Genomic DNA, 56760 nt, shown 5'->3' on the forward strand with positions numbered 1-56760 from the left:
CATTGGGATTACAATTCCTTCGGCAAATATCCTGTCGCCGCTTTCGTTTGTGGTAAACTCCATCGCTAAATCATCTGAAAGATGATTTGCCTGCTTCCAGTCCTCCAGCAACAAAATGTCACCAAGGAGAAAATAATTAACAAGATCGTTTAATACTTCCGTAAACCTATATATCATCCATTATGCCTCCCTTACAATCCTGTCCGTTGCCAGCCGTCCAGCCGCTCCTGCACCCCGTTGATCATCCAGCCCTCGCCCACGCGCTTCATGAGGAAACGGCGGTCAAAGCCGGTGTTTTTCTCTCTGGTGTAGATGTAGAGTTTGTTCTTAGTGATCTGCTCCGCGTCAAGGAATTCTTCCCCGTTGTAGGTGCCCTGGGCACTGTATGAGAGGCCCAGAGGCCGGTAGCCCGGACGGGGCTTTTCGCTCACATACTTTTCCCAGATCGTCAGCAGGCGGGGCACAGCCTCGGGATCTTCAAACCCAGCCTGCTCCATGTACTGCTCCCATTCTGTCATCTCGGCAAAGAAGGCAGACAACACCCTGCGGCATTCCGACGCTGCCTGCTCATCCAGCTGGACGGGCTTTTTGGCCTTTTCCCTCTGGAGCTGGGAGAAGTGTTCCATCTGCTCCCTGGTGAATTGCACATGGGCCACCGGCTCGATGCGGTTGTTGCCAGCGATGGCCAGCAGGCCCTCATAGGTAACGGCGGTATGGTCAATCTGGATGTGGGAGAGTTTTGGGATGGAGGCTGCCAGGAGCAGACCGGCATCATCCAGCCCGGTGCGGTTGAGTGTCAGAAGGTCCAGCTTGCAGCCTTGCAGGGCGGGCAGGCCGCTGCCGTGGATGGCGGCATTGCCGTCCAGCAGCAGATAGCGCAGCTTGGGCATAGGGGCAAAAACGGGGAAACAGGCATCGGTGAGCGCGCCGTCCTCCACGCCGAAGTTGGCCATGCTTTTATGCCCGGCAAAGGGGGCAAGCAGTTCATCGGTCACCGGATAGCCTTTCACATGAAAGCCCACCAGGGTGTAACCGGCCAGCCGTTCCATGATCTCTGTGGTCAGCTCTGGAATATCAAATTTCTTTTCTCCATCTAAAGTTAGGACACCGTTTTCCCAATCCGCTGTTCGTGTCCGTTTTGGCCATTCCATAGTTTACCTCCTTACTCTTGCGCTCTATCTATTACCATTCTCCACCCGGATGTCTGCACCCGGATCACAGGACGGAAAAAGTCATAGTCATTGTGAATCTCATTATCTTCCCGAACCTCCGGTTTACAGTGAGGGGAACAGGGTAAATATCCAAGCAAAGGGCCCATGCCTCCGCAGATATTGCAGCCGCCGTCACCGCCGCAGGTGGTCAATGTTTTCCCCTCTACCAACTCCCGCTTATATGGGTCGTAAGCGATAGACAGGCCAAAGAAGTTGGGCTGCTCCATGTCGTATGGCTTGCCCTGATCTTCCTCGCTTTCAAAGTGATGCAGTTTCATCTTGTGGTCCAGTCCATCCCCCCAGGGAAACAGGGTGCGGCATCCGCCTCCGCACAGATAGGCCCACTCATCCGGCGTGGGAAGGCTGGCTGCCACCTCCCACAACAGGAATCGCTGAAACTCCGGGTAGGTCATCGGATGGCACAGCCACGCTCGCCAGCTATCACCATTGCGTTCAAAGCGGACAGTTTCGTGTATCTCAAAACTCTGGCTGTTCTGGCCCGCCCACTTCTGCAAGTTCTCCAGCCAGTCGGAGTGGGCGGTGATGCGAGGGTCGTTCATAGGTACGCTTTCCCAGCCGATCTCCTCCAGTTTTCTGCCTACGAACATGGGGCCGATGGTCACCTGGCGTACTGGGGTCATGCCCTGCCGGAGAAATTCCTCCGCAGAGCCCTCATATTCGATTTCCGCAAAAATATCCGCCAGTTCCTCTTGGTTGGCCTTGTCCATCCCTTGGACAAAGCTCTCCCAGCCAAGAATCACGGTATCACCTGGGACAAAGACAAACTCCCGGCCACCTTTTTCAAACAGGCCGGTGGTGCAGCTTTGTCCCCAGCGGGAAAAGGCGTATAGTTCTTTGAATGTCAAATTATAACGAGTCGCCAGCGTCTGCATCAGCCAGAGCTTATCTGACAGTTTTAATGTATCAAATTGTGGGCGAAATAAATTCTCGTTCATAACAAGACCTCTTTCAATTTGCTCCGGCAGACTGTGATTCCCTTTCCACAAGGCGAACCGCCTCCGTCAACAGCTTGGGAAGCTGATTTGTTTCTGTCGTTTCATACTGCTGGACTGGATTCGCCCAATCGAAGTTATGAATGACAGAAATGATGTATCTGTCCTGATACCAGCCCATATCCAGCAGAAAGCAGTTCGGATATTCCACTTGCAGCATATCTTCTTTTTGCAAATAATTCCATCATTTTACCTCAGACTGCGTCCCAGTCGCATAACATTTCATTCTGCGTGACCCGGCGCAGTTCGTCCCGTATCTCCATTAGAGCAAAGCCCAGCAGGTTTTGCCCCCGCCACTTCATCGGGTCCTGTGCCTCCAGGGAGTTGGCTGAAAGCCGAATGCCCCAGATGTTATCGTAGGGACTGGCCTCCGCCAGCACACTATCTCCGGTGGAGAGGAGAAATTCCCGCAGGTCGAGGTTCTGGCTGAATTTGCACCAGTTGCCATTCAATACAATGGCGTATTTGAACTTGTCCCATACCTTCTGGTCAAACCCCCGCACCTTGCGGCCCAGGGCCTTGATCTGCTTTGGATCGCTGCATTTCAAAATCTGCTCCCGAATCTCCTGATCGCCGAACAGCTCCGCCTTGCCTGCCATCATATACTGCTCCATACAAAGATAGGTATTGACGATGGACCAGAAATCCTCCATCCACCACTGGCTGAGACAGCTTTTTGTCAGCTGGCCGTCCTCGGCAGGCTGATGGCCCCAGAACAGACACAGTTCCCGCTTTCTCCCCATGGAAAATTCCTGCTGGAGCCACTGGCGAGTGTACTTAGGGCTTCCTTCCGGCTGCCACGCATTCACCCAGAAGTCCCCATGTTCCAGCACTTCGCTGCTATCTTCGTCATCCCACCAGCCCTTCCAGGTTACCGGCTCGGGAAAGAGGGTGCGGTATTCCGTCCGCTCATCCGGGGAGAGGGTGTCCAGCCAATCGCCAAATCGGTATATGTAATCCTCCCCATAGCCCATGCGCCAGCCAATAGAGTATCTCTCGATCTCCCGGTGGGCCAGCCAAGGGGGAGGCATTATTTTCTTTTCCTGCAATGCCATATCGTTCTCCCTTATTTCTCTTGTAGTTTTCTTAGCAGCTTTACGATCCGCTCTCGGTTCTTTGCTGTTTTCATAAAAGTGGGAAGGTGGTCGGCCTGGGTCCTTTGTGGGCTGCCCAGGGGTTTTTCCCGCAGGTCGGCGCTAAGATAATCAATGAGATAGGCAAGATGTTCCCGGTTGAGCGCCCAGACCGGTTTGCCCTGGAAGGAAGCCAAAAACCACAGTTCCAGGCCGAACCAAGGGTCCTTTCCATTCCTGATCTCAGCAGCGTAAGAGAAAGCCTGAGCCGTTTTGTGGACCTCTCCCGGCATGGTTGCCCCGCAATAGGGGCAGGCCACATGGAGAACCGGAAAATGATGCTTTGCCATATCTTCAATATCAACCCGGTAGTACTTTCCGCAGTTTTCACACTGGTTATGGACATCATAGCGGTAGATCGTCCGCGTACTGATTGCTTGGTAACCGCAATTCAGGCACCGGAAATAAGCGTTATCATCATCCGCTGTTACAACGCCTGCGCCGTGGCACTTGGGACATTTCACTTGGATGCCGGTGGTGAGGGCGCTGTAAACACTATGGGTAAAATAAGGTTCATCAACAATCCGGCTCATACACCCACACGCTTCCTTAAAACAAAAAATGAATCATTTCCCCTCACGCCAATTCTACCTTGATACCGCACCGTTCCAGAACCGGCAGCACCTGTTCCGGCTTGGAGGACATGAGGGTAATCTGTTTGAGATTGGGGAACTGGCGCAGTTCCGCCTCAGTAATGGTGTTGAGATCAAAGGCCCCATTCTCGCCATCCCAGAACGGACAGAGCTGGGTATAAATCTCGCTGCCGCCATCCATCTCGATCTCTGTGACCTCCGGGGCCAGCCGCTCCGGGACCGGGTATTGCTCCAGCCACTTCCGAATCTCTGGGATGGGTTCATACCCTTCTGCGTCAATGTCGATTTTGCGTCGGCTATATTCTCTGACAAACTCATGGGCATCCAGTTTGGGTGCCAGTAAGCCTTTCTCGTACATCAGGACTTCCATAACCGCCAGCTTGAAGTTGAAGCTGGTAAAGGTGAGCACTGGTTCAGTCAGCTTGGATAACTTGTATTTCTGCGCTTTCGCCGCCTTATTCTCTGGCTCTTTCCAGCTGATCTGTACCATAGCGGAGAGGGCCTCCAGCTTTGCTTTCTGCGCGGACTGCTCCTCTGGAACAGGACCCGGCAAGCGGGTATAAACAGTAAAGCCGCCCAATTTGAGGGTATGGGCAAATCCAGCGAAATCCTTCCAGCTGGCCTCCCGGTAGTCCTTGGACCCAATCCAAACCGCTCCGTCAAATGCCTGCCGGACCGCATACTCTCCCTGTGTCGCTACCCGGACGCCAAGGGTTTTGATGGTCTGCTCATCTTCATCCAACCAGCCCTGGAGTCCAAGCTCGTCCCACAAAGCAAGTGCTTGGGTATAGGGACTCTCTCGGCCAGTCATGGGGCTTTTCCGTGTTCCAGTTTGCAGGACAATGCGGGCGGGCCCCAGCTTTGCCACAAGCTGCGAAAGGGTAAACGGCGGCGTAAATACCGACCCCAGGATGGTCAGGCTGTCTTTTTTGAGAATGATTTTTCGCTCCGTGGCCTTGGACGGTAGAAAGATAGGCAGATTCGGGTACACTTCTTTGTACTCCCGCCATTCCAGCTTTTTGGGCTTGTTTGCCGTCCGAAGGAAGTCCCAGAAGTCGATGGGATAACGAAATACCGGCCCAACCCTATCTCGCCGGGTGATGATGACCACCGTGCCATCGGTGAGTATTCCGATGTGCTGCATTTTCTCCCCGCCGAACATTTCCGGACGGATACGCAGCACTTCACGGGTGTTCCTATTGATGAGCTGGGCAAAGTCATTGGAGAGGATTTCGCCGTTTCCCTGCACCAGCAGCCAGTCCCCGGTAAACCAGCGAAGTTTCAGCCCCTCGCCCATTCCAGACAGGGGGGCAATTCGGCACCGCCCGGTGTCCATGTCCAGTTCCAGCAGGCATTCTTCCATCCGCCCCTTGCCACTGACTGCGTGGATCATGGTAATGCGGCCTGTGCCGGGAACGGGAACAGCCTCGGAGAGATGGTCGTATCCATCCAGAGAGAAGGTGTGTTTTGTTACCTTGCCGTTTTCCCAGCGGTAAATCTGCCCCTTGTACCACTCGTTGGAAAAGTAGACCCGGCCCAGACCGTCTGTTGTAATGCCGCAATGGTATTTGGTGCTCCATCCATCTTCCGGCAGGGGCCAGTTTTTCACATCCTGACAGGTGCCCCGGTCGGTGAGTTCAATCCGTGTGGCGTTGGTGGGATCGCCCACCCAGAGGGAATGGTCAGCCCAGCACAGGGTCCGGGGCGGACCGTCATATCCAACGGGGGACGGTTCGGCCCAGTTGAGCGTGGCTGGATTCTTGCTCAGTAATGCTCGGCCAATAGTCCCGCTGCCAGCGGTCCTGGACGCAGCATAGAGTCCATTTTCTGCGGAATAAGTGAGGCACCCAAGATGCGGCAAACTGTGGGCGCGGGTCACCTGGGGCGGACGCTGGCGCAGATCGGCCACACAGCCGTTTTTCCATTCTTCTGCATCCTGGTTTTTCCATTCGCCCGCCGCAAAATCACCCGCCAGGGAGTTGAAGAAATAATCGTACTCATCCTGAAGTATGTACTCCTCGCAGGGCATCAGCTTCCCAGGGTCCTGCTCCTTGGCATGGTCGCCCCATTTTCGCCCTTGCTGTTTCATCAGGTGGCAATATTGCCCCTGCTTTTTGCAGTAGCGTTCCCATTCGTTGCGTTCTTCTTCTGGGATCAAGGCAAACAGATACTCGTCCTCATCGTCCAGGTTATACAACGCCCAGCCGAAGGCAGAGAGTTCCTGCCCCAAGGCCGCCGCTCCTTTTTCATGGGGCAATTTCATATATTGGATGCCGATGGCGTCAAAGCGTTCATCCAGCAGCGCCGGGACCTGTGCGCCCCATTTCCCTCGAAGTTCCGCCAGAGTGTCCTGTACGGCTCCGTCAAATTTTAGAATGTCCAGCGCATCGGATATGATTTGTGCCCAGTCTGGCATGAAAGTACCCCCTTTTTAGTGCCTCAAAGTTTGCTGCTCAGCCGCTTGACTGGCGCAGACATTACATCTGGAAAATGCTTACACAGAATCTCTGTGAATAAGGTCATTACAAGAAACGGCTTGAGATTACCTGCTGCAATCTCAAAATATTGAGAATAGCCCCAATCCAACTCATCTTCTCCGCACCAAAAGTTGAGAAGTTCTGCCCCCAGATCCATCCGCTGACTGGATAGGGATTTCCATGGAATCTGTGACCGCAGATACTCCTGAACCTCTCTGAGCTGTTCTGCGGCAATGCGCTGATGGGCATAATCCCACACATTCTTAAAATAGGTATCCAGTTCTACATAGCCAGAAAAGAGGATGCCGCAATCAATCTTGGAAAATATCTCCACCATACAAAGGATGCGCCGCCGGTGAAAAGCCTCCATTTCCCGTTCCAAGGCCTCAGCCTGAATCATTTCGTGTTTCTCTATACAGGCATAAGCTTCATTTTCTGGTATCTGGAACGCTTCATCTACTTTTTTGGCTATGGTAAACATCTGGATTTCATCGGCATTCTTGCGCTTGCGTAGGTCATCCCAACTGCCTCGCTCCCATTTATCCTCTTTTGAATAACAAGCAGAGCATATCGCTTGTGCCGGGTCAATTTCTCTCGTCAAACAGTAAGGACAAAGAATTTTCGCATTCTCACACAATCTGATCGGCTCCTTTATATTATTCCATGTCCGCTTCTATTTCTTCCGCTTCCGACAAGCCATATACATCCGTTGGCGTATCCCCTGAAAACTCAACCATAAGTCCAAATGGCTCCCCCACAGGAAGGGTACAAATCTCAAAGTGCAGGCCCCATTCTGTCTCATCATAAAACAGAAATTGCGGCTGCTCGGCGGGAATCTCCGTTTCAGGGAATGGAGCGCGCTGCAATCCAAACTTCTCAGGGCTTTTACCAATCTGCGCCTGAATCTCATGCTCCGCTTTTGAAAGATACTCCCGCCAGTTTTGAAGCACAGAACGGATAAAATCCAGGTTTGCCGACCGGAGTTCAGATGTGTTCAAAATAATGGAAAACAGGATCTCTGTGTCTGCGATTCTTCCAGTCCAGCAGTGGATGGTCCCTGGTCCTTTCTGAAAGGTCAGTGCTCCCAATCCCAAATCGGAATGTTCAAAAAACTGTTCCATATCATTCTTGCCCCAATCCCCAGGTTACAGCGACAGCCATGTGGTCAAAGCACTAATTTCCTCCCGCAGCAATCCGGATTTCCCAGCGGCGACAAAGGCTTTTTGGATACTGCCATAGCGCCGCCCGGAGCGGTCTACCAGCTGGAGCGCGGCTGCCTCCAGACCGGGAATTGCCAGCACAGCATCTGCCAGCGCCTGGGCGGAGAGTTTATCCCCGATCAGAGAGGCGGCAAAGTAGCGCAAATGGCTGTGAGAGAGGGCGGACAAATCGCTGAGTTTATGCAGTTCATAGAGTTTCAGGGCATAAAGGGAAGGAAGCCCATCCAGAGCCGGTAGTTTCTGCACAGCTGGTAGTGACTGGAGATAGAGTTTCTGAAGCCGGGTCGCTGGAGTCAGGAAAGGGGCAAGATCTTCCGTTTTCCGCATTTCCTCCAAATGGAGATAGGTAATGCTGGTGAGAAGTGGGGTGATGTCGCCATTCTTTTCCCCACGCAGGTGGAGAACACGCAGGCCGGGGAGAGAAACATTGTCCCAGGAAACAGGGGCCGACAGCCATAGGGACAGTGTATGAAGCTGCTTTAGCCCGGAGAGAACTTCTACACCCTCACACTTTTCCATTAGGGTCAGTTCCTCCAGATTGGGATAATCTCGCAGGAAGGACAGATTCACCTTCCGCTCTCCTGTCACAGACAGACACCGTACCGCATCTGGTTTTAGTCCATTCAGATCAATCTTTTCTCCGCCGCGCCAGAAAACTGCGGTGCAGTATGCCTGTTCCATTTTGCTTCTCTCCTTATTCCTCAAACTCGCCCTCAATCATTCCATTAAGATATTTTCCGGGATCAGCAATAAATTCCTCCCATTTGGCTAACGGATGAAACTCCTTATGCTCAATGTCCAGATACCAGAGTTTCTTATCTCTGGGACTCCACAGCAGCAAATAGTCGCTGTAATTGTCCATTTTCGCCATAAGGGAGAGCAACTTTTTCCGTTTCCAGGTCATCTCCTGTACATCCATGTAGGGGTACAGTTCCGCCCATTTCACCAGTTCCCGCTCTGGAAATTCCAGACGCAAGGGGCCGGTCTTTAAGTATTCCACCAGCTTGGCAGGCAGCTTGTAAGGCATGAGTTGACGCGCTTTTTCCTGTTCGTTATGCCATTCCTCCGGCTCCAGAGCTTTTAAGTAGGCGGCCATTTCCTGATTTTTGTTCTGTACTGCCACGGTGTAGGGCCGGTCACCGTATTTATCCGGGATGGTGATGTCTGCACCCTGTTCCACAAGCCAGCGCACCATAGAAAAATCGTTGTGCCGTGCAGCTTCAGTGACAGGAGTCGAAGCGTAGGGAAACACCATATCTGGCTTGTGATAGTTGATGTCCGCCCCGTTTTGAATCAGATACTCCACCAGCAGCTGATTTCCATGGCTCGCCATACTGCGCAGGGCTTCACCGCCGTATTGTTTCAAATCCATGCCCATCCTTTTCAAAATGGGGAGTACATTAGGCTCATCCCGATCCACCAAGTGGAGAAACAGCCTGCATATATCCCTTTGCGTTGCGGGGATTCTGACTCCCACATCTACCAAAAAGGAAAACAGGGTCAGGTCTTGACTGCGCAGGGAACCACAAAGCAATTCTTCCGGGTTATGGGTCAAATCTGCTCCGCATTCGATCAGGAGCTGTACCATGTCCATCCGATTTTCCAGTACAGCCAATTCCAGCGGAGAGGCTTCGTCATCCCGCGGCCAATCTCCAATCATTACATGATAGCATTGTGGCTCATTGGGAGAATGCCCTGCGTGAAGCAGGGAACGAATCGCCTCTATGTCACCACTTTTGATGGCAGCCATCATGGGAGGTACATTTGAATAGCTTACTTCACTCATCCGAGTCCTCCTTATAGTCTATTGAAAAATTTCCTGATACCTTTCTCTCAGTTCCTTCGGAGCCGTCTTAATGACCTTGCTGCCGCCGTTTTCAGAGGCTTGCCCCCAGATGGCCCAGAGCAGGCTCTGCCAAGCGATGGCCCGGAATTTCGGGTCTTCGTTTTCTTCCGGCAGGAGATAAGCGGAAAAGCGGCGCTTGACTGCCAGCAGTGCATCCAGGCTTTCCCCATTGGCTATCAGGCTGCGGAATTCTCTGGCAGGCTCCAGCCACTGCATAGATAATGCGCCCCGCACCAATACCCCCAGCGTCCATGGTTGGAACCCAAACTTTCGGATCAAGGCATGAAGGAATTTCCCTTGCAGGGAGGAGTGCTCGTCATCGCAGAGATCCAGATACTCCGTCACCAGCGGTGCCCACGGTTCTCCCTCCAGCCCCAGGGCAAACACGGCGAAGGTGCCGGGCATCGCACAGGCTTCATCCGCGAGGTTTTGGTACCACTCAAACTCCCGCATAGCCAGGCGAGCGTACCGCGCCATAGCCGAGTGCAGATTGGGGTGCTGCACAGCGCAGGCAAAGAGCTGATTGACTCCCTTTTTGGGCAGGCCGGGAATGGGCAGGTAAATCTTCTCCGGCCCCCGGAACTCCACCGAGTAACTGCGGGGAAATTCCTCCTGCTCCAGCACCGCGCACAGGTAGTCCAGGATTTCCCCATAGCACTCCTCGGTGGAGTCCCTGGCGGTGATGCGGATGGTGGCAAACGCATCGTTGGCCGATGCGGTGAAATGCTCCGTCTTACGCCGCTGGATGTCCTTTGGCAATTTGCCGCTGCCGCCCGTTTTCAGCTGCTTCACCATGTCCGGGCGAATCTGGGAAACCAGGCCGAGAATGCGCTCGGTGGTGAGGGAGTTGTAGCTGGCTCCATATACCGTATAACAGACCGCCACATAGCAGGCAAAGCGCAGCAGGCCGTCATCCACATCCTCCGGCCTCAGTTCGGGCCACACGGTGCAGGGCGGGTAAGCGGAAAAGTAATCCTCTTTCTCTCCAACCTCAAAATACCGCTCCTGCACCTGATGTTCGATGTATTGTCCCAGTGTGTGGTCAATCTCTTTCCAGCCCGCCAGCCGCCGCAGGGCATCGCAGAAGGCGACCGCATCCGCATAGGGAAATCCCTTCAAAGGCAGTTTGGACAGGTACCGCTCCAGCAGCTGGCTGGGAAGAAAGGGTGTTCCGTTTTGATTCCGAACAACCACCGGGTAGCCGGAATGGTTTTCTTTTGCGGTTCCATCCAACACATCCTGAATGCACTGATCGGCTTGTTCCAGCACTTCGGGGTCCGTGTCCGGTTTATGGATCAGATAATAACGGCCATGCACGCCGTCTCGTTTCGGTAAACTCATAGCAGGCCACCTCTTTCTTCCAGGCTCTCCGTGATTGGAATAAAAATCTGCCGGCAACGCTCTTTCAGTTCCTCCGAAGCTGCTTCCACCACTTTTTGACCACCCTTGGCGCTGCCCTTTCCCCAGATCACATAGCAGACCGTTTCCCATGCGTATTGCAGCACTTCCTCCGGGCTGGCTTCTGTTTCTTCTGCGGGTTTCTCGTCCTCGTCATCATCGTCATCCTCGTCGGAGGAAAAACCGCTTGGAACGATCTCGGACAGGTGGATTTTTGCCTCCAGCAGAGCGTCCAGGCTTTCTGCGTTTGCCATCCACGCGGCATAGTCCTTGGAATACTTCATGTTCTGCATGGACAGCACCCCACGGACAAATACAGGGACGGTATCGGCGGTAAATCCGAACTGTTTCACATACTCCCGGAGGAATTTTTCCTGTAAGTGGGAGTGCTCATCATCACAGAGATCGAGATAATCCAATACCAGCTGCCGCCACTCTTGCCCCAGCATTCCCAGGGCGAACACGGCAAAACTTCCGGGGAGCGCGCACTGCTCATCGCTGAGATTGGTGTACTGCTCATATTGCCGCATGGCAAGCCGGGCGTACCGTTCCATCAGGGGGTGGAGGCCGGGGTACTGCACGGCACAGGCAAAGAGCTGGTTTACTCCCTTTTTGGGCAGACCTGTGATGGGAAGATACCTCTTTTCCGGTCCTTTGAACTCCACCGCATAGCTGCGGGGAAAATCCTCCTGCTCCAGAAGCTCACACAGGTAGTTCAGCACTTCACGGCAGCATTCCTCCGTATTGTCCCTGGCAGTAATACGGATCGCAGCAAAGGCATCGTTGGCCGATGCGGTGAAGTGCTCTGTTTTCCTCTTTTGCAGAGAGAGCGGCAGCCTGCCGGTCCCGTGTTCCCGGAGCTTTTTCACCATATCAGGACGGACTTTCTCCACCAATCCAAAGAGGTAATTGGCGTCCAGATACTGAAAGTCCAAGCCATACACTTTATAGCTCACCGCCACATAGCAGGCGAAACGCAGCAGCGGCTCCGGGACCTCCTCTGCACGGATACCTGGTTTCAGGGAATACTCCCGATCCCAGAAGCGATCATCTTCATCGCCTGTTACAACAAAATACTTCTCTTGTAGCTCCCGTTTCAGCATATCAAGTAGATGGTGGTCAATTTCACCCCAGCGGCTCTGGCGGCGCAGGTTTTCGCTGAAGGCGATGGCCTTTTCCGCATCCAGGGTCTCGGCCCGCTGTATTTCGGTCCATGCCCTAAGCAGTTGCCACACCTCAAAGGGTGCACCTTGACTGCTGACCACTACCGGCGGCCAGTGGGAATCATCAAGCCGCGTGATTTTCCCGTCAATGGCATCCTGGATACACTGGTCAAAGAGCGGTTGCAGTTCTTCCTGTACCTCGGGCTTCATCCAGTAACAGCGCCCGTCCGCACTGTTGAACTTTGGCAAATTCATAGCGATTTCCTCCTATCAGGTCTGCTGGTGCTGCATGGATACGATCTGGCAGTCAGGGCAGAACTCGATGTAGAGTGTGCCCTCTGTGCCGTCCATCAAAGTATCCCACTGGATCTGGGCCAGATATTTCATGGGCTTTCCGCAGTGGGGGCAGGCGGTGTATTCCCAGTCCTGAACCCAGTTGGCAAAGCCGCCAACGGTGTTCACATCGTCACAGGCGGCGCCATAGAACAGGGGCATTGGCGCACCGCCCAGCACGAAGGGATTTTCGGTAAGGGACCTGTAGTCCTCCGGCCGGACATAGCAGTCCATCTTTCCCGCCCCGTCAAAGAGCTCTGAGGGAAAGACCTCTACGCCGCCGTCCAGAGTAAAGCGGTTGAAAGCGGGGCCTTTCAGAAAGCCCACGCAGTTGGGACAGCAGGTGGCGGTCAGAATGCCGTCCAGCCCCAGAAACTTCAGCCGCTCGTCCCGGCCGTCCAGCACCAGCATGTCCGCCATCCGCCCGCCGCAGTGGGGACAGGTGTCCTCCCGTGCCCGCCCGATGCGAACGGGGGGCACTTCACCGGGGGCTCCCTTGACGAAGGAAAAGCAGGTATCGAAGTTGAGTTGGGTCCGTTGTCCCTTTTTATTAAAGGTCCAGCCGCCGCACTGGGCGTAAATGGACGGGTCTACATAGAGCTTCTTGCGCCAGGAGCGGGGATGATTCTCCAGTTCCAACAGCGTTTCCAGTGCCCGACCATCGCCCTGGAAAGCAAGGCAGCACATCAGGTTGGACGCTTCACTGGAATCCTCTGTGGACAGCAGCGCGTGGATCAGGCCCTCCCCCACATCAGCGGGAGCGTGATAATAGATCTCACAGGGCCAGAACACCCCAGCGGCCAGCGCCGCCCGCTGGATTTCCGGGGTGATGGCGTCCCGGTAACCCAGCAGCTGCCAGAAGTCGGTGCATTCGGGGTCCTCCATATCAGCAAGCCGATGGATGTTCTGGATCAGGTTTTTCTGCTTTGCAGCAATCTGTTCCGGCGTCCAGGCCAATGCAGTTTTTCGCTCTTGCTCACACTTGCATTTCCAGCACAATCCGTCATAGCCCAAAGGGGTCCCACAGCTGGGGCAGGTATATTTCAGACTCATGTTCTCATACTCCTTTCAGGCAATAAAAAAGCCCCACGCCGCACTGTCATAAAGACAGGCTGACGCAGGACATGAAGAAGCCGCGTTGAAGGAGCCGCATCCACCAGCAGATGTAGTTTCTTCAACAACCAAAATATTTTTTTCGTATCTTAAAGCAGCAAATTGCTGTCCAATATATTTGTTCATAGCGGCACCATTTGTTCTGAGCGTAGTTTTATATCTTATTATATCACAGCACCCCTTCAATGAAAATATTTTGTTGGAAATGCTAATGAAAAATTTTTGTGAATTTGTTAAGGCGCAGGGGCTGTTATCTCCATAGTGTCTGGATGGATCAGAGTGATTACTTTTCCCTGATGCAAGGCATAGTTGACGGTCTGTGCTGTACCTGAGCGCAGCTTTTTCTGATTATCAAACACACCGATAAGGTACTCTGCATGATCGACCATATAATAATTTCTTTTTTTATAACTGGAAACATCCGCAGAGTGTGAAATAACAATAGAATCGTTTGCGTTTTGGATCAGCTTTTTCAATCTATGTTTACTCTGATCCGGCCATTTAGAGTCATAGCCGATGAAGGGAACTACAACGATAATTTTAATATAAAAGTCAATATGCTTCATCCGGTTCGGTAGGTGCTGCGGTAATATCGCGGTAGAAAGTAGCCCATGCAGCTTCCTCATAGGGGTGTACAAAAAAGAAGCCAATGCTCAATGGAATTGTCAGCAGAAGAACAAGAGAAATCGCCAGAGCCTCTGAACCGGTGAAATATTTGAGAACCAGAAAACCCTCGGCATACAGTGGCACCGAACAGAGCAGCTCCCAGCCAATGAAGCTGAAATCCAGACAGAACAGCCGCCATTTGTTGCCATTCATGATCCGCCGGGATTCTGTGATCGCTTCATTTGCGGTCAGCGAAGGATGCTCGGACATGATGTAAGGTGTCATCGCATAGCTGTATGTTTTCACGATTCCCGGAATCACCAACAGCAGCGACCAGAGGGCGATGTACAGACCCTGCAGGAATTTCATGCAGAAGCCATCCCACAGACGGTCTTTCTGAGAGAACAAGTCCGAGATGGCAGCATCATTTCCATCTACAAGGTTCAGATTAAAATGAGCATATCCCAGTTGAACTGCACCGCCCACAATCAGTTGGAGGACTGCCCACAGAACAATGCCGGCAAGCAGAACAGCAAGCAGCCGACCGCCGTTGGGCTGGGAGAACAGTTCAAAATGGATGTCCTTTGCCTGATTGGAATTGGATACGGCACTGTTGGAACTGCTCACAATGGTAGCACCGAGCGCACTGGCGGCAATACCTGTCAAAACAGCAGTTTTCCATTTTCCGCGCAGGGCATCGAGAGCGAGCATACGATAGTCGGCAGATACTTTCATAAAAGCAACCTCCTGTCTGAAAACGGCAAGGATTTGTGAAATAGGAAGATGATATGCCACTTTAATTTAGATACGTTTGAAAAGCTGAAAAAATTGCAGCATGAATGAAAAAGAGGCTGTTACACCGGTTTTATCCTTGTGCAACAGCCCCTTCCTTTACTTCAGCAGCTTGTCCAGTTCATCATATTGCATTACTGGAGCTTTGCAAGGATTTCTTCAGCCGTCATACCGCTGGCAAGCAGCTTCTTCAGCACATCTTCTGCTTCGCCCTTCTTTGCTTCTTCTGCTGCTTTTGCTTCGGCGGCAGCTTTTTTGTTTTCAGCTTTGGCAAGTTCCTTGGTGGCGGCTTTCAATTCTGCTTTCTTGGCTTTCAGCTGCGTCTTCAGATCATCGAGATTTGCAGTCAACGTAGCAACCTCAGATTCGATTTTCTCTTTTTTTGCGGCCTTTTCTGCAATGACTGCTACATAATCAACGCTGGCCTTTACAGTACGAGCCTTATTCTTGCTTCCCTTGGGTCTTGCCATAATAATTTCCTCCCATAAAGTGAAATAATTTGATACTTACAAGTATATTTCCAAATAGTCAGAATTGCAATAGGTAACATGAGCCGTCTTCAACTGCCAATGCAAATCTTATTCGGTATGCCCGAAGATCGTCGCAAATGTATTCCTTCAATGGTAACAATCATGGAGATTAGTGTTTATCTGGAGATTACCAAAGGATAAATAGAAGCAGTATTAAAGCCGTTCACCACGCAGATTTTCCAGCGTGGCGAACGGCTTTTTTGCTGCCCCTATATTTACAGGTAGGAGGAATCGAAGAAGTCTTTTAATGTAATTCCTAAACCCTGACAAATTCTTTCAATCGTCTCTACGCTTAACTGCCCTCCCCGACGGGCGGTGGTTTGAATCGTGGAGTACGATATTCCGCATTTCTTTGCCAATACACATAGATTCATATCACGCACTTGCATCAAATCCTGAACACGCTTGATCGTATCCACAAAAACTCCTCCCATCTTTTTAGTTCAAAACTTTTCCAACAACCTCGAATCTTTGCTCTGGAGATATAAGGATCGGCGAATATTTGGTGTTAAGAGAAACCAAAACCGGTTGGTTATGCACCACGCCATAGCTGTCGGTAAGGAACTCTGCTTGGGATTCGTCTGGGGTATGTTCATCGTATTTTTTCAGATATCCACAGTCATCATATACGAATATCCCGATATCCCCGCACTCAAGTTCTTCGCAGCGCTTCACCCATACAATCTGTCCGTTATGATAGCGTGGCTCCATACTATCACCGCTAACATATATCCCGAACTCGGCACCAGCCGGAACGCTACTGGCAGGCACTTGTATCTGCTGGAACATTTCACCCTCAAGAAAAGCTCCTAGACCTGCCGATACTGGCAACTCTGATACAGGCATCATTATGTAGTCGATTTCCGCGGGCTCTTCTGCGTCTGGCTGGTAGCGCCGGGATGCAATCAAGTCCATTTCGTACTCAGCGACTTTTTTTTGCCCGATGTCATTTAGAAGGGCGGGTTTCTGGAAGTTCTTTGTAAAGTAGGAAGGACCCTCCTTGATGTTCAATGCGTAGCAGATTGCAACTAGTTGGTAGATGCTAGGAGTGGTATAGCCTTTTTCCCATTTGCTGATTCCTTTATCACTGACATCGACGCCATAGTGACGGAGAAGTTCAGAGAAAGTTACAAGTGAATAGCCATTCCTTTTTCGTGTGCCTGCGAGAATCTGACCAACCTCATTGCTATCCCTCGCAGCGACTGCATCATAGCGCACTGTGGATGGGGCTATGTGCATTTTGGTGAGCGTGGTTTTCTTTTTCATAACAAGAACACTCCTTTGTGATCCGGTAGCTCTATTATAGTATAGAAAATATAAGAAATCAACAGGAAATCTCTAAAATGGCGACAAATGCGCAATTGACATCTCCATAAAGTGGGTGTATAATCAAACCAAATCCACAAATAACAGCCTTTTGGTGTTATTTTCGTATGGGATTGTGTTTGTTTGGCGTTTTTTTGCGAGGTGATACTATGAGAAAAGAAAATGTAAGATGTCCAATGTGCGGAACCATGAATTATGATGTGGATCTTGATGAAACCGGTGGCTGGACAAAATGCCGTCTGTGCAAAGCAGTGACCTGCTCTATGGATGAGTGGAAAAAACATACAGTGTCCGTTCCGCTGTTGAACGAAAAACAGCTCGTGGCACGCAGTATGATTCGCAAGTAATGCACGCCGTGTTTTGATAAATCCGCAAAAAGGAGGAATTCTGATGTGTGGTGATTACAACCTTCGCCGTGAGAAAAGATACGTCGAAGTGGACGTTCGTTTTACTCCTGACGGTAAGATCCGCCCTCTTGCCATAAACTATGACAAGGCTCACACTTATGGAATTGATCGTGTCTTGGCAGTCAAACATGGGACATCACGCCTAGGCGGAAAAGGTCACTGCTTCACCTGCCTGATCTGCGGTCAGAAGCGGAATCTTTGGCTTGAACGGGGCAAGTGGTTCGTGGAAGCCTACTGCTCCGTGCCGGAAAGCTGTGCTTCGTAATGGCAAGATACTTATCCCGCGCAGATCTTTCGCACATAGCGGGTAAGTATATCGACCAGTACTATACCCGTTTCGGGATCAGTAAAGATGACCCAGAACCCATTGACCCTGAACGGCTCGCAAGTTCTGTTCTTGGGCTGAATGTGAAAATGCTGCCGCTATGCAGCGATGGAAGTATTCTAGGACTGACTGTTTTCCAGAAATGCGGTTTTACCGTAACCTTGGGGGACGGGACAAAGCTTGTGGAGGTGTTCATGCCGAAGGACGTTGTAATCGATTCCGCCCTTGCGTCAGACAGCTGCACCGGATGCCGGAATTTCACGATAGCGCATGAAGCGGCGCACCATATACTGGCTGACCTGTTTCCGAACGACTACGGAAAAGCAGTCAAGTGCCGTGGGCACATTGCCTATCGGGAACGAAACGGACAGCCCTCATGGGAAGAATGGCAGGCGAATACCCTTGCAGCGGAGCTGCTGATGCCAACATTTCTGGTCAACGCCGAAATAGAACGTGCAGCGCTGTGCCTGCCAAATGGAATCCTGTACAAATCCGCATCGGACCCGAACTATGAAAGAATTCTGGAGATGGCTGCACGGATCGGGGTATCGTGGTCTGCGATCAGGATCAGATTACAGCAGATGCAGGTCATCAACGGAAAACCCATCCACTGCCATCCATTGGACGTCATTCGATTTGGAGAATAATATGACTTGGTCAAATAATCGCTCTTTTAAGAGTAAACCGCTGAACAATATACAGCAGGCACAATTCAGCATTGGCTGGAGGTTTTGTCCGGTTTGCGGACACAAGCTCTACCAAAAAAACGAGAGCTGTTCAGGCTCTATCAGCATAAAGTGCCTCAAGTGCGGTAACATAGCAACAGTTGACTTAGCCTACCGCAGACGCTGACTTTTTTAGACAAACCACAATTTCAAAAATCGGGTGCATTGCACCCTGAATATGGACTGTTCGTCACCGAGCAACGGGCCATTGCCGCAAGGCAATGTATGAAACGCGCACCAAATAGCCGGGCAACAGCTGATAGAGTGATTCTGCTTTAGAACCGCTCTGTTAGTTGGTTGTCCGGCTATTTTTTTAGCCTTCAGGTAGCCTGCTCCCGTAAAAAGGAGCAGGCTTTATGTTTGTCCGTTTTTCATGGATGCCCCAAGCGGCGAAATATCCGTAGCCTTCCAAATTTTCGACTTTTTACGACTTATCGAAAATTTGGAGGTTTACGATGTCTTTTAATAAAGGCTATGAGTTGAAGAAGTTTGAAGCACACTGGGAAAAGTTGCGCATCGAGTACGCAGCTGCGGGAATGACGAAAGAGGCCATCCAGAAGATGTACGATTATGACCGTCAGCAATTCAATTCGGAGCGTACCTTTATCGAGCGGACGCAGGAATTCACCGCTCCTGCGTATGAAAGCTCTGAGGAAGAAGCGTCGCCTTTGATGCTACGCTATCAGGATGCGATTACCGTGACAGATACTTACCACGAAACTAAAAGCCGTTTTGCATGGATTGGTGAGATTGAGAACGAGCAGTTGCTTACTGCACTCGAAACTTTGAAAACCGAAGATTTGGAAATCATCACCATGTACGCTTACGAGGGATACGACATCACTGAAATTTCTAAAGTCTACGGCGTATCTCGGCCCACTATTAGTATCAAAATCAAGAGAATTACTAAATTTTTGAAAAACTTCAATTTCAATGCTACGAATTGACCTTTCTCGTCGGCTACCAAGTGAGAGGACAATTTCCCAAGCGGCACCTGCCGCAGGGCGAAACGTCCGACCTCAGGGACCTTGAAAACTGAATAGTTCCGTCATCTGGTACTCCGATAATGATACTTCCGTAATTCGCGGCCCGGTCACAAAGCAGACGGGGTGGCTGAAATGCCAATGAAGCGGTACAAGTCCGCTGCCAGATGTTCATGCCCCACTCGCAGGGAGCCGAGGGCGAATATGCGAGACCTTTAATCATATTGATCCGGGAACTGCCGGGTACGTTTTGCACATCCGGCAGTTCCCGTTTTTTACGTATCCCAATTTATTCTTTACTCGAATATCCACTTTTGATACATAGGAGGACACTTTTATGGATGAGCTGAACCCCACGGTGCGCGAGCAGGAGATCTACGAGGAGATGGAGCTGACCCCTGAGATGGTCAAGTCCATCCGAACTCTCTGCGGTACCTGTCTGCGGCACTTTGTGGATGCAAAGGCTTTCAAAATCGCGCTTGTACCCAGCCCAGACCGGAGCATGGACACATGCACCGTCTGCCAGATGCGGCGCGGCTATGATTATGTGGTCATGCACCGCTGACCCAACCATACCACCATACCTTGAACGAAGCTCGTTGCGGAACATCCGGCAGCGGGCTTTGCACATAACAACATGGAGGTACAATTTTGCAGCAAAACTGGAAATTCCAACGCGGAGACATCTTCTTCACCCATTTCGGGGCGAGCACCGGCTCGGAACAGCACGGTGACCGCCCGGCGGTCATTCTTCAGAATGACGTGGGCAATTATCACTCTCCGACCCTGATCGTTGCGACCATGACAAGCAAGGCGGAAAAGAAAGTAAACCAGCCGACCCACTGCCTGTTGGAAAACGCGGGGTTGAATATGCCGTCCGTTGTGCAGGCAGAGCAGATCTTCACCATCGACAAAAGCCGGGCACTGAAGTATCTGGGGCATCTGACCCCAGAGGAGATGCGCCGGGTGGATGATGCGGTTCGCATCAGCCTTGCGCTGAACCCTATGGGCAGCATCCAGCAGATAGAGCCTATCCGGCGCTCTACGGCGGTTTATGCGCCGCCTGAGGTGGTGGATGGCAAACCGCCTGTCTACCCCTATACGCCCATCCGGTCGTCCTTTGAGAACGCCGGAAGCATCGAGGAAATGATGCTGTACACCGAACTGCAATCCGCGGTTCATGCCATGATCCAGCGGCTCGAATATAGCTTCACCTTCAATCCCAGCCTGCTCACCAGCCCGAAGCGGAAGCAGCAGGTGACTGAGATCTTAGAGGAAGCCGAGAAGTACATTTGGAGAATCAAGGAGGAAATGCGATGCGCCTGAACGACAACAATACTTTCATTGGTATCAACCCGCCGTACCAGCTTTCGGTCATCCACAGCAGCAAGCTGATCTATCCCCGCGAGATCTACCAGCGGGGCGTAGAGCGCAAGAGGGTGGAGCTGATTGCAAGGGACTTCAACGAGTACATCGTTAACGAGCCGAAGGTCAGCTTCCGCAACGGCAGGTACTATGTAATGGATGGGCAGCACACCATCGAGGGCTGCATCCTCCTCAACGGCGGCGAGGACCGCCCGATCCTCTGCAAGGTCTACACCGGTCTGACGATGGAGCAGGAAGCCCTGCTCTTTGCCGAGCAGAACGGTCACGCCGCACCCCTGTCGGCGGGCATCAAGCTGCGCGCCAAGGTGGTGGGCGGCGATGCGCCTTCCAAGGCGTTTGTCGCAGCCACTAACCGGGCGGGGCTTTCCCTCAACTACGACAGTATGCAGCTGAGCGACTACCGCATCGGCTGCGTGGGCACGGCGCTGAAGCTGTACGACCAGCTGGGCGAAGAGATCTACTGCGAAGCTCTGCGGCACATCGTGGAAGCGTGGGAGGGCAAACCGGATTCCTTCCGGGCGGCTGTCCTGCGGGGCGTGATGTACTTTGTGCAGCTGTATCATGGGCAGTACAGCGAGGAGCGGCTTGTCCGTGCGCTGAGCGGCGTCCATCCCATGGAGCTCTACCGTGTCAGCCGGGATAACCCCGCCAAGCTTCCGGGCTGGCGGCGGTACGTTTACCCCATCTACACCACCTACAACGGCAAGTGCAGGAAAGACGCACTGCCGATGAAGTTCTAAGCTCAAATATCTCCTTTGGCAAGTGAGATGGTTCCCGAAAAAGACCATCACACTTTACATATAGTATTTTCTGCTGAATAATCGACATATTGAACTAGAAAGAGAGGACAGGAATGAGCGAGATCGCAGCCTGCACTTTGATTCAGGAAGAGCCTGACCGAAAGACGGAGAGGTATCTGACGATGTTCAAGGACTACCCGGATGTGGTGACGGTGGAGCATCTTCAGGAAATGCTTGGCATCTGCCGGAAGAATGCGTATCTGTTGGTCAAGCAGAATAAGATCCACTCGGCGCGTGTAGGACGCAGCTATAAGATACCAAAACTCTGCGTGGTAGAGTACCTGCTCGATCAGGATCGGCAACTTGGAGGGATGCACCTTTCAAACTCCCTTGTGCCATCCTTGCAAAACACTCCAGAATCTTCTAAACTTATGATGCCTAAGCAAAGGACGTTTGGCTGCGAACAGAAAGGAGCATAACTATGACAAATGTGGCCGGACATTTAAGAGAACAAAACGGTATGTATCAGATGATTCTGAGCTGGAAAGACACAGATGGAAAGCGCAGAACCAAATCCATCAGCACAGGACTTCCTGTTAAAGGAAACAAAAAAAGAGCTGAATCTCTGTTGCGTAAAACACAAAAAGAGTTTAACCCTGAAACGATGCAGCAGGTTTCCGACCTGCCGGTATCGGAATATCTGAACCGCTGGCTTCGGGAAAGCGTGATGAACCTTCCGCCCGAAACCTATGGCAGATATGCTTATGATCTGGGAAGAGTAGTTGTCCCATACTTTGAAAAGAAGCGGCTGTCTTTGAAAGCACTCTCTCCGCGCGATCTGGAAACGTTCTTCCGCTATGAGCGTCAGCAGGAGGAGGCCAGTGTACAGCAGCTTCTGGATTGGCACAAGGAGTTGACCGATGCCCTACAATATGCCGTTGACAATAATTGGCTGAAGGTCAGCCCCATCAAAGAAGTTGACCCCTGCCTTGATAACTCCCCGGTACTTTTCACCGACTTCATCACGGACTGGTTGAAAATGATGAAGTCACGAGTGGAAATCACAACCTATACCAGCTATGAAAGAGCAATCGTTCACAAGATCGTCCCATATTTTGAACCGCTCCACTATACATTGCAGGATATGGAACAGCATCCCAAATACATCCAAGACTTCTACCAGCATGAGTTGGATCGTGGCCTTACGGCAAACACCGTCATTCACTATCACGCCAACATCCGCAAATGCTTGCAGTACGCTTTTCAAATCGGCATGATCCGTTCCAACCCGGCAGATCGCGTTGAACGTCCTCGTAAGGAAAAGTTCAAGTCGGAGATTTACAGCGGTGAAGAACTGGAGCAGCTTTTCAAAGCGATTCAAGGTGACCCTTCGGAGTTTGGCGTTATCATGGCTGCATTCTACGGCCTGCGGCGCAGTGAAGTTGTTGGCTTGAAATGGGATGCCATTGACTTTGAAAACAAGAAAATCAGCATTCAGCATACGGTTGTGACCGCAAAGGTCAACGGAACGCTAACAGAAATCGCACGAGATAAGACAAAAACAAAGTCGAGCTGCCGGACACTTCCCCTAATCCCTGCCTGTGAGCAGATGCTCAATAAAATGAAAAAGGAGCAGGAGCAGAATCGGAAGGTCTGCGGCAAAAGCTATTGCACCGATTATCTTGACTATATCTATGTAGACCCGATGGGAAAACGGATTCGGCCCGATTTCCTGAGCCAACATTTCCCGGATTTTCTGGTCGCACACCAGATGAAGCGTATCCGCTTTCACGATCTGCGCCACCCTTATGTCAAGTCCACGACAAAAAAATATTTATTTTTTCTTGTCCCCACGTTCCAGCTTTCTTGATAGGAATTTTGCCGCCTCCCGTTTCTGTTCGGCGGCAAAAAACGCATGAAGTCGCTCCTTTTCTTCCGGCAGCATACACCCAAAAGTTGTGCCGCCTTTTCTGTAATAAAACGCAATCCGCATAACCAATTCCTTTCCTCAGTCGTGAGTTGTAAAGCTGTCCCTTATCTTAAAGGCAATATCTACCCGTTTATCAGGATAAACATAAATCTTATCAATCAGAAGATCAACTAATTCCGAAGTCAGCCCATCGCTTTCCGTCAGCATCCGGGAAATATCCATCTGCTGGCGCTGGTGCTGCCGTTCTTCCTGTTCGGCTTCAAGACGGGCCATGACAACCGCTTTGGTATTCTGTACTTCCAACAGTTTTTCACTGATCTGCTCTTTTTGATCCTTGTATTCCAAGAGCGGAATCCTGCCGGAAACAAGAGCTTCATACAGTTTCCGCTTTTCTTCCTGCAGTTCAAAAATCTGCCGGTCAAAGTCAGCTTGACGTATAGCAACGGTATCTACCTTACGGAGATCCGCTAAGCTGTCAATACCGAAGGCTACCTGAAACTGTTTGCATAGCAATTCATATACAAGCTGATTCAGTTCTTTTTCCCGGATATGAATGTTATAGCAGTCAAGTAAAGGAATCGTGCTGGAAAAGCGGCACCGGTAAGATGTCCCATTTGCCAGGTGCAAGGCATGTTTACAGCATCCGCAGATAACCTTCCCACGCAGGAGATAGTCGTGTTTTTTCCTATTTGGAATCTTAAAACGCTGAATAGAGGCATTGGCTTTTGAAAAGATTTCCTCATTCACCAGCGGTATATGATGGTCCGGTATTTTGATCCAGTCGCTTTCCGCTTTGCTCCGCATCTTGTGGCCGCCGATTTCTGTAACCTCTCTTTTGCCAATCACATAAGTGCCCATATATCGTTCGTCAGCAAGAATCCGAAGCACAGTAGAATTGCACCACATTCCGTGAGTTCTTGAAACATCGTGTGTCTTAATCCCTTTTCGGGCCTTATGCTCTCCGGGTGTGGGAATCTGCTGACGGGAAAGTTCCCGCGCAATATCGGTTGCGTTCATGCCATTTACGGCATATTCAAAAATTTTCTGTACTACTTCGGAAGTCTCCGGGTCCGGCACCATCCGTCCGTTTTCCCCTTTGCGATAACCGTAAGGGCAAATTTTACTTTGGTATTCGCCCCGCTGGAACTTCAGGTATTTGGCCGTTTTGGTCTTTACCGACATATCACGGCTATAATACTCGCTGATTAAATACTTGAAGGCGACTTCCATACCGCCGGTATCGCCTTTCAGCTTTTTGGTATCAAAATCATCATTGACAGAGATAAAGCGGGTATGGAACAGCGGAAATACCCGCTCGATAAAATAGCCTGTTTCCAAACTGTTGCGGCCAAAGCGGGAAAAATCCTTTACCATGATACAGTCAATCCGATTAGCCCGTACCAGGTCAAGCAATTCCTGCACCGCAGGGCGCTCGAAGTTTGCCCCGCTGTACCCGTTATCTACAAATTCCGTAAGTTCCGCATTAGCATATTCCGGCAGTTCAGAGGCATATTCCCGAAGGATGTTTCTCTGGCTGGAAATACTCATACTGTCTGTTTTGGCGTCCTCCAAAGAGAGACGGATGTAAAGAGCAATCCTGTACTTCTTCATTCTGCCTCCGCCTCCTTAAACGCCTCAAATTCTGCGCGGAACGTGAATTTTACATCTACCTGTTTATCCGGGTAGACTGTGATCCGCTCAATCAACCGCCCAATGAGGGCGGCGGTCAGGACGCCTCCACTCAAAAGTTCCTGTTCGTCTTTTTCCAGATCTTTGCACTTTTCAGCCTGCTTCTGGCGGACATCAGCCTGCTTTTCGTAAAAAGCAAGCTCCTTTTGCGCTGCCTGTATCTGCTTTTCATAGGTCGCTTTCAGGTCGAAGTATTCTTCACTGTCAATCGCACCGTTCATCAGATTTTCATAAAGAGTCTGCAAAAGCTCACGGCTTTGGTTAAACTGCAGCTTTGCCCGGTTGATTTTCTCACGGGAAGCAGCTTCTTTTTCGTGCTTTTGCATGTTGTCTTTCAGAAGCAGCGCGTAATCCCCCAGGACGGCGGCAAGTTCCCTTTTAAGAATATCCAGTATCGTTGCGATCAGCTCGGTTTCGCTGATGGAAACGCCAGTGCATTTATCTTTATGTACCCTGGTAGGTGTCAGGCAGTGGAAGCGATATGAACCATTGCATTGTTGGCGCTGGCGGTGCAGGCTTCTCCCGCAGTCTCCACAGAAGATACGCCCCTTGAAAATATTGGGCGTGTATGGGATAACGGGGTGCTTCTTGCTTTCCTCGGCCACTTCTGCCCGGTACTTCTGAACGGCATCGAAAATCTCTTTGGAAACGATAGGCTCATGGGTTCCAGTAACGACAATCAGGTTTTCCTCGCCTGCGGGCACCTGCCGGTGAAGGACCGTTTTTGTTCGCCCTTGCACCATGTCGCCGGTATATTTATCCTCCTTCAAAATCTTGGCAACTGTCCAGGTCTGCCAGTAGCCGCGCCCTGCTAACGCCTGATGGGTGATCTCCCCGGTTTGCATCTTATACTTTCCGGGAGAAGGGTAGTTTCCTTCATTGAGCAGAAGCACAATCCGGTTGAGGGGGACTTTTTCATAAGCCCACTGGAAAATCTGGCGTACCACAGGAGCCGCCACCGGATCAATAATCAATTTGTGGCAGTCATCAGGGTCTTTCATATATCCAAATGGCGCCCTGCCACCCACATACTTGCCCTCTTTCATATCCTGACGGGCCTGGGCCTTTATCTTACGTCCTATGTCCAGAGCATAGGCTTCGTTAATCATATTTTTCAGCGGAAGGATAATACCGCCGTGGAGATTATCAGGATTTTCAGAATCAAATTGATCCGTAACGCTGATGAACCGGACATTATGGGAAGGGAAATACCGCTCAATGTAATATCCCGTGTCAATGGCATTGCGTCCCAGGCGTGAAAGGTCTTTGACAATCACACAGCCCACTTTGCCGGATTCAATATCCGAAAGCATCCGTTGGAAGCCGTCACGGTTGAAATTCGTTCCTGTTGCTCCATTGTCGATATAAATGTCATAAAGACGCAGTTCAGGTTTTCCCAATAGGAATTTTTCGAGAACCAGCTTTTGCGTTTCGATAGAATTTCCACGTTTATTGTTATCCTCCACAGACAGCCGGATATACAGCGCCGTGCTGATAAACGGGGAAGCAGGCATGGCAGCCTGCGCCATAGTATGTTTCCTGCTCTTTCTCGCCATTTCAGACCACCATCCTTTCCTGTACCGGCGTAATCAGGGCGAGGGCTTTTTCATATTCGTCCTGATAATTAAATTGAATCTGCAATTCGTCTTTTCCAAGCACTGTAATCACCTGCACAAGCTGGATCACCGCCTTGCGGTCCAGTTCTTCCAGATCGGAAAAACGCCTGAAATTCTCAATCCAACGATTCCGCTCACTCCGGTTTTCCATTACATCGGTCCGTTTTTCCTTAAGGGCGGCAACCGCCTGTTCCAGTTGGGTGATACGGGCGCTGTAACTGCTTTTGTTATAAAGGAACTCCGCCTTGTCCAGAAAGCCGTTTACCATGCTCTCATACAGCTTCATCTTATATTGACGGATCTGCTCCAACTGCTGCTCGTTCTGGGCGATCTGCCGCGAATACTCTTTGATAAGTTCACGGTTGATACGGCTCTGGTCTATGCCGGATAAGATTTCATCCAAAGAGACTACATTGGCAATAAACCCTTTCAGGCTGTCCCGCACGCACTCCATCAGCTCATGTTCCTTTACCATGACCGGATGGGCGCAGCCGTTCTTCTTTCCGGTGGGACAATAGTAATAGTGATATTCTTTGTCTTTGTAGCGGTTCGTTTTGCGTACCATCCGGCTGCCGCAGCAACCGCAGACCAGTATGCCGGAAAACAGATAGACTTTATCTTTTTGGGGAGATGTACGGGTGTCCAGGTTGCGAATCCTTTGCACCAGGTCAAAATCATTCCGATCAATAATGGCTTCGTGAGCATTTTCCACGCGAACCCACTCGGAGGAAGGGCGGCTCTCCATTTCTTTCAGTTTGAAGTGCTGGGAACCCTTTCGGCCCTGGACCAGCGTACCGGTATAGGTTTCATCCTGCAAGATCCGGGTGACAGTATTTGCCGACCACCGGCAATCCTTCCGGTCTGTATAGCCTTTCTTGGCATGGGGAAGGCCATAATACTTTTTATATGCCAAAGGAGAGAGCGTACCCAGCCGGTTCAGCTCATTCGCGATGGCGTAGGGGCTGAATCCTTCCAGGCGCATCCTGAAAATGCTCCGCACCACCTGGGCAGCATATTCGTCTACTACAAGAAGATTATGGTTATCTTCGGATTTACGATAGCCGTAAACCGGGAAAGCTCCAACGAAATCCCCATTCTTACGCTTAGTTTCCAGGGAACTTCTCGTCTTAATGGAAATATCCCGTGCATAGGCTTCATTCATAATGTTCTTTACTGATACAGTCAGGTCATCGCCTGCGCTCTCATTGAGAGTATCGATATTGTCATTGATGGCAATAAACCTCACGCCATAGGCCGGAAAGACACGGCGCATATAGCGGCCAGTCTCAATATACTCACGGCCAAGACGGGAAAGGTCTTTGACGATGACACAGTTGATCTTTCCCTCCATGATGTCATCCATCATTTCTTTAAAAGCCGGACGGTCAAAGATAACCCCGCTGTACCCATCGTCTACCTTTTCGGAAACCAGCTCGATTTCCGGGTGACGGCTCACGAAATCTTCGATCAGCTTTCGTTGATTGCCGACACTGTTGCTTTCATTTGATTTGTCATCCGTATAAGATAAGCGGATATATTTGGCAGCTTTATAAACCTGCATAGAAAAACACTCCTTTCATCACGGAAAAATCCCCGCAATTCAAGGAGTGCAGTCTGCGTATCGGTATTCAATTCCTTTTCCATGTTTATTATAACGCTCCATGCGGGAAAAATCAGCCCCCAAAATAAAAAATATCAATAATTTTCAGCGTAGGATTCCGCGGAGGCATTCTTCCAGGGTAGCGCCTCCCTGGGAAAAACTTGCCCTGACAACAAATCCACCGCATTTGAAATGATACGGGTCCCGGATCTGCCGGACAAACTCGGCAATCCTTTCTTCCCGCGGCAGGTCCTTATTGACAGATACATCCCGGATGTCGGCAAGTCTGTCTGCTTCCGGGGTATGTATGACCGTATAGGCCGGTGTTTGAGTCATAACAACAGCTCCTTTCTTTTCATACTGGATCATCAAAATCACATGAATAAGGCCGGACACACGAAAAGAGCGGCCCGGCCTCATGGTATCTGATTTCGATTTTATAAGAATCCATGCCGCTGCTCGAAAATCAAAACAACGGCATGGATGTTTTCTTGGTAACTTGCCGTATTTGCCACGCCCCCCGGCAGGCCCTTTTCCGGGCCGGGGATGCCACAGGCTGCGGCCAGCTTTACCGCATCATAGCCCTGCTTGTGCCGTCGCTTCGCCAGAGCTAACGAACACAGAAGGGACTCCCCCCAAGTCTTTGACGGGTCGTGAGAAAGTATCATTATACCCTGTATCAGTCATCGCGTCTGGCCTGCCACAGCCAGATCAATGGATAGCGTAGATCGCTCGGACGGCTGGGCTTCATCACCTCCTTAAAGCCGCCTGTCATCGCGCCGCTCCATTTGCCGCTCGGAATACAGGGAAAGTACCTATGGCACCGTATATGCAGTTTTCAAGGTCCAGATGAAGGATTGGGAGCTTGTCTGCATATACAGGTGGGTGTGGCACCGTTGAAGGTTCTCACTCACCGAAATGGCATTGTCCCAAAAAATTGTCCTTCTATAAGTCGTGACATTTTCGGGGGTACATTTATAGGGGGTTTAGAAATTTTCTTCTAAAATTTTTTCCAGACGCCGAAGTCCGCGCCGAATACTTTCATGGACAGCATGGAGAGAAACACCTTCCATCTTGGCAATATCCATCAGGGTAATGCCGAGAATATAGTGAGCGTACACACGCTGGCGTTGTTTCTCTGGCAATGAAGAAATCGCCTGGTACAGCCGTTCTTCCTCCAGGTGCCTTTCTACGATCTCCTGCAGCGTTGGGGTAAAAAGAACAGCTTCGCGTTCAATATCATCCCCATAATCAAGAGAAAGGAATGCCTTATGCCGGTATGTACGGCGGCGATATGCCACTTCTTTCCGCTGATATTCTACCAGCACATCCACAACCTCATCGGGCAGGCTGATAAACAGATCCGTTTTATATATTTCCGGGTAAAATTCCCGCAGATTGATTTCTTTCATGGTAATCCTCCAATTTCGATTTTTGAGTGGGTAATGGGCAAATCGAAATCAGAGGGGCGGTGATCTACACCGTACAGGTCCGGCGGCAGGCTTGTCCTGCGCCTTATTTGTAAAAAAGAGCGCCCACCGTACAGCGGTAAGCTGCGCCTGTCGTATTCCGTCACCATCTGACGGAGCAGAATGGAAAATGCAAAATCCTGTCGAATGGAAAAACCCCGCAATCCATCGCAGGATTACGGGGTTTGAATCTCTTTTATATGACCGGCTATGTCGAGGCCGGTATTCTGACCTCGGCAGCATTTTCCATGCCCTCCTTTATTGAAGGAGAGCAGAGTTACCTATTATGTCCACCTCCCTCATTTTGGGGCATTATATAGGGATAAATGCTATAATTCTTCCAGAAGCGTCATGGTTTTACTGAATTTAATCAACAATACATGACAAAATCAGGCATTATCCACACAGCAGAAAAAACGAAAATTTAAGGGTGCGGCAGAAATACCGCACCCTTTCTATACTTCAAATTTATAACCTACACCATAGACGCTTTTCACATATTCCGGCAAATCAGGGGCAACCCGGAGTTTCTTTCGCAGGTTGCTTATATGGTTGTTGATCGCTTTCCGGGAATAGTAGGAATAATCCTCATGCCATACCAGATCCAGGAGCATTTCATAAGTGAATACCCGCTTTGGGTTCAGTATGAGCAAAGCGAAGATTTCAAATTCCTTGACCGTCAGCGGAATTACCTGGCTCCGCACGGTAACAAGGTGCTGCTCCAAGCAGAAATACAAATCACCTTCCCGGATTTCCGTCAATGGCTGATCTGCCTGCGGAGGGATAAAATACTGGCCTCGAAGAAGTGTTAAGTATGGGACATCAGCCGGAATATTGCCAGCCTCATAATCACGAACAAACTGAGCCAGCTCCTTCTTTTGGCAGGGAGAAAGCAGAGTAAATAGCTTTTCACCAATCTGCCTGCCGGAATCTTTTAAATCCAGTACGGCTAATTTCCCATGTTATCACCACCTCCTTAGTCCTCTAAAGCATCTTTCAGTTTTTGAAAAGATTCTTCGCTGATAGCATGTTCCAATCGGCAAGCGTCTCTTTCCGCTGTTTTTGGATCTACACCAGCAGCGATCAATCGTTTGGTAAAAAAACGATGGCGTTCATAAATCTTTTCTGCCACTTCCTTACCCTTAGTCGTTAAAGAAATCGACTTATTATCCTCACGCACTAAGAATCCGCTTTCGCATAGTCTTGTAACCATATTTGTAATAGTCGGCTTTGAACGCTCTAAAAAGGTTGCAAGATCAACGCAGCGAACATCACCTTTCTGACGATCAAGAATCAGAACTGCTTCTAAATAATCTTCACCCGTAGCCCGAAGTTCTTCGGCATAAGATTCGGAAGGTGAAACCGCCTCCTGAGTTTTGTGTTTTTCCCATGCCATCTTTGCGATCATTGAAATCAATAGAGTGCGTCACCTCCTTTTCAGTAGATTCGTGATTATCATTTACCGCGCTGTAACGCAACCAAGTGAGCATATAGCCCGTTCTTTTTCATAAGCTCCTGTGGTGTACCCATTTCGCTTACCTTTCCATCATCCAAAACCACGATTTTATCCGCATTAGCAACTGTCCTCATACGGTGAGCAATCACCATAACGGTCTTATCTTTCAGCAAGACAGAAAGAGCATCCTGTACCAATGTTTCACTCTCAGCATCCATAGAGGCTGTAGCCTCGTCCAAAAGGATTACCGGCGCATTTTTTAGCAATGCTCTCGCAATGGAAATCCGTTGCCGTTCTCCACCGGAAAGGGCGCTGCCATTTTCGCCAATATTCGTCTGATACCCCTGTGGCAGCCGAGAAATAAATTCTTCGCACTGTGCAGCCCTTGCCGCCGCTTTTACTTCTTCGTCAGTTGCACCGCTTCGTCCAAGGCGAATATTCTCCATGACAGTTTCATCAAAGAGAAGTACATCTTGGAAAACAATAGCAAAGTTTTTGAATAATGTTTCCGGTTCTACGCTCTTTACATCGACACCACCTAAAGTGATTTGGCCGGAATCTGCATCCCAGAACCGTGCTGCCAATTTTGAAGCAGTAGATTTGCCGCTTCCCGACGGACCTACTAAGGCGGTGACTTCACCTTGTTTTGCTGTGAAGGAAACGCCTTTCAACACCGGTTCCTCATTATAAGAGAAATGGACATTCTTAAATTCAATGTCAAATCCTTTGTTATTGCAAACATTACTTCCTGTCTGTTCCGGTGTTGCGTCAATCTGTTTCATTCTCTTTACGCTTACCAGTGAAGAAAAGACCTCGGCCATCAACATAAAGCAGCTTGTGAAGGGGTCATAAATTCTGCCAGCAAAAATAAGGTATAAGATAAACATGGGAATCGTGAGGGAGCCAGCCGCCACAAGATAGCCACCTACCAGCAGTACCGCAACAAGGCCAAAGCGCAGAATAAATTGTGCTGTTGTAGTCGCTGCGCCAGGCGCGATCTCATTTCGGAAAGAGCATTTCACCACATAGTCCAGCTTTTTTTCCAGACCGGCCAGATATTCTTCTTCTCTGGAGCAAGATTTCAATTCCTGAATCGTATCAAGATATTCCTGTACTCCATCATAGGCTGCACGTTTAGCGTCCATATTAGCACTTTCTGCCTTAGCCTGTGCCTTTCGTGCTGCAAAGACCACCAGTGCTGCTACGGGAACAGGAATCACAATACAAAGCCCTAACCGCCAATCCATTACAAGCAGACCTATCGCCGTAATGATAAACATGAAAATGGTTCCAAAAAGTTGCGGAAGGGCATTAGAAAACACACGCTCCAGCGCCGTACAATCACCCATGATAGTTGTGGTCAGATCGGAAAGATTTTTCTGCCCGAAGAAGGACAACGGAAGTCTGCGAAGTTTTTCAGCAAGAACAATTCGGCGGTTCGCACTTTCCTCATAAGCCACGGTATAGGTTTTGTTATATTGAAGCCATTGGGTACAAAATACAATAATAAACAAAACCACCGTCATAATGCAAAAAACAGGAATATATTCTGAAATTCCAGATGATTCGCCCGATATTACATTCAGCAGTTCCCAGATTACCATGATTAAAAGGCTGGACGGGATAATTAGGCAAATATTGCTGAGAGTCGTTGCGGCAATCCCTTTATTTAAGTCTTTTGAGCCTTGGTCGCTCAAAGCAAACAGACGCTTTAGCATACTTTCACCTCATTTCCAATATGCCACTGTGTTGTCTTGGTATAGTTCTCCCACATACGGGCATATTCACCATTTTTCTTTACCAATTCGTTATGCCTGCCGCTTTCAACAAGCTCTCCCTGCCGCATGACCAAAATCTGATCGGCATCCTGCACCGTTGAAAGCCGGTGAGCAATCATAATAACTGTTTTTCCCTTTGTAAGCCCCTCAAATGCCTGCTGTATCTGCTGCTCGTTTTCGGGGTCAGCATAGGCTGTAGCCTCGTCAAGTACGATAATAGGTGCATCTTTCAAAATAGCTCTTGCAATCGCAATACGTTGGGTTTCACCCCCCGATAAGTACACACCTTTGCTGCCGACTACTGTATCGATTCCTTTAGGGAATTTAGCCAATATATCATCACATTGAGCCAAATGTGCTGCCCGCATGACTTCTTCTCTTGTTGCACTTGGGCGTCCAGCCCGAATGTTCTCAAATAGACTATCCTTGAACAGTTTTGGGTCCTGGAATACAAAGGCGACCATCTTCATTAAATCTGGATGGGCAATGCTGCGAATGTCTACACCGCCAATTTTAATGCTGCCGGCCTGTGCGTCATAAAATCGGGGAATCAAGCTGGCAGTGGTACTCTTACCGGAGCCGGAATGTCCCACAAGGGCGGTTGTTGTACCGGCTTTTGCACAAAAACTAAGATGAGAAACTGCCGGCTGCTCTGCGCCTTCATAGGTAAAGGTTACTCCTTCAAAAGAAATATCATAGCTTGCAGGGCGTTTCGGTTGTGCAGTTTCTTCCTGCGGTTCTGCGTTCAAAATCATATCAATACGCCGCATGGATTCTTCAGCCTGCATTTTGTAACTCGTCATATAGAGAATCTTGTTCAGCATTACCGCACAGGCCGGTGAAAAAATCACATAAAACAGAAAACTTTGTGTGAACCCAACAAGGTCAGAAGATACCAACCCTATAATCAGTGCAGTAGGAACCAATACAAGGAAGCTGGAATTGATAACGGAATTAAAGGCAACCATACCCTTTTTACAAGACATCGTGTAAGCTAAAGCAAATTTTCGATAGGACTTGATTGCCTCATTAAATTTTGTTATGGACTGCACCGTTTGCCCAAACACCTTCAAGACGGAAATTCCACGGATGTATTCTACCGCCTCGTGATTCATCGTTTCCAACGAGTCCTGATAGGTCTGCATCAGTTTCATGCCTTCCTTGCCCATCAGAGATTTTTGCAGGAAAAAGCCGATTCCAAAAAGCAGAAGTAGTGGTACACCAATGCGCCAGTCAAACAGAAGCATTAAAATCAGGCTTACTACCATAGTTACTTGTGCGCCAACCAAGTCTGGAAGTTGATGGGCTATAAAAGTTTCTGTTTGAAAACTATTTTCGTCAATGATTTTCCGCAGTTTGCCGCTGGGATTGGTATCAAAATATCCCATAGGCATTTTCGCCAGATGTTTCAGCGCAGCCATTTTTAGATTCTTTTCGGTATGAAACGCCGTCACATGAGAGCATAGCAAAGCACAGAAATATAATGCCAGACCGATCAGCTCCAAAACTAAGGCAATCATTCCCCAGCGAACTAAACTTTGCGTGTCCAAAGCACTGCCGGTAAAGACATTTACCAATTCACGTGCTGCAAAATAGACGCAGAGGAATGGTCCTAAAATAAAGATGGCACTAACACCGGATAAAATACGGGATATATTCAATAAACTGCGTTTTTCTCCTGTAAATTCGAGAAGCCGCTTTATCCCGCCGTTCTTTTGTTTCATCGAAACAAAGCCTCCTTTCAAATTGGTTAGCAATAACTAACCTTTTCTTTCATTATAATTGGTGGAAAATATACATTCAACGACCTATCAGGTATATTGTTACTCCAATCAGCTCACGATAAAAGGTGAAAGAAAAGGCGGCTGGCGAAAGCCGCCTTTTCCCACAGGCAATCAGTTTACTTTTATGTTTTGAACGGATGTAAAATTAGAATCCATAGGGAATGTATAGTCGGTGATTTTATCGCTGTAAATTGCCAGTTGGTGCATATATACAAGAGGGGTTGTCAGTTCTTCATCGGCGATTGTTGTTAAAATCGTTTGATAAATTTCCTGAATCCTCGTTTCATCGGTAGAAGAATCCAATTCAGCAACCAGATCCGCAAGTTCCGGCTGGGTGGAGCCTAAAAGCATCACAATAGGATCCATGGAAGTCTGAGGGTTAATATTCGTAACAACATTAGCCGGATCATAAAAACCGCCTTGAGTTTTGAATACCGTCAAACCATAATCCCCGCTTTGAACCATAGCATACCAATCCATCATTGCGGCAGACTGGGGTGTTAATTCAATGCCAATTTTCTGTGCTTGATTGCAGATGTAGACAACCAAGTTATCGTCCGAAGCAGAGCCGGTCTGATACAGGAAAGCAGCCGAAATATTTGCCCCATCCTTTTCCCGGATTCCGTCACCGTCTGTATCAACATATCCAGCTTCATCCAACATTTGATTTGCCGCATCAATATCAAAGGTTGCCTCTGAAAGCTCCAAATCACAATACGGCAGGTCTGTGGAGAAAAAGCTGTCTGCCCGATCATGCAAGCCACCATAAATGCTGTCTGCTACGGCATCTTTATCAATAGCAGAGGCAATCGCCTTTCGGATAACCGAATCGCCAAAAACAGTATCGTTCAGGTTATATCCCACATAGTAAGTCTGCAAAGCCTTATCATCGATTTGTGCTCCAAAGCCTTCGGTCTGGCTGATTTCGTCATAACTTTCAGCAGAAACATTTTTGATACCGGATATAAAATCAACTTCTCCATTTTTCAGCGCAAGAATCTTGGCATCATTATCAGGGATGCTCTTAATAGAAAAGCTATCTACTTCCGGTGTTTCACCCCAATAGTTGGGATTGCGTACAAAATTCCATGTCTGGCCATCATTGTCCCCTTCGTACATATATGGGCCGGTTCCATAGGTGGCTGTCCGAAAAGTATCTTTAGCGGTTAAATCATCATTCAACTGCTCGCTGGAGACAATACCAAAAGGATTGGCAAGGCAAAGTTCCCGCAAAGTATTATAGTAAGGCTGCGTCAGCCGAAGTTCTACTGTATAATCCCCGGTGGCTTCGGCACTTTCAATGATTGTAGAAAGGCGTCCATACCCTCCGTTATACTGGCCGAGATTTACAGGCACAGCCATCAATGATTTTGCCACATCTTCGGCGGTCAGATCTGAGCCATCCGAAAACTTAACGCCTTCTCTGATCTGGAAGGTATACACCAGTCCGTCATCACTCATAGACCAATCTTCGGCCAGAGATCCGACCAGTTCATTATTTTCATTGTATGTCACCAGCGTATCATAGAAACTGGTGAGGTAATAGGTAATATCGTACTGGCTGGAAGATACTTCGGGAGTGAGGATCGTATAGAAATATTCAAATCCCCAGCTTTCAGCCAAATTAACATGTACGGCCTCTGTTCCTGTTGTCCCTGAACCGGATTCTGCTGATTCCTTATTGTTGGAGCAGGCCGCAAGGGAAACAACCATCGCTGCGGACAGCAGAGCTGCCGCTAATCGTTTGAATTTCATCGTGTGATTTTCCTTTCTTGATTTTTATTTACCCAAATTCATTGGATTCCAAATTAAATAATTCCACTGGCTTCTAACAGCACTTTGCTATACGGCTGCTGAAATACCGAAGGATCCCCGGAAAAAGTGACCTGCTCAACCAGTTTCGAACTCCGCATCACAAGAATTTCATCTGCCACTACTACAGCAAGTTCCATGTCGTGGGTAATGAAAATCAAAGTGAAGCCGACCTCTTTTTGGAGATCAATGATTTCCTCCACAATTTTTTTCCGAAGCGGCAGGTCAAAACCGTTTGTAGCTTCATCGAAAATTAAGCACTCCGGTTCCGCAGCCAACGCTCGTGCTATCGCAATACGCTTTTGCTCACCACCGGACAATTCCGAAGGAAGCCGTGCATAGTAGGACACCGGAAGATTACAAAGTGTCAGCAATTCTTCGCACCGCTTTTTCCGCCGCGCTTTGTCCATACCAAAAAAGCAGATCAGCGGTTCCTCAATGGATTTTCCTACAGACATCTTTGGATCCAATGCCGAAGCGGAATTTTGTTGGATAATCTGCACTCTCTTAAAATGTTCCTTCCGGGCTTTATAGCGCCTGCCATATAGCGGCATATTATCAAAATATACATTTCCGCCATCCGGTTTTTGCAGTCCAGCAATCATCCGTGCAAGTGTTGTTTTCCCAGAGCCAGATTCACCGACAATCGCATAACGTCCTCCATTTTTGAAAACGGCACTGATCGGCGATACCGCTGTAAATCTGTTTTGTGAAAACGAGCCTTCTGAAAAAGTACAGCTTAAATCTCTTGTTTCAATCAATCGTCACCCCTCCTTTCTAAACGGCACGCACCTAAGAGATAGGCGGTATATTCTTCTTTGGGAGCCTTGATAATTTCCTGAGTATTTCCAGCTTCAATTACTTTTCCGTGGTTCATTATCAGCAAATGATCGGAAAAGGAGGCGGCACGCAGATCGTGGGTAACAAAGAGTACAGACATACCCTCTGTGCAAAGTTTTTTCAGTTCCTTCATCAGCTCCATACGATTACAGGCATCAATAGCCGTGGTTGCTTCATCCGCAATTAAAATCTGCGGTTCATTGATAAGCGCAGCAGTTATCATCAACCGCTGCAGCATGCCGCCGGAAAGGGCAAAAGGATAACTTTTCAATATCCTGTCTGTATCCTCTAACCCCAGCCGCCGTAAAGTTTTGTCAAATAAAGTGTGCATTTCCGCTTTGGAAGAACGATCATGGTGCAGCCGATAGGTTTTCTCCAACTGCTTTCCTACACGTATCGAAGGATTGAAAGCTGTCATTGGATTTTGCATGATGAAACATATTTCTTTCCCATAGATCTGTTTTCGGTCCTTTTTGTGCAGGGCCAGAAGATCAATCCCTTGAAAAATAATCTGGCCCGTAGCCTGGTAAGCGGAACCAAGCAACCCCATAATCGCTTTGCAGATCGTTGTTTTTCCCGCACCTGAACTTCCGACAATCGAAAGCATTTCTCCCTTTTCAATTTGAAAAGATATGTTTTCTGCTACAGGCTCACCGGAGGGGAGAGAAATCGTAAGTTTTTTCACTTCAAGTGGCACTGATTTCGTCCTCCTTTCCAATCCTGTCACGCAGACCTTCGCCCAAGAGATTGAAACCGGCACAGCAGACAATCAAGCAGATACCGGGGTATATTATCAGGCTGGGATTGATGTAAATGCTGCTTCTGGCTTCATCCAGCATGGCGCCCCATTCCGGTGTGCCTGCAATCAAACCCACCCCCAAAAATGCAAAACTGGAAACAGACATAATCGCAGTTGCAATTCCGGTTGTAAAATAAACAATAAACTGTGGAAGCACATTTGGAATCAAATGGCGGGTCACAATACGAAAGTTAGAGGCACCGGAAATTTTGGAGGCTTCTATGTATTCTTTTCCACACTCTGTTTTTGCGTAAGAACGTACCATCCGCAAAAACCATGAAGCCATGGAAATGCCAATCGCAATTATGATGCTGGCAACCGAATCATCCACAGCCGAAACCAGCGACATCGCAATGACGATTAAAGGAAAAGCCATTAAAATATCGCACACCAGCCGCATGATTTCGTCCAATATACCGCCTTTATAGCTGGAATAACAGCCAACAAAAAGGGTTATCGCCGCAATGACAATCAACACAGGAATGGACAGGCCGAGAGAGTATCTTGCCCCATAAATCAGGCGTGACAATTCACACCGTCCCATCTGGTCGCAGCCCAAAGGGTATTCGGCAGATGGTGGTGCATTTTTCAAGGCAAGATTTGTTGCATTGGGATCATTGGGTGCCAATATGGGAGCGGCAACAGCCAATATTACAAAGAGGGCAATTAAGGCGATTCCTATCATAATTTGTGGTTTTCTTTTCATACACGCTTCCTCCTATATGCCGGGCATATCATACTGGAAAGGATGTCTGCTACTGTATTAAATAGAACGAAAAGAACTGCACACACCAAAATAGCCCCGGATATTCCATATACATCCATGCTTTCGCAGGATTCCATCAGATAGATTCCAAGCCCATCAATGGAAAACACGCTTTCCACCAAGGCAGATGTTCCAAACAATGCGGCACAGTATTGAGCGAATAAAGTGATTGCCGCAGGCAGAGCGTTACGCAAAACCTCTCCAAAAACAATCTGTGAATTAGAAAATCCCCTTGCTTTGGCATAAAGCACATAATCGCTTTTAAGTTCATTTAGAACAGAGGCGCGTAGCACTCTTGTCGATATACAGATGATTGGCACTGCCATAGCGATTGAGGGTAGTATCAGCGATTTTATGCTGCCATCTGCAATGACATGAAAAATCGGAATGTTCACTGCGAAAGCCGTCAAAAGAATAAGGGCCAGCCAAAAACTTGGGACGCAGATTCCAATGATACAGATAATCCGCGTTACATTGTCAAAGATACCATTCTTCCGTATCACCGAAATCGCCGATAGGATGACTGTAAACAAAATTACCCACGCCATTGCCATGACTATGACAGTACAAGTGACTGGCAGGGCAGCTTTTATGTTTTCAATCACCGGCTGCCTGTTTGTAATGGCAGTGCCCAGATCACCAGTTGCCACACCGGTTATGTAGTCAAAATATCTTTCGTGGAACGGCGCATCCAAACCAAGCTGTTCCCTCACTGCTTGAATTTGTTCCTCTGTAGCAAAAATACTGTTTTTCCTTACAATCATTTCCGCTGGATCCGTGCCAGTAAACACCTGCAAGCAGAAACTTAAAGTTACAACGCCCCAGATCACGATGATAAAACTAACGAGGCGTTTCAAAATTCTTCTCCCAATACTTCCCTTGTTTAACACATCCATGTCACTCGCTTTCTTTATATAGTTAGCAACGCCTAACCCATGACTTTGAAAAAGAGCCGCAACACTGCGGCTCTTTCATTAACTCTTATTGCCACCGGCTATTGTTAATTATAGCAGGCCGAAAAGGGTGGCTTCTATAACCAAGCGGGTGAATTTTTAATCCAATTAGCTCACCACGATTTGCAGCGATATGCAAACGGAGTAACGCCCATAATTGACTTAAAAGCGGCGGAAAACTTGCTTTGATTTTCATATCCGGCAGCCTCGGCTACTTCGCAGATACTAAGCTGTGGTTCGGAAACAAGCAGTTCCGCAGCAGCCTCCATACGCTTTATTTTCATAAAGGTACCTATCGAGTTGCCAGCGATAGAAGTAAAACACCGCTTCATGCTGGATTCTGCCACATGGAACATCTCTGCCAGTTGAGAGATCGTTATTTTGGAAAAAGGGTTCTCAATGATATATTGGTATGCTTGTTGTGTCCCTTTGGAAACATCCTCAGAAAACTGTCGGGGTTTTTTCACATAGCTGGCATCCAATAGGCTTAAAAACAGCAAAAGTTCGATCACTTTAATCCAGAAATACGGAATCCGGATTCTCTCATCCACCCGATAAAGTTCGCTGAAAATATGATCTATTTCATGCTTAGACTTAATCAAAAGAGAACGTCCATCACCACATAGAGTATCACGGATTTGCTGCAGGTTAATATCTCCTTGCCGAAAATCTGTATTGAGGGTCTTTTGAGCTCCTTCCATTTCTAAGAGAACAGTAATACCACGATATTTTTTTAACGGAATCCTTGAACCAACAAATAACTGTTGCCCTTTACAAAGATTACTAACCGATAAATCTCCTTCACCTAAAAAGCTAACAGAGCCACCGGCCAATTCACACTCATAGCATCCTTCCAGACAGTGATCGATTTGAAGAAAATCCTCTTTCGGAATTAAAGGTTGATAGCAGGAATCCATATTGAGATGATTATATGTTATCTGTATTCCAGGGGCCACATCATAACAGGTCATTTCTCCGGTTCCGGTATCTGTGCTTTGTTGAAGAATCAAATTTGCACTTTTTTCTTTTTTTTCAGGAAAATATATATCGTGAAGCTGTGATTGTTTCATCGCCGCTTCCATCAAATCACCCCATTTCATTCTTCTTGATTAGCCACAACTAACCACGATATATACTACTACATCCTCATTAAAAATGCAAGGTGTTAGCAAATCGGCAAGCAATGCAATCTTACGTAAGATTGCGTATTTAGCAGAAATCCCGTTCCCGGAATTCCTGCTAAATGCTTGTTGGTGACATATCCCCAAACCCCTGAAATCATTGCCGGTGGCAATGGCTGCGCATTCCGTTGGAACGCTGAAAGCGAAAAGCAGACAAACCTTATTGACGGGATTTTTCTGTGCTGCGCTGCGGTTGTGGCGGGGAAGAAATCTCCAATAGATATTCCACATTGGCCCGAACATTATGAAGTTCTTTCATATCATTTTTGGCCTGCTTATAGGCAGAATAGGCTTTCCGTTTTTGTTCCAGAAGGTCGGTGTATTCCTCCCGGAGAGATTTGACAGAGGGGAGCTTTTTGATTCCCAACTCGTCAAAATGATTCTTTGCCGCCTGGTGCAACAAAATTTCAGCCTCATGTGCTGTTCGGAATTTTTTGCTGTACCCGGCTTTGCGATATTCTACATAGACAGCCCTCGTTTTCGCATAGTTTACGATCTGCTTTTGCAGCTCGGCATTGGCATTCATTCTTGACTCCAGATCTTTGATCTGAACGGATAAGGTATTGAAATTAGTGGTAGTGGCGTTGGCTTTTTCCAGAAGATCCTCATAACCCATATCGCCATGTTCTTTTAAATAGAGCACTGCCTGAGAAAGCTGCTTTAGATTGAACACTTTTGCCCAGCGCTCATAACCAGGCCCCTTGCCGGAACGGATTGCAGCTTCAATATCAACCAGCAATCCAACTTTGGAAACCGTTTTTTTAGAAAAGGCATGGCGGGGTTTTACTGTCCGTGTACCGGCAATCCGTTTTTTGATGGCCTGTTCTGTATAATCGCCTTTGAGCGTATCGCATCGGGTATAATTTTCTTGTCCCGGAACTCGGAACCGAAGATGTTTTCTTTCACGGTTGACTTCCAGCCCAGCAGTTTCCAGCTTCTGTAGAAGTTCCTCAAAATCTTTTGGCTTTTCCTCTAATGCAGCATCAATAGCAATGCGTATCTGCTCCTGAAAGGAAGGCTGCTTTTTATTTCCCAGCCATGTGCCATAATGCTCCCGGCTGGGTTTCGGATTTTCTACAATCGAAAGTCCATGCTCCAAACACAGCTTGTCATTCATTCGCCGGATTGCCCAGGTAGAGCCCCAGAAGTTGCGAAATTTTTTCTGACAGTCCAGTGTAGTAGAGTTGATAATGATGTGATTATGGACATGGTGCTTATCCACATGGGTGCAGACAACAAAGGCATGGTTTCCTTTTGTGAGCTTCAGTGCCAGATCCCTGCCGATCTGATTAGCTTCTTCTGGCGTAACTTCGCCGGGCTTAAATGCCTGACGGAGATGGTAGGCGATCACATCATCTGCACCCTGATTTCTGCCGGTCAGATTTGCATACTGTCGTTTGGACAGAAGAAACTCTGCATCAGCAAGCCGGGTATCACACTCATAGCCATAAATGAATTTTCCAAAATCGGTTTTCTGCGGATTTTCTACATAATCAATAATATCTGAGATCGCAGTAGAGATATTCCGACCTTTTCCTACATGCAGAGGCATCAGTCTTGTGGTCGCTATTTTCGTCACCTCCTTAACTTAATTCCAATCAGAGAAGTTATAATTGCAGAAAAAGAGCGGGGCTGCCTATGCGCCCCGCCAAATCTGCTTAACCAAATATAAAATCCTTTAAGGCACTGTTTGCCCCGCCAATGATCCCTACCAGCCATGCAGCCGCCAGAGGCAGACCGTATGGACTGATAAGAAAGGCGATCATAAGCCATGCAAGACCCGGCAAAAATCCTGCGACAAAGAACAGCACCAATGCCGCCAGAAAGATGATCCCAGAAAGAATCCCAAGTACCGCACCGGAAAGAACCACTAAAAATTTACATACCAGATAAAGAATCCCCGTAACCAGCATAAAGGGAAGTGCCAGTAATTTACCTATCAAACGCATACGCTTTGCCTCCTTTCAGAAGGGCATCTGCCCTTATAAAAATTTTACCGTGACGGCAAAAAGAAAGCAACGGCTTTCCGGCTGTTTATGAAATGTTTGCAAATCCCCGGATCAGTTTGTCCATGCCATCCCAAAGGCTGTCCAGACGGGTGCGGATGTCATCTATATCTGCGGCATAAATATTGCCGGTCTCATTGGCCCGTCTGGTATATTGGTTTAAGTTATTGGAACAAATGCGGAGAAGCCGGATCATTTCCTGAATATCTCCCATATCAAGGTGAATGATGTAACCGTCTACGGCCATCTTTCGCAGATATGCCGACAGGTTGGTAATGCCAAGTTCCGCCATGCGTTCTTTTACCAGTTCGGCCTCCGGTTCGGACATGACAAATTCGACGCGGACGGATTTTTTGTTATGCCCGCCCTTCATCGTTCCAACCCTCTTTTATGAGATGAGACCTCCTGTGTTGAAACCACCGTCTTTGCTCTTTTGAGTTTTTCCCGCAGGGTGGTCTTTTCCAGCTTATCAAGATATTCCTCCAGATTTCCGGCTGTCGCATGATAGCTGCGTTTGAAGCGTTCCCGTTTTAGAATCATCATCAGCTCCGGCTCATTTTCCGGCAGATAAGTCATTGTTTTAGGGGCTCCATGCTCTGGCATAAACCGGTTCATAAGCTGTCTCCGTTCCTGATAGGGAATCGTGATAACATTTCCATCCGCAAATGCAACGGCTACATTTCCGATTGGACAGGTCAGCTTTTTCATCCGTTCCACATGTTCTCTATAATTTAGCGGATAGAGATTGCCAAATATTTTTCCGTCCCTGACTTCTTTCAAAGAGATGGCATAAGCCAAAACGGGATCATTTGTCTGTTCCTGGTAAAACCGCCACACTTTATTTTCATGGCTTCCATCCAGATAAACTTCCCGTTCGCGCAGGGTATAGGTTCCGCAAGGGCGTGACATCCAAAGAAGCTGTTTATCCTCTGAACGGTCTGACACAGCCAGTTTTGAAATCAGTTCCTTATCCAGGTCAAAGTCCTCTTTATAATGTTGGGTATGAAGATCTACGATACGGGAAAGAGCACCCAAAAGATCTACATCCTCAAATCTTACCCCGGCCATCAGCGTTCCCTTTCCGACACAGGAGGGATCATCTGCCTTGCTTCATGCTCCGGTTTGTCTGCTTTCAAACGGTCCATCAAAGACGGCTTTGCTTCCGGCACCAGCTCCCGGATTTCTTCATCCGTCTGTCCGTCTGTCAGATCCGGGCGCACAGGAGGTTCGTTGTTCAGCCTGCCATCCAGCATATTGTAGTTCCCGGTTTGTCCTTCCTCATAAAGTTCCGCATTGCGAAGATAACTTTCCGGCGCCTGAAACGGCTGTCCGGCAAACAGAATTTCTCTTTGGGTGGTAAACTGTGCAAGGACCCCATTTTGCAGTCTCGCAAATTCTTCATACTGGCGCAAGGTAAGCCCTCGTTCCAACATTTCCGTCTGGGTATGCGCCCAGCCTTCTCCATAAAGAAAATAATACATATCGGGCTGATCACAGACAAAACACAGGGAACCGTCCTGATTGTCATAGTAAGATGGCTGCATATCCTGGTAATGGCAACGTTCCTCACGCCCCAAATACACACGGTTGTCCGCACCCAGCATAGCGACCATACCCGCGTAATTACTATGGACCGCAGAGCGGATTTCTACCAGCGGATCTGTTTGAGAAGGAATCTGTCGGCCCGGAATCTCGTTTTGTTTTTCCGCTGCATCATTTCTTGGTATTACTTCTTCATGGCTGCGCGCATCCAGTTCCGGTTGAGATGTTCCTTTCCGAACAGCGCCGGGTTCCGGTTCTTTTTCTTTCACATAGTATCGGACATTTGCTGTCGTATGCTCGTTGGCTTCCTTTGCATAGTTTTCAGCGTCGGCTTTGCTATCAAACCCCAACGGTTTTCCATTTTCCTTGCACCAGCTTTGTGCCGGTCCGAAAATAGAAGTGCTGCTTCGTACTGCCCATACACCATAGGTCCGTTTCCTTTCCATTTCGCATCCCTCCTTATCGTTCCTGCTGTTTGGAAGTTTGTTGCTTTTTTACTGGGTCTGCCGGTTTTGTTGCCTTTAGCTGCTGACGGAGAGAATTCTTATGCTCCGGTTCGGAATCTGTGATGTTGACATATTCGCCAATGATACAGAGCGCTTCTCCATAACTGCCGGAAGCAAATACCCGGTCAGACATTTCTTTTGCCTGTTCTTTTAGACCATGCTCCCGCAAAGTACGGGAAGCAATACCAAGCAGATTAAAAATGTTCCCATCTGCTCCGATCAGAGGGCAGTCCGGTTTATCTGCCAATGGTTCCGGTGTTTCTATAAATCCGCCTAAATAATTCGGCACAAAGTCCGACAGCCATGTGCCGCCATAGACTTCATGGGTCTGTAAACGCCACAGGGCAAGTTTCCCTATATCCAGTTTCACATCATCAAAAGGGTAAAGCAGACAGGTCAGTTCTCCGTGCTGAAAAGCAAACACATTTTCAAACTGGCTGCCATCTTTCAATATGCCTGCATTTGTCAGCATTTCGTTGATCCCGTCCACCCATTCTGTCAGATCTCCGCCGCAGCCCTGTAAAATCAGTCCTTCCTTATCCGGCATACGGCGAAGATCCTCTGCAGTAATCGTGTTGATATTCAAAAAATCGCCTCCTATCGTTTTTGTTAAAATATAAGTTTTGTCCGCAACTTAACCTCATTTCAAAGCACCGGAGTATTCTTATACAGCTCCCTTAAAAACAGATGCGAATAGCCATTGAAAATCAAGGACTTTTGGGGCTAAGTTGCGGACATATCATGGTTGGTTTTGCCGCTGCCGGCGTTTGCGTTTCCGCTCGGATTTCCGTCTTGCATAGACCCGGCAGGCATCGGAGCAATATGCCTGGCTGGTTATAGGAAGATATGATTTTCCACACACAGAGCATATTTTCTGTCTCATGGAGGTGTCCCCGCCGGTAATGGCTGATTCCAGTGCTGCATCCACCGGCAACACCGCTTTTTCAAAGTACCGGCAATAAGCACCGGTCCACCATTTATTCAGCATGTAGCAAGGGCTGTCCAGGGGAAGGCAGATCTTATCCTGAGAGTCATAGTTGGCGCAAAGCTCTGTAACCAGCTTTCGGATTGCAGACTGCTCCGAGCGTTTTAATTCCCTCTCTGCCATAATGCCTACCTTTCCGGGTCACTGCTTTGTCTGCCGCCGGAAATTCCGGTTGCATCAGTAACATTCCTGGACTGTGAAAGGGCATCGGCGATAGAGTTCCGCTTTTTCTGTTTTGGTTCATGGTAAATAAAAAGTTCGTTTTTTCCCGGTACATACAACAAGCCATTTTCTTCGCAGCGGAAAATATCACATTCTTTGTCAGTTGAAACAGCATAAAACCCTCTATAATCAAAGGGTACCTTTTGCCGCTCCTGATAGGTACACAGCCCTAAGTTGGGGTCACTTGCCAGCCGTTTCGATATGGCGAAAAAGTCGCCTTCTTTTTTGTAAAATTTTCGTATGGGCGTGAAGTGATAACCTCCATATTCAAAGGTTTTTCGATCAATCATTTGCGCCTGCCTTTCTTTACGGGAAATTCCAGCTTGAAATTCACATATTTACCGCCGGTATCATCCAGGATCACTTCCGCATCATAGGTCCTTCCTGTTTTTTCACTGTAAAGCCCGGACATAGAAATGCGGCCCTCTTTCAAAAGAGCCGCTGCCACAGACTTTGTGATAGATTTTTTCTTGCTGGAAAAGAAACGGTTATCTTTCCAAAGAGCAAAAGAACATTCCCTGTTGCCGCAGAAAAAACCTTTCTTTCCTTCAAATACCGGGGCACCGCAGCGGGGACATACCCCCACGGCTTCGTGTGCAGTTCCTTTGGAAGAAGGAAACAGATCCGCAAAACGTTCTTCCGGGGTAGTATGTTCTTTTACCAGCGTCCGGCTCATATCTGCAATCTGATCCATAAAAGATGTTGCCGACAGTTCGCCATGTTCCACTTGTTTCAGCATGGATTCCCATTCTGCAGTTAAGATGGGAGATTTGATATTGTCCGGCAGGACTGCGATCAGGTTCTTTCCTTTTTCCGTAGGAATGAGCTGCTTTTTCTTTCGCTGTACAAATCCGGCAGAAACCAGCTTTTCCAGTGTTGCCGCACGGGTAGCCGGAGTACCCAATCCTTTACGCTCGGCATCTTCCGGCATATCTTCCGCACCGGCAGTCTCCATAGCGGACAGCAGTGTGTCCTCCGTATAGTGTTTCGGCGGTGAAGTTTTCCCTTCACGGAGACTTGCTGATACAGCTTCAAAAGTCTGTCCTTCCTGCAGCACAGGGAGAGCGACAGCTTCATTTTCTTTGTGTTCCGTTTCACTCTGCCTGATACTCATACGGTGAATCCGTTCCACCTCTTTCCAGCCGGACTGTAAAATAGTCTTTCCTTTTGCCGTAAAAGTATATCCCTGGCAGTCCAATATAGCGGTGACCGCTTCAAATCGGTGTACCTGCGTTGTGGCACAAAGCAGTCTGACGGCAAGCAGGGTAAGCACATCCCGCTCCCCGGAAGGAAGCTCTGACAGGTCTGTCCGTGCGATTTCCACAGTTGGGATAATGGCATGGTGGTCAGTCACTTTGCTGTCATCTGTTACCCGGTCAATGTCCGGCTCTCCGGCGTAGCCTTTTCCAAAGATCATATTGTCACGCAGCCACAGGATCAGGGAAGCGGCGGTTGCCTGCATGTCCTTCGTCAAATACTGGCTGTCCGTTCTCGGATAGGTTGCCAGCTTCTTTTCATAGAGAGATTGCACATAATCAAGGGTCTGTTGAGCCGTATAGCCATAAATACGGTTACATTCCCTTTGCAGAGTTGTAAGGTCATAAAGGCGGGGAGGCTGTATAGTTTTTACCTGCTTTTCCACAGAACGCACAAAAGCGGAGTTGTGGTCACAGTCCATACGGATTTTTTCAGCCTCGGATCGTTCCGTCATTTTTTCGCCGGAAGCAGTAAAACCTCCGCAGGTGATTTCCGGCACATAAAAAGGCTTACTGATGAAGGATTCAATATCCGACTCACGCTGTACCAAAAGTGCCAGTGTCGGTGACATAACACGGCCGACATTTAGGGTGACACCATACAGGACAGAAAAAAGCCGGGTGGCATTGATCCCGATCAGCCAGTCGGCTCCTGCCCGGCAGACCGCCGCATCATAGAGCTTATCGTAATCACTGCCGGGGTGGAGATGGTCAAAGCCCTCACGGATCGCCGCATCCTCCATACTGGAAATCCAAAGGCGCTCCATAGGCTTTTTACATCCGGCATATTCATAGACCAGACGGAAGATCAGTTCTCCTTCTCGTCCGGCATCCGTAGCGCATACCACGGAATCCACCCGTTTGTCCTTCATCAATCGGCACAAAAGGGCAAGCTGCGTTTTCTTATCCTTTGGCACTTCATATTTCCAGTTTTCCGGTAGGATCGGAAGATCCTCATACCGCCATTTGGCGTACTGTTCTTTGTAAGCCTCCGGCTGTGCCAGTTCCAAAAGATGTCCCACGCACCAGCTCACCAGATAGCCGGAACCCTCGAGATAACCGTCTTTTCTTTCCGTTGCGCCTAATACTGCTGCCAGTGACATAGCAACAGAGGGCTTTTCTGCAATCACAAGTTTCAATTTTTATTCCTCCTTCATAGTTTCAAATTCTTTATCCGCAAGTTTTCCGGTTTGCATAAGACACATCAACATAACGCCGGAAGCCATTCCTCCGGCAAAGGTAAGGAAATGTGAAATCAGGTTCCACATAAGCATTCCTCCTAAAAATGGGTAAAGAAAAACGCCCACTTCAAAGTGAGCGCATCAACAGGTATCTATTTTGTTTTTGGTTTCAAGTGATCCGGCAGGACGATTTCTCCAACTGGGATTTCCCGCAGTTCCTTCTTCATCCGATGGGTAAAGCGGATCGTCTTTGCTGTACCTCCGGTTTCCCGTCCGTCATATACAGCGATCACTCGGTCGGAGTGTTCCACCATATAACGATTTCTGTGGGAGTAGACGCTTGGGAGATATTTTTCCTGTATCACAACAACATCCGCACAAGCCTCCAGCAGTTCACGGGTTCTTGTTTTCTTATTTAGGCTGTCCAGACGCTTGCGGTAAGGGATCACTGCGATCAGCTCCAGTGCCGGGGTGGTCTGCTTTCTTTCCAGCACCAGCTCCACAAAATACTGGTCTACGCCATCTGCAAAACCGCTCATAAAACAGGTGAACCCATCTGTAACAGCAGCATCGATCTCATGTGCCAAGGCTGTTTTTATTTTGTTGATCTCATTCTGCGGTAAATCCCTGTGTCCGGTAACACAGCAAGTTTTTCCTTTCATCGGTCATCCCTCCATCTGATAGGTAAAATTCTTCACTTTTCATATAGTAATAGATTTAATTTAGCAAGTCAACGATAATACCCTTTTTCCTTTTGCGGATAATAAAGGGGGCGTGAGGTACAATCTATTACAGAATGGGAGGTGAAGGCGATGTATGAAGATTTTGTCCCGGAACGATTAGCGAAGCTGCGGACACAAAAAGGAGTTTCCGCACGCGATATGTCTTTATCGTTAGGTCAGGCAAACAACTACATCAATAATATTGAGAATAAAAAGTCACTTCCCGCTATGCAGTCTTTTTTCTACATCTGCGAATATCTGGGTGTGACACCGCAGGAATTCTTTGATGAAGGAAATACCTACCCGGAAACCTTAAAGGAATTCATTGCAGAGGCAAGACAGCTTGATCCTCAATCCATGCAATATATCCTCGGTATTATGAAAGAACTCAATAGCAGAAAGTAAGCGGTCACGGTAATGGCCGCTTTTTTCGTGACTTTCTTTATTATATTTTATAATGTTCTCGAAATGTCCGCTCCCTATACCGATAAGTATTCAAAAACTGTTCTCCAAACAGCCTTTTTCTATTCGCCGGTACTGCCAAAGCTGCCGGTTCCTCGTTCTGTTCCCAGATCGGTTACAAAATCCGCAATGACGATCGGCGTGATCACAAGCTGCCCGATACGGGCTCCCTTAAAAAGAGACTGCGCCTGATTGCTTACATTGCTGATGATCGCATGGATCTCTCCACGGTAGCCGGAATCCACAGGCGGCAGTGCACAGACCAGACCTTTTACCGCCATGCTGGTACGGGGAAAGATATATCCCGCATATCCATCCGGTATTTCCAGTCCAAAACCCAAAGGAATTTTGGCGATTTCTCCGGGCTGTAAGGTACAGTCATAGGGCAGATAAACATCCGCTCCGGCATCATTGCCATGCGGACGGTAAGGACGCTGGTGCTCCGGTACGCCAAAGTCGATCAGTTTTATTTTCATCGGCAGTCTCCTTCCCAAAGAGCAGGATAATCTTTTTCCAAAATATCCTCTGGCGTCATATTTGCCTGCAGTTTTCGTCCGCAGGTCATTTTCCCTTCCAGACATCGATCCATCTGACAAAAAGGCCCGGTCAGTGATGGGGCAAACAAAGTAGGGCTTAGTTCATAAAGTTCTTTCCAGACCTTTAGCAGCACGATCCTTGTTTCATCTGTATTTCTCCGGCATACCCGCTGGCTGATGATATGTTTCCACTGATAAGGGGTGGCGCTGATGAGCAGTACATTCCGCAATCCCTGGGGCGTGGCATAGCCGGCCGCATCGTGCCCGCTTCCGGCAGTGCACAGGGCTTCATAACATTTCATGCTTTCATTACAGCTTTTTAAGTACAGTTCCCGTACCACTGCCGAAGCCGTCATAATAGAATACGGGACAGCGAAATCCGCCTGTCCCGTATAGTTGCTGTACTGCAGCGATGCACTCATAAATTTTACTTCGTTCTGGTGGCGGGTGATCTGCGCCAGAAAACGCCTGCTGGCGCCGACAATGGCTACCGTGATCACCGCAAATTTCTGGATGGTAGGATGGGGAAGCGCCCCCATAGCTGCTACTGTCTGAACGCTGAATGATTTTTCGTAGAGCTCCATCAGGTCGTCCATTGAGGCAATCTTATGTCCCTGCTGGGTAAGCCTTGCCGCAAAGACCATGTTTTTTTCTGCTTCCGCTACCGCCTGGCAGTTCAAAATTTTTACTTCAATCTGTTTAATTGGTATGTCCCTCCTTTACAATCGCTTTCAGTAAGAACAGATAGTTAAGACTGTCTGTGATCTTTTCGTCCCATGTGTCCATCGGATAAACCACTTCTTCGGCAAAGCACATATCGTATAGAGAAACAATATGCTTTGCCAGCATACCGGCAAGGGCACGCTGGGGCGTTGTGTGCTGTAAAGCTGCCGCTGCCTTAAATGCACCCAGCCGGTCCGGGTCATCCCCGGTGTATTCTTTGGTTTTCCGTTTCAAGGTATCAGCACAGAGCCGCACCTGTTCGTCAAAAACGGCATTGACTTCATTTTGCGTAATATAGCATCCCTCCTTTGAAAACAAGAAACCGGCTATTCTAAAGCATCTTAGAATAGCCGGCAAATAAATGGATATGTAATTGTTTATAGTGTATTGATCTCTTTTTCCAGTTCCTGGACCGCTGCTATGACTGTCTCAAATGTCGGAACATCCCCATACAACATATCCTGCATAGAGTTATAGTCCGCTTCCAATGCTGCAAACCGATATTCCGGCGGGAGTAATTTTAATGTGCCCGGCACAGCCTCCGGGTACTTCGCCCATGATCTGGGATAGAATTTCATTTTGAAATCTACAACTTTCTTCAGGAGGTCAAGCCTGGAAAAAGCAGCTTCTTTAACCGGTGTTGCAGCCATGCGGTAGAGATCATAATAATGTCTGGAATACCGCTGCGGCATTTCCAAATGTTCCGGTCTGTTCGCTTCATGGTGCAGGATTGTGGCTTTTTCCCAGAAGGTCCGTTCCGGGGCAACGGTAAGGATTGCAGTTTCTTTTTGCTCAAAAATCTTCGGATAATATTTTGCCGCGTAAGGTTCGATCTGCGCTGTTTTTGCAGGAGTCCACGCTGCCAGCGCACCAATCTCTAAACGGATCACCTGTAAGGTCGCCGTATTTGTAAAAAGGTGCGGATAGGCGAAAATGACCGTCTGTTTATCCTTTTCATCTATGTAGACATTTGCTTCACAACCGATTTCCTGGGATAAGCCGGCTTTGACTGCCGGGCAGAATGTTTCGGACAGAAATACCTCCGCACGCGCATTGGCTTCTTTGTTAAAAGCATCCTGTTTTGTATTGGAACGTTTCTCCCATGGTTCATCTTTGCCATATCCCAATACACGCCAGTCCAGAATCAAATCAATATCTTCTGAAAACCGGCTGATCAGGTGAAAGGCTTTTGAAAGGCTGGTACCTCCCTTAAAGGTGATGGACTCTTTCCATGGTGAGCGGTGAAATAAATAATCCAGCGTAAAACATACCCAAAAGTCTTTTTCTACGATGGCATCATTCAGTCCCATTTTATCTGCTGTATTTCTGAACAGCTCCCTGCGGTCGTTATCTGAAAGTCTTGCTATATTTCTCATTGTACCTTTTCACCTCCACAAATCTGTCGTATCGTATCGTAAACCCAATCCGTAGACTCTGTTGCTTCCTTCAAACAAGCCTGTTTATCCTTGTCTGTCAGTTTTTCGGAAAGCATCTGTATGACTTCTGGCGTAACATTCGATTTGCCAAGCGTTTTTAATGCCTGTATAACCAAACTTGTCATATAGGACAATCCGGTAATCTCCTTATTGGTCCGGTGCTTAAATTCCAGCTTTGTAGAGTTCCACTCGTAGGTCTTATATGGACCATCGCTGATATAGGACCATACTGCTGTTACCTGTGTTGAAAGACCTAACAGGTTCAATGCTGTATTCCCACATGGGGCAATCGTCCAGTGATAACTTCGTGCCAATGCGTTCGCCACCGCTTCCGGGTCTGCCGCCACATATTCATCCAGAAGTTTGCTATATTTTGGTTTTTCATAAACACCTTTCAAAATGCGGCGAAGCATACCTGCCTGTGTAAGCCGGTTTAAGTTCCGTCTTATGGTTTCCGTATCGGCAATATCCGCAAAATCAGAACTGATGAAAATAGTTCCTTCCGCCGCTGCTTTTATCTGCTCCTGAATCTGTTTGGAATAGCCATTTGCCATATTGCTCACCTCCTTTTGTCCCGAATATTATATATTATTCGGGACAAATTTTCAATAGGCTTCAAGAGTTTTAGCAATAGTATTCCACATAGAACAGAATTTATACATCAGTTTCAAATTTTATATCAGGAGATGGGAACTATCGTATTCTTATTTTGTCCCGAATATTGTGTATTATTCGGGACATTTTAAGCACTCGGCAGGTAGATCCAGTCGTGCATCAGGCACACGCTGGGTTCGTCCTCCCTTGGAACCAGACGGTAGGTACATTCCCCATAGACCGTGCGTTTGTCCTCGATCTCCATGCCATAGGCTTTATAAAAGCGGTATTCCAGATTGGAGATGATACAGCGCAGGGTTTGCAGAGCCTCCCTCTGAGCTGATACGATCAGGTCACGGTCAATGCTGCGCTTCAAAAACAGCAGCGACTTGTAAAGCTGTACCTCTGTGCGGTAAGGGCGGCAGTCTTTCGTTTCCAGCCATCCGCAAAAAGCGACCGGTCCGCTCTGGATCACACTGCGGTCCGGGTGATAATACTCGTAGCAGTCCAGGTTTGCCGTATTCAGAAGATAGAGCATTTCCCGGACTTCATTTTCCGGCATGTCGTAAAACCGCAAAAGTGAGCGGTAAAGATGGACATAGCCGGGAATGGAAATAATGGTATTTACCATAAAATAAAATCCTCCTTGTAAACAGCAGGTGCGGGAGCTTTTGCCCCCGCACCGTCTAAAATCTATATTTCGTTATCTACTTTCACGAGTTTTCCCATGACAAGGAAGCGTCCTGTGCCGCCCGGCGTACAGGTAGAAAGGGTCAGTACCTTATCGCTGCAGGTCACAGTCACATCACTTTCCACCGCAGAACGTTCCTTCATAGCTGTAAGCCAGGTAGTATAAGCACCGTCATCCTTCCAGGAAAGCTGCCAGGGAGAAGTTTCACTGCCGGATTCTTCCGGCTTTGCTGCAAAAGCCGCAAAGATCTCCATGACATAACCACCCTTCGGAGTAACGAGATACATCTGCCTGTGAGCATCAAAGTAACTTTGTTCATCGTACCGGTTCAGCAGCGCAAACATGGAACCATCCCGCATATTATGACCATAAATGATCGTATTGCGGTCTGAAAAATCTGCCCGGTTTTCATAATCGGCAAACAGGCAGCCAACCTTGTTATAGGTTCCGTCATAAAGATGGTTCAGGTAATATTCGTTGTTGTCGGTCTGCGTTACCGGATAATTGAGCACCGTATCAGGAAGGGAAAGCCATCCGATGATGTCCGGTCCATTTTCACGGAGCGTTTCAAAGTCTACCGAAGGCAGGACAATATCGGTATCGTCCCGTTTTGGTTCTGTCGGATCGGGTGCCGACTCCGGGGAAGCTGTCTGCTCCGGTACTTCCACATATCCGGCAAGATCTCGATAGGCATCTTTACTCTCAGCATACTGGTTCAAGTCACGGAACACCAAAAAACCGCTGCCAAGAGCCACCAGAACGCAGAGTGAAAGGACAGAAACCCCGACAGCCGTTCTTTTCAGGGAAGTCCTGCTGTATTTTCCCTTTTTGAAATAATACACAGCAAATACGCTGCCGCCGATCAGTGCGGCTGCCAGCAGTCCGCCATACAGGAAAATATACGGATCATCCCCGGTCTGCGGTACCGGCTTTTGAGGGGTGGAAGGATTGGAGGGAACAGAAGGCTTTTCCGGGTTCTTTGGGTTATCCGGCTTTTCCGGTTTTTCATTAAAGAACTGGACCGTAGATGTCTGATCTGCCTTGATCTCCACCGTAGCGGCATCAGGAATGATGTAATCCTTGCTTGCCCGGTTTGCAACTTCTGTTACGGTATAAATACCGACACGAAGGCCCTTAACTTCAATCACGCCGGATTTTGGAGTGGTGAATGTCTCGCAGTAGGAGCCGTCCGCACTCTTAACCTCGATGGCAAAACCATCTTTGCGCCCGTCGCTGGAATCCTTTGTGATCTTTAAGTTGCCGCGGTAAGCCTCATTGGTAAATCCGTGCCCGGCTTCTCCATTTTCCACAACTGCGACCTGTCCATCTTCTGTGATGGAAAAATAGTAAGCGTTTGAGTCAGGCTGATAGCCCTCCGGCGCTTTGCTTTCTTTGATAAAGTAGCCGCCAGCCAGAAGGTTTTCCGCCGTATGATAGCCTGCATCGGTTTCTTTCAGCGTACCGATCTTTTGATCGTCAGGATCATATTCCTGGTTGGCGTTGGAATCCGCATACAGGTCAAACACTGCACCGGACAGGAAGCGCAGGAAAGAATTCTTGTCTTTCTTATCCTCCTTTTCCACAGGGGAAGGTTCCTCCACAGCTTCGGTTTTGGTTACCTGAACACTGCCGCGGATCAGGGTGTTTTCCACACGGATCTCGATATGCTGTCCGTCTGCACCGATATATACATGGTGCTGCTGCGGGCTTACCGTATAAAGGTCAGGGGCAGAGATCTCCTTGACGATCCAGTGTCCGTAAGGAATGTTCTCAAAGGAAAAACTGCCGTCTTTTCCGGTAATAGCAGTAAGCAGCGCATTTTCTTCAGTAAATTCTTCGGTATCAGGTCTAAACAGACCCATGAGCGCACCGGCAAGCGTGACATCCTCGCCGCCTTCCGGGTTTTCCCCGACTTTTACACCGTCTACACGCCCACGGAGAAGTTCATTGGAAACAGCCTCGCCTTCATTGACAAGGATCTGTACCAGGGCGGTTTCCTGACCAGCATACTCAAAGACAACCGGATATTCCTGATCCGAAAGGATATAGGCGCCGTTGGTTGTGCGTTCCTTGACATAATAGCTGCCAAAAGGCAGGTCGGAAGCGAAGGAAGCGCTGTAACCGCCGGATTCCACAGACGAAACAGAGACCACTTCCAGAAGTCCACCTGCCGGGATCACGCTGCCATCTGTCGCCGTCAGGTCTGCGGAAGCATAAAGTCCAAAGGAAATATCCTTATATTCCTCGTTCATGCCAAGACCGAACAGGTCATCGGTCTCCATTGCCTTGAAAAGTGTGACATCCACTTTCTGGCGTTCGTCATAAAGACCGGCCGCTGTCTGTGTAACCTCTACGGTCTCACCCGCATAGGTCAGTTCCACATATTCCGGTTGAGGATTCAGCACACAGCCGGAAGGAGCCTGACGTTCCTCCAGCCGGTAACGGCCGAGATAAAGGGGCCCGCTTTTTGCTGAACCGTCCTCGCCGGTCGTAAGTGTTTCCACAACCGTATCTTTTGCTGCCCGCAAGGTACCGTCACCGGTATAAATATCTTCATCTGCGATCACATCATAGACCGCTCCGGGAAGTCCGGCAACCTCATATACCGGTTGGTACAGTCCGTCGTTTTCCTGGACAGAAGCAAATACTTCTCCGGTCTTTGTGATGGTAAGCTGGCCTTTCTGCGGCATATTGTACTGCGTGACCGTCACAACCGCCTCGCTGCCGTCAATGGTAAACGGTACCGGCTGGTCGGAAAGCACATAGCCGTAAGGAGCAGCTACCTCATAAAGTTCATAATCCCCGGCGGCCAAAGGCTCCGGCAGCATCAGCCAGCCCTCGTCAGAAACATAGAAGGTATCCAGTGTTTCCGGGTTCGGATAGTAGACGGTCTGGGTGATAAATT

Annotated in this window: 62 protein-coding genes and 1 pseudogene (2 of these 63 running past the window's edge); 10 read left to right on the forward strand and 53 right to left on the reverse strand. The window is 48.6% G+C overall.

The features are described from left to right. The 20 genes and pseudogenes from ACKXGA_RS05760 to ACKXGA_RS05855 form a co-directional block, all read right to left on the reverse strand. On the reverse strand, window positions 1-177 hold the 5' portion of the coding sequence (locus ACKXGA_RS05760; RefSeq protein ID WP_005928002.1) for a hypothetical protein. 393 nt of this gene lie to the left of the window's left edge; the window shows 177 of its 570 coding nt (coding positions 1-177); the start codon lies at window positions 175-177; its stop codon lies beyond the left edge, outside the window. Between the two features lie 14 nt (window positions 178-191). After that, entirely contained in the window at window positions 192-1151 is a 960-nt protein-coding gene (locus tag ACKXGA_RS05765) for an NTF2 fold immunity protein (RefSeq protein ID WP_423730269.1), read from the reverse strand. Between the two features lie 11 nt (window positions 1152-1162). Then, window positions 1163-2167, reverse strand: coding sequence for a hypothetical protein (locus tag ACKXGA_RS05770; RefSeq protein WP_423730270.1), 1005 nt, complete (start codon window positions 2165-2167; stop codon window positions 1163-1165). Between the two features lie 13 nt (window positions 2168-2180). Continuing rightward, window positions 2181-2399, reverse strand: coding sequence for a hypothetical protein (locus ACKXGA_RS05775; protein WP_423730271.1), 219 nt, complete (start codon window positions 2397-2399; stop codon window positions 2181-2183). A gap of 19 nt (window positions 2400-2418) precedes the next feature. Continuing rightward, complete coding sequence (locus ACKXGA_RS05780; protein WP_423730272.1) at window positions 2419-3279, reverse strand: NADAR family protein; 861 nt, start codon at window positions 3277-3279, stop codon at window positions 2419-2421. Window positions 3280-3290: 11 nt separating this feature from the next. Continuing rightward, complete coding sequence (locus ACKXGA_RS05785; RefSeq protein WP_423730273.1) at window positions 3291-3890, reverse strand: hypothetical protein; 600 nt, start codon at window positions 3888-3890, stop codon at window positions 3291-3293. A 43-nt stretch (window positions 3891-3933) separates the two neighbouring features. After that, on the reverse strand, window positions 3934-6366 hold the full coding sequence (locus ACKXGA_RS05790; protein WP_423730274.1) for a DUF6892 domain-containing protein: 2433 nt from the start codon (window positions 6364-6366) through the stop codon (window positions 3934-3936). Window positions 6367-6389: 23 nt separating this feature from the next. Further along, complete coding sequence (locus ACKXGA_RS05795) at window positions 6390-7064, reverse strand: hypothetical protein (protein WP_423730275.1); 675 nt, start codon at window positions 7062-7064, stop codon at window positions 6390-6392. A 19-nt stretch (window positions 7065-7083) separates the two neighbouring features. Continuing rightward, on the reverse strand, window positions 7084-7548 hold the full coding sequence (locus tag ACKXGA_RS05800) for a hypothetical protein (RefSeq protein WP_025543807.1): 465 nt from the start codon (window positions 7546-7548) through the stop codon (window positions 7084-7086). A gap of 24 nt (window positions 7549-7572) precedes the next feature. Next, window positions 7573-8328, reverse strand: coding sequence for a hypothetical protein (locus ACKXGA_RS05805; protein ID WP_117484245.1), 756 nt, complete (start codon window positions 8326-8328; stop codon window positions 7573-7575). Window positions 8329-8341: 13 nt separating this feature from the next. After that, the gene (locus ACKXGA_RS05810) at window positions 8342-9433 is read right to left on the reverse strand and encodes an ankyrin repeat domain-containing protein (protein ID WP_423730276.1); all 1092 of its coding nucleotides are present in this window, start codon (window positions 9431-9433) and stop codon (window positions 8342-8344) included. Between the two features lie 18 nt (window positions 9434-9451). Then, the gene (locus ACKXGA_RS05815) at window positions 9452-10834 is read right to left on the reverse strand and encodes a DUF6138 family protein (protein ID WP_423730277.1); all 1383 of its coding nucleotides are present in this window, start codon (window positions 10832-10834) and stop codon (window positions 9452-9454) included. After that, complete coding sequence (locus ACKXGA_RS05820) at window positions 10831-12309, reverse strand: DUF6138 family protein (RefSeq protein WP_423730278.1); 1479 nt, start codon at window positions 12307-12309, stop codon at window positions 10831-10833. Before ACKXGA_RS05820 ends, ACKXGA_RS05815 begins: the two co-directional genes overlap by 4 nt. A 15-nt stretch (window positions 12310-12324) precedes the next feature. After that, complete coding sequence (locus ACKXGA_RS05825) at window positions 12325-13440, reverse strand: hypothetical protein (protein WP_423730279.1); 1116 nt, start codon at window positions 13438-13440, stop codon at window positions 12325-12327. 15 nt (window positions 13441-13455) lie between these two features. Further along, complete coding sequence (locus ACKXGA_RS05830; protein WP_008723379.1) at window positions 13456-13626, reverse strand: hypothetical protein; 171 nt, start codon at window positions 13624-13626, stop codon at window positions 13456-13458. A gap of 107 nt (window positions 13627-13733) precedes the next feature. Beyond that, window positions 13734-14045: pseudogene (locus ACKXGA_RS05835) on the reverse strand (SLOG family protein); the annotation flags it as partial. A 7-nt stretch (window positions 14046-14052) separates the two neighbouring features. Beyond that, a complete protein-coding gene (locus ACKXGA_RS05840; RefSeq protein WP_015565820.1) occupies window positions 14053-14841 on the reverse strand; it encodes a DUF975 family protein in 789 nt (262 codons plus the stop codon). Window positions 14842-15032: 191 nt separating this feature from the next. Beyond that, window positions 15033-15368, reverse strand: coding sequence for a hypothetical protein (locus tag ACKXGA_RS05845; protein ID WP_015565819.1), 336 nt, complete (start codon window positions 15366-15368; stop codon window positions 15033-15035). Window positions 15369-15643: 275 nt separating this feature from the next. Beyond that, window positions 15644-15847: a helix-turn-helix domain-containing protein gene (locus ACKXGA_RS05850; RefSeq protein ID WP_223383275.1), complete on the reverse strand. Its 204-nt coding sequence runs from the start codon at window positions 15845-15847 to the stop codon at window positions 15644-15646. A gap of 19 nt (window positions 15848-15866) precedes the next feature. Next, complete coding sequence (locus ACKXGA_RS05855; RefSeq protein WP_242924042.1) at window positions 15867-16694, reverse strand: XRE family transcriptional regulator; 828 nt, start codon at window positions 16692-16694, stop codon at window positions 15867-15869. Window positions 16695-16903: 209 nt separating this feature from the next. On the opposite strand from ACKXGA_RS05855, the gene ACKXGA_RS05860 reads away from it, so the two are divergent. From ACKXGA_RS05860 to ACKXGA_RS05900, 9 genes are all read left to right on the forward strand, one after another. Beyond that, on the forward strand, window positions 16904-17101 hold the full coding sequence (locus tag ACKXGA_RS05860; RefSeq protein ID WP_097775157.1) for a hypothetical protein: 198 nt from the start codon (window positions 16904-16906) through the stop codon (window positions 17099-17101). Between the two features lie 43 nt (window positions 17102-17144). Beyond that, a complete protein-coding gene (locus ACKXGA_RS05865) occupies window positions 17145-17426 on the forward strand; it encodes a hypothetical protein (protein ID WP_097775158.1) in 282 nt (93 codons plus the stop codon). Continuing rightward, entirely contained in the window at window positions 17426-18133 is a 708-nt protein-coding gene (locus tag ACKXGA_RS05870) for an ImmA/IrrE family metallo-endopeptidase (protein WP_097784816.1), read from the forward strand. Before ACKXGA_RS05865 ends, ACKXGA_RS05870 begins: the two co-directional genes overlap by 1 nt. A gap of 533 nt (window positions 18134-18666) precedes the next feature. After that, window positions 18667-19158, forward strand: a complete 492-nt coding sequence (locus ACKXGA_RS05875; protein ID WP_015565818.1) for a sigma-70 family RNA polymerase sigma factor — start codon at window positions 18667-18669, stop codon at window positions 19156-19158. Between the two features lie 373 nt (window positions 19159-19531). Then, window positions 19532-19759, forward strand: coding sequence for a hypothetical protein (locus tag ACKXGA_RS05880; protein ID WP_097775161.1), 228 nt, complete (start codon window positions 19532-19534; stop codon window positions 19757-19759). A gap of 86 nt (window positions 19760-19845) precedes the next feature. Continuing rightward, entirely contained in the window at window positions 19846-20520 is a 675-nt protein-coding gene (locus tag ACKXGA_RS05885; protein ID WP_097771475.1) for a type II toxin-antitoxin system PemK/MazF family toxin, read from the forward strand. Beyond that, complete coding sequence (locus ACKXGA_RS05890) at window positions 20511-21320, forward strand: DUF6551 family protein (protein WP_097775162.1); 810 nt, start codon at window positions 20511-20513, stop codon at window positions 21318-21320. Before ACKXGA_RS05885 ends, ACKXGA_RS05890 begins: the two co-directional genes overlap by 10 nt. Before the next feature lie 113 nt (window positions 21321-21433). Next, entirely contained in the window at window positions 21434-21799 is a 366-nt protein-coding gene (locus tag ACKXGA_RS05895) for a helix-turn-helix domain-containing protein (RefSeq protein WP_113993110.1), read from the forward strand. A 2-nt stretch (window positions 21800-21801) separates the two neighbouring features. Then, the gene (locus tag ACKXGA_RS05900) at window positions 21802-23190 is read left to right on the forward strand and encodes a tyrosine-type recombinase/integrase (protein ID WP_423730280.1); all 1389 of its coding nucleotides are present in this window, start codon (window positions 21802-21804) and stop codon (window positions 23188-23190) included. 138 nt (window positions 23191-23328) lie between these two features. On the opposite strand, the gene ACKXGA_RS05905 is transcribed toward ACKXGA_RS05900, so the two are convergent. The 26 genes from ACKXGA_RS05905 to ACKXGA_RS06030 all read right to left on the reverse strand — a co-directional run bounded on the left by ACKXGA_RS05905 (window position 23329) and on the right by ACKXGA_RS06030 (window position 49353). Further along, the gene (locus ACKXGA_RS05905; RefSeq protein WP_158424866.1) at window positions 23329-24861 is read right to left on the reverse strand and encodes a recombinase family protein; all 1533 of its coding nucleotides are present in this window, start codon (window positions 24859-24861) and stop codon (window positions 23329-23331) included. After that, the gene (locus ACKXGA_RS05910; RefSeq protein WP_423730281.1) at window positions 24858-26468 is read right to left on the reverse strand and encodes a recombinase family protein; all 1611 of its coding nucleotides are present in this window, start codon (window positions 26466-26468) and stop codon (window positions 24858-24860) included. Before ACKXGA_RS05910 ends, ACKXGA_RS05905 begins: the two co-directional genes overlap by 4 nt. 28 nt (window positions 26469-26496) lie before the next feature. Next, window positions 26497-28116 carry a recombinase family protein gene (locus ACKXGA_RS05915; RefSeq protein ID WP_158424864.1) on the reverse strand — a complete coding sequence of 540 codons (1620 nt, stop codon included), beginning with the start codon at window positions 28114-28116 and terminating at the stop codon, window positions 26497-26499. Between the two features lie 144 nt (window positions 28117-28260). After that, window positions 28261-28491 carry a DUF6870 family protein gene (locus tag ACKXGA_RS05920; RefSeq protein ID WP_087180054.1) on the reverse strand — a complete coding sequence of 77 codons (231 nt, stop codon included), beginning with the start codon at window positions 28489-28491 and terminating at the stop codon, window positions 28261-28263. 650 nt (window positions 28492-29141) lie between these two features. After that, window positions 29142-29567 (reverse strand): RNA polymerase sigma factor, encoded by a 426-nt coding sequence (locus ACKXGA_RS05925; RefSeq protein ID WP_067536939.1) that lies wholly within the window; start codon window positions 29565-29567, stop codon window positions 29142-29144. Window positions 29568-30079: 512 nt separating this feature from the next. Next, window positions 30080-30409 (reverse strand): response regulator transcription factor, encoded by a 330-nt coding sequence (locus tag ACKXGA_RS05930; RefSeq protein WP_278604273.1) that lies wholly within the window; start codon window positions 30407-30409, stop codon window positions 30080-30082. A 191-nt stretch (window positions 30410-30600) separates the two neighbouring features. Further along, window positions 30601-31020, reverse strand: a complete 420-nt coding sequence (locus ACKXGA_RS05935) for a metal-dependent transcriptional regulator (protein WP_067538187.1) — start codon at window positions 31018-31020, stop codon at window positions 30601-30603. A gap of 59 nt (window positions 31021-31079) precedes the next feature. After that, window positions 31080-32798 carry an ABC transporter ATP-binding protein gene (locus tag ACKXGA_RS05940; RefSeq protein WP_158424861.1) on the reverse strand — a complete coding sequence of 573 codons (1719 nt, stop codon included), beginning with the start codon at window positions 32796-32798 and terminating at the stop codon, window positions 31080-31082. Then, window positions 32792-34582: an ABC transporter ATP-binding protein gene (locus ACKXGA_RS05945; protein WP_158424860.1), complete on the reverse strand. Its 1791-nt coding sequence runs from the start codon at window positions 34580-34582 to the stop codon at window positions 32792-32794. Before ACKXGA_RS05945 ends, ACKXGA_RS05940 begins: the two co-directional genes overlap by 7 nt. Window positions 34583-34753: 171 nt before the next feature. Next, the gene (locus tag ACKXGA_RS05950) at window positions 34754-36397 is read right to left on the reverse strand and encodes a nickel ABC transporter substrate-binding protein (RefSeq protein ID WP_067536924.1); all 1644 of its coding nucleotides are present in this window, start codon (window positions 36395-36397) and stop codon (window positions 34754-34756) included. Window positions 36398-36450: 53 nt separating this feature from the next. Then, the gene (locus tag ACKXGA_RS05955) at window positions 36451-37215 is read right to left on the reverse strand and encodes an ABC transporter ATP-binding protein (protein WP_158424859.1); all 765 of its coding nucleotides are present in this window, start codon (window positions 37213-37215) and stop codon (window positions 36451-36453) included. Next, on the reverse strand, window positions 37212-37991 hold the full coding sequence (locus ACKXGA_RS05960; RefSeq protein WP_067536916.1) for an ABC transporter ATP-binding protein: 780 nt from the start codon (window positions 37989-37991) through the stop codon (window positions 37212-37214). The genes ACKXGA_RS05955 and ACKXGA_RS05960 overlap by 4 nt, the downstream gene beginning before the upstream one ends. Then, entirely contained in the window at window positions 37981-38799 is an 819-nt protein-coding gene (locus ACKXGA_RS05965; protein WP_067536912.1) for an ABC transporter permease, read from the reverse strand. Before ACKXGA_RS05965 ends, ACKXGA_RS05960 begins: the two co-directional genes overlap by 11 nt. Further along, window positions 38796-39755, reverse strand: coding sequence for an ABC transporter permease (locus ACKXGA_RS05970; RefSeq protein ID WP_067536909.1), 960 nt, complete (start codon window positions 39753-39755; stop codon window positions 38796-38798). Before ACKXGA_RS05970 ends, ACKXGA_RS05965 begins: the two co-directional genes overlap by 4 nt. 170 nt (window positions 39756-39925) lie before the next feature. Further along, window positions 39926-40912 carry a helix-turn-helix domain-containing protein gene (locus ACKXGA_RS05975; RefSeq protein WP_082907428.1) on the reverse strand — a complete coding sequence of 329 codons (987 nt, stop codon included), beginning with the start codon at window positions 40910-40912 and terminating at the stop codon, window positions 39926-39928. Between the two features lie 241 nt (window positions 40913-41153). After that, window positions 41154-42563 carry a relaxase/mobilization nuclease domain-containing protein gene (locus tag ACKXGA_RS05980; protein ID WP_158424997.1) on the reverse strand — a complete coding sequence of 470 codons (1410 nt, stop codon included), beginning with the start codon at window positions 42561-42563 and terminating at the stop codon, window positions 41154-41156. Window positions 42564-42651: 88 nt separating this feature from the next. After that, entirely contained in the window at window positions 42652-42942 is a 291-nt protein-coding gene (locus ACKXGA_RS05985; RefSeq protein WP_005361132.1) for a CD1845 family protein, read from the reverse strand. An 85-nt stretch (window positions 42943-43027) separates the two neighbouring features. Continuing rightward, entirely contained in the window at window positions 43028-43372 is a 345-nt protein-coding gene (locus ACKXGA_RS05990; protein WP_005361131.1) for a plasmid mobilization protein, read from the reverse strand. Then, window positions 43369-44034, reverse strand: coding sequence for a hypothetical protein (locus ACKXGA_RS05995; protein WP_347565377.1), 666 nt, complete (start codon window positions 44032-44034; stop codon window positions 43369-43371). The genes ACKXGA_RS05990 and ACKXGA_RS05995 overlap by 4 nt, the downstream gene beginning before the upstream one ends. A 32-nt stretch (window positions 44035-44066) precedes the next feature. Beyond that, complete coding sequence (locus tag ACKXGA_RS06000) at window positions 44067-44987, reverse strand: DUF4316 domain-containing protein (protein WP_158424858.1); 921 nt, start codon at window positions 44985-44987, stop codon at window positions 44067-44069. Between the two features lie 13 nt (window positions 44988-45000). Continuing rightward, a complete protein-coding gene (locus ACKXGA_RS06005; protein WP_064785839.1) occupies window positions 45001-45633 on the reverse strand; it encodes a hypothetical protein in 633 nt (210 codons plus the stop codon). Between the two features lie 153 nt (window positions 45634-45786). Then, window positions 45787-46155 carry a cysteine-rich VLP protein gene (locus ACKXGA_RS06010; RefSeq protein WP_158424857.1) on the reverse strand — a complete coding sequence of 123 codons (369 nt, stop codon included), beginning with the start codon at window positions 46153-46155 and terminating at the stop codon, window positions 45787-45789. A gap of 5 nt (window positions 46156-46160) precedes the next feature. Beyond that, window positions 46161-46544: a hypothetical protein gene (locus ACKXGA_RS06015; RefSeq protein ID WP_015542944.1), complete on the reverse strand. Its 384-nt coding sequence runs from the start codon at window positions 46542-46544 to the stop codon at window positions 46161-46163. Then, window positions 46541-48649 (reverse strand): DNA topoisomerase 3, encoded by a 2109-nt coding sequence (locus tag ACKXGA_RS06020; protein WP_158424856.1) that lies wholly within the window; start codon window positions 48647-48649, stop codon window positions 46541-46543. The genes ACKXGA_RS06015 and ACKXGA_RS06020 overlap by 4 nt, the downstream gene beginning before the upstream one ends. 3 nt (window positions 48650-48652) lie before the next feature. Continuing rightward, the gene (locus ACKXGA_RS06025; protein ID WP_081017347.1) at window positions 48653-48778 is read right to left on the reverse strand and encodes a DUF3789 domain-containing protein; all 126 of its coding nucleotides are present in this window, start codon (window positions 48776-48778) and stop codon (window positions 48653-48655) included. Window positions 48779-48843: 65 nt separating this feature from the next. After that, the gene (locus tag ACKXGA_RS06030) at window positions 48844-49353 is read right to left on the reverse strand and encodes an SLOG family protein (protein WP_025577925.1); all 510 of its coding nucleotides are present in this window, start codon (window positions 49351-49353) and stop codon (window positions 48844-48846) included. A gap of 150 nt (window positions 49354-49503) precedes the next feature. On the opposite strand from ACKXGA_RS06030, the gene ACKXGA_RS06035 reads away from it, so the two are divergent. Next, complete coding sequence (locus ACKXGA_RS06035; RefSeq protein ID WP_005361112.1) at window positions 49504-49818, forward strand: helix-turn-helix domain-containing protein; 315 nt, start codon at window positions 49504-49506, stop codon at window positions 49816-49818. 119 nt (window positions 49819-49937) lie between these two features. On the opposite strand, the gene ACKXGA_RS06040 is transcribed toward ACKXGA_RS06035, so the two are convergent. From ACKXGA_RS06040 to srtB, 7 genes are all read right to left on the reverse strand, one after another. Further along, on the reverse strand, window positions 49938-50351 hold the full coding sequence (locus ACKXGA_RS06040) for a dUTP diphosphatase (protein WP_158424855.1): 414 nt from the start codon (window positions 50349-50351) through the stop codon (window positions 49938-49940). Continuing rightward, window positions 50348-51115, reverse strand: a complete 768-nt coding sequence (locus tag ACKXGA_RS06045) for an FAD-dependent thymidylate synthase (RefSeq protein ID WP_262591003.1) — start codon at window positions 51113-51115, stop codon at window positions 50348-50350. The genes ACKXGA_RS06040 and ACKXGA_RS06045 overlap by 4 nt, the downstream gene beginning before the upstream one ends. Beyond that, window positions 51111-51428 (reverse strand): hypothetical protein, encoded by a 318-nt coding sequence (locus ACKXGA_RS06050; protein WP_029676883.1) that lies wholly within the window; start codon window positions 51426-51428, stop codon window positions 51111-51113. The genes ACKXGA_RS06045 and ACKXGA_RS06050 overlap by 5 nt, the downstream gene beginning before the upstream one ends. Window positions 51429-51511: 83 nt before the next feature. Then, window positions 51512-52510 (reverse strand): nucleotidyl transferase AbiEii/AbiGii toxin family protein, encoded by a 999-nt coding sequence (locus tag ACKXGA_RS06055; protein WP_025577928.1) that lies wholly within the window; start codon window positions 52508-52510, stop codon window positions 51512-51514. Further along, window positions 52507-53124, reverse strand: coding sequence for a DUF6088 family protein (locus tag ACKXGA_RS06060; RefSeq protein WP_025577929.1), 618 nt, complete (start codon window positions 53122-53124; stop codon window positions 52507-52509). The genes ACKXGA_RS06055 and ACKXGA_RS06060 overlap by 4 nt, the downstream gene beginning before the upstream one ends. A gap of 188 nt (window positions 53125-53312) precedes the next feature. Then, on the reverse strand, window positions 53313-53795 hold the full coding sequence (locus tag ACKXGA_RS06065; protein WP_025577932.1) for a hypothetical protein: 483 nt from the start codon (window positions 53793-53795) through the stop codon (window positions 53313-53315). Between the two features lie 62 nt (window positions 53796-53857). After that, on the reverse strand, window positions 53858-56760 hold the 3' portion of the coding sequence (gene srtB / locus ACKXGA_RS06070; protein ID WP_423730282.1) for a class B sortase. It continues 1948 nt past the right edge of the window; the window shows 2903 of its 4851 coding nt (coding positions 1949-4851); its start codon lies off the right edge, out of view — the gene reads right to left on this strand; it ends in the stop codon at window positions 53858-53860.

Source organism: Faecalibacterium hominis (ex Afrizal et al. 2022) (genome assembly GCF_049545105.1).
In the GTDB taxonomy this organism is placed as follows: domain Bacteria; phylum Bacillota; class Clostridia; order Oscillospirales; family Ruminococcaceae; genus Faecalibacterium; species Faecalibacterium duncaniae.

Bases quoted from the DNA above. Each gene is read 5' to 3' on its own strand.
- ACKXGA_RS05870 (WP_097784816.1), top strand. From the start codon at position 17,426: ATGGCAAGATACTTATCCCGCGCAGATCTTTCGCACATAGCGGGTAAG.
- ACKXGA_RS05825 (WP_423730279.1), bottom strand. From the start codon at position 13,440: ATGAGTCTGAAATATACCTGCCCCAGCTGTGGGACCCCTTTGGGCTAT.
- ACKXGA_RS05920 (WP_087180054.1), bottom strand. From the start codon at position 28,491: ATGACTCAAACACCGGCCTATACGGTCATACATACCCCGGAAGCAGAC.
- ACKXGA_RS05970 (WP_067536909.1), bottom strand. From the start codon at position 39,755: ATGGATGTGTTAAACAAGGGAAGTATTGGGAGAAGAATTTTGAAACGC.
- ACKXGA_RS06055 (WP_025577928.1), bottom strand. From the start codon at position 52,510: ATGAGAAATATAGCAAGACTTTCAGATAACGACCGCAGGGAGCTGTTC.
- ACKXGA_RS05820 (WP_423730278.1), bottom strand. From the start codon at position 12,309: ATGAATTTGCCAAAGTTCAACAGTGCGGACGGGCGCTGTTACTGGATG.
- ACKXGA_RS06025 (WP_081017347.1), bottom strand. From the start codon at position 48,778: ATGTGGAACCTGATTTCACATTTCCTTACCTTTGCCGGAGGAATGGCT.
- ACKXGA_RS05855 (WP_242924042.1), bottom strand. From the start codon at position 16,694: ATGAAAAAGAAAACCACGCTCACCAAAATGCACATAGCCCCATCCACA.
- ACKXGA_RS05830 (WP_008723379.1), bottom strand. From the start codon at position 13,626: ATGAACAAATATATTGGACAGCAATTTGCTGCTTTAAGATACGAAAAA.
- ACKXGA_RS05800 (WP_025543807.1), bottom strand. From the start codon at position 7,548: ATGGAACAGTTTTTTGAACATTCCGATTTGGGATTGGGAGCACTGACC.
- ACKXGA_RS05865 (WP_097775158.1), top strand. From the start codon at position 17,145: ATGTGTGGTGATTACAACCTTCGCCGTGAGAAAAGATACGTCGAAGTG.
- ACKXGA_RS05785 (WP_423730273.1), bottom strand. From the start codon at position 3,890: ATGAGCCGGATTGTTGATGAACCTTATTTTACCCATAGTGTTTACAGC.
- ACKXGA_RS05950 (WP_067536924.1), bottom strand. From the start codon at position 36,397: ATGAAATTCAAACGATTAGCGGCAGCTCTGCTGTCCGCAGCGATGGTT.
- ACKXGA_RS05925 (WP_067536939.1), bottom strand. From the start codon at position 29,567: ATGAAAGAAATCAATCTGCGGGAATTTTACCCGGAAATATATAAAACG.
- ACKXGA_RS05790 (WP_423730274.1), bottom strand. From the start codon at position 6,366: ATGCCAGACTGGGCACAAATCATATCCGATGCGCTGGACATTCTAAAA.
- ACKXGA_RS06030 (WP_025577925.1), bottom strand. From the start codon at position 49,353: ATGAAAGGAAAAACTTGCTGTGTTACCGGACACAGGGATTTACCGCAG.
- ACKXGA_RS05895 (WP_113993110.1), top strand. From the start codon at position 21,434: ATGAGCGAGATCGCAGCCTGCACTTTGATTCAGGAAGAGCCTGACCGA.
- ACKXGA_RS05945 (WP_158424860.1), bottom strand. From the start codon at position 34,582: ATGAAACAAAAGAACGGCGGGATAAAGCGGCTTCTCGAATTTACAGGA.
- ACKXGA_RS05965 (WP_067536912.1), bottom strand. From the start codon at position 38,799: ATGAAAAGAAAACCACAAATTATGATAGGAATCGCCTTAATTGCCCTC.
- ACKXGA_RS05910 (WP_423730281.1), bottom strand. From the start codon at position 26,468: ATGGCGCAGGCTGCCATGCCTGCTTCCCCGTTTATCAGCACGGCGCTG.
- ACKXGA_RS05880 (WP_097775161.1), top strand. From the start codon at position 19,532: ATGGATGAGCTGAACCCCACGGTGCGCGAGCAGGAGATCTACGAGGAG.
- ACKXGA_RS06000 (WP_158424858.1), bottom strand. From the start codon at position 44,987: ATGGAAAGGAAACGGACCTATGGTGTATGGGCAGTACGAAGCAGCACT.
- ACKXGA_RS05990 (WP_005361131.1), bottom strand. From the start codon at position 43,372: ATGAAGGGCGGGCATAACAAAAAATCCGTCCGCGTCGAATTTGTCATG.
- ACKXGA_RS05915 (WP_158424864.1), bottom strand. From the start codon at position 28,116: ATGCAGGTTTATAAAGCTGCCAAATATATCCGCTTATCTTATACGGAT.
- ACKXGA_RS05810 (WP_423730276.1), bottom strand. From the start codon at position 9,433: ATGAGTGAAGTAAGCTATTCAAATGTACCTCCCATGATGGCTGCCATC.
- ACKXGA_RS05985 (WP_005361132.1), bottom strand. From the start codon at position 42,942: ATGCGTTTGATAGGTAAATTACTGGCACTTCCCTTTATGCTGGTTACG.
- ACKXGA_RS06065 (WP_025577932.1), bottom strand. From the start codon at position 53,795: ATGGTAAATACCATTATTTCCATTCCCGGCTATGTCCATCTTTACCGC.
- ACKXGA_RS05940 (WP_158424861.1), bottom strand. From the start codon at position 32,798: ATGCTAAAGCGTCTGTTTGCTTTGAGCGACCAAGGCTCAAAAGACTTA.
- ACKXGA_RS06040 (WP_158424855.1), bottom strand. From the start codon at position 50,351: ATGAAAATAAAACTGATCGACTTTGGCGTACCGGAGCACCAGCGTCCT.
- ACKXGA_RS06010 (WP_158424857.1), bottom strand. From the start codon at position 46,155: ATGGCAGAGAGGGAATTAAAACGCTCGGAGCAGTCTGCAATCCGAAAG.
- ACKXGA_RS05770 (WP_423730270.1), bottom strand. From the start codon at position 2,167: ATGAACGAGAATTTATTTCGCCCACAATTTGATACATTAAAACTGTCA.
- ACKXGA_RS05805 (WP_117484245.1), bottom strand. From the start codon at position 8,328: ATGGAACAGGCATACTGCACCGCAGTTTTCTGGCGCGGCGGAGAAAAG.
- ACKXGA_RS05780 (WP_423730272.1), bottom strand. From the start codon at position 3,279: ATGGCATTGCAGGAAAAGAAAATAATGCCTCCCCCTTGGCTGGCCCAC.
- ACKXGA_RS05860 (WP_097775157.1), top strand. From the start codon at position 16,904: ATGAGAAAAGAAAATGTAAGATGTCCAATGTGCGGAACCATGAATTAT.
- ACKXGA_RS06060 (WP_025577929.1), bottom strand. From the start codon at position 53,124: ATGGCAAATGGCTATTCCAAACAGATTCAGGAGCAGATAAAAGCAGCG.
- ACKXGA_RS05765 (WP_423730269.1), bottom strand. From the start codon at position 1,151: ATGGAATGGCCAAAACGGACACGAACAGCGGATTGGGAAAACGGTGTC.
- ACKXGA_RS05935 (WP_067538187.1), bottom strand. From the start codon at position 31,020: ATGGCATGGGAAAAACACAAAACTCAGGAGGCGGTTTCACCTTCCGAA.
- ACKXGA_RS05890 (WP_097775162.1), top strand. From the start codon at position 20,511: ATGCGCCTGAACGACAACAATACTTTCATTGGTATCAACCCGCCGTAC.
- ACKXGA_RS06035 (WP_005361112.1), top strand. From the start codon at position 49,504: ATGTATGAAGATTTTGTCCCGGAACGATTAGCGAAGCTGCGGACACAA.
- ACKXGA_RS05875 (WP_015565818.1), top strand. From the start codon at position 18,667: ATGTCTTTTAATAAAGGCTATGAGTTGAAGAAGTTTGAAGCACACTGG.
- ACKXGA_RS05905 (WP_158424866.1), bottom strand. From the start codon at position 24,861: ATGAAGAAGTACAGGATTGCTCTTTACATCCGTCTCTCTTTGGAGGAC.
- ACKXGA_RS06015 (WP_015542944.1), bottom strand. From the start codon at position 46,544: ATGATTGATCGAAAAACCTTTGAATATGGAGGTTATCACTTCACGCCC.
- ACKXGA_RS05975 (WP_082907428.1), bottom strand. From the start codon at position 40,912: ATGAAATGGGGTGATTTGATGGAAGCGGCGATGAAACAATCACAGCTT.
- ACKXGA_RS05840 (WP_015565820.1), bottom strand. From the start codon at position 14,841: ATGAAAGTATCTGCCGACTATCGTATGCTCGCTCTCGATGCCCTGCGC.
- ACKXGA_RS05815 (WP_423730277.1), bottom strand. From the start codon at position 10,834: ATGAGTTTACCGAAACGAGACGGCGTGCATGGCCGTTATTATCTGATC.
- ACKXGA_RS05900 (WP_423730280.1), top strand. From the start codon at position 21,802: ATGACAAATGTGGCCGGACATTTAAGAGAACAAAACGGTATGTATCAG.
- ACKXGA_RS05845 (WP_015565819.1), bottom strand. From the start codon at position 15,368: ATGGCAAGACCCAAGGGAAGCAAGAATAAGGCTCGTACTGTAAAGGCC.